This is a genomic window from Streptomyces asiaticus (assembly GCF_018138715.1).
In the GTDB taxonomy this organism is placed as follows: Bacteria; Actinomycetota; Actinomycetes; order Streptomycetales; family Streptomycetaceae; genus Streptomyces; species Streptomyces asiaticus.
On the sequence record NZ_JAGSHX010000006.1, the window covers coordinates 4231812 to 4288625 of the forward strand.

General features: G+C 71.1%; 52 protein-coding genes (2 of these 52 running past the window's edge). 20 read left to right on the forward strand and 32 right to left on the reverse strand.

From position 1 onward, the window contains the following. On the reverse strand, window positions 1–1030 hold the 5' portion of the coding sequence (locus tag KHP12_RS25140) for a PDDEXK nuclease domain-containing protein (RefSeq protein ID WP_086884520.1). The gene continues 38 nt to the left of window position 1, outside the view; only the first 1030 of its 1068 coding nucleotides appear in the window; its start codon is at window positions 1028–1030; the stop codon falls past the left edge of the window. 187 nt (window positions 1031–1217) lie between these two features. Here KHP12_RS25140 and KHP12_RS25145 point away from each other — a divergent pair, with 187 nt between their 5' ends. Beyond that, window positions 1218–3041 (forward strand): bifunctional metallophosphatase/5'-nucleotidase, encoded by a 1824-nt coding sequence (locus tag KHP12_RS25145; RefSeq protein ID WP_086884519.1) that lies wholly within the window; start codon window positions 1218–1220, stop codon window positions 3039–3041. A gap of 77 nt (window positions 3042–3118) precedes the next feature. Here KHP12_RS25145 and KHP12_RS25150 read toward each other — a convergent pair whose 3' ends face one another. The 3 genes from KHP12_RS25150 to KHP12_RS25160 all read right to left on the reverse strand — a co-directional run bounded on the left by KHP12_RS25150 (window position 3119) and on the right by KHP12_RS25160 (window position 5644). Further along, window positions 3119–4294, reverse strand: coding sequence for a macrolide family glycosyltransferase (locus KHP12_RS25150; protein ID WP_086884518.1), 1176 nt, complete (start codon window positions 4292–4294; stop codon window positions 3119–3121). A 285-nt stretch (window positions 4295–4579) separates the two neighbouring features. Further along, complete coding sequence (locus KHP12_RS25155; RefSeq protein ID WP_086884517.1) at window positions 4580–4780, reverse strand: DUF397 domain-containing protein; 201 nt, start codon at window positions 4778–4780, stop codon at window positions 4580–4582. Between the two features lie 12 nt (window positions 4781–4792). Further along, window positions 4793–5644, reverse strand: a complete 852-nt coding sequence (locus KHP12_RS25160; protein WP_086884516.1) for a helix-turn-helix domain-containing protein — start codon at window positions 5642–5644, stop codon at window positions 4793–4795. Window positions 5645–5792: 148 nt separating this feature from the next. Here KHP12_RS25160 and KHP12_RS25165 point away from each other — a divergent pair, with 148 nt between their 5' ends. Further along, window positions 5793–6305, forward strand: a complete 513-nt coding sequence (locus tag KHP12_RS25165; RefSeq protein ID WP_210609465.1) for an ATP-binding protein — start codon at window positions 5793–5795, stop codon at window positions 6303–6305. A 22-nt stretch (window positions 6306–6327) separates the two neighbouring features. Here the strand turns inward: KHP12_RS25165 and KHP12_RS25170 are convergent, their stop codons facing one another. Further along, on the reverse strand, window positions 6328–6774 hold the full coding sequence (locus tag KHP12_RS25170) for an anthrone oxygenase family protein (RefSeq protein ID WP_086886050.1): 447 nt from the start codon (window positions 6772–6774) through the stop codon (window positions 6328–6330). Between the two features lie 90 nt (window positions 6775–6864). Here KHP12_RS25170 and KHP12_RS25175 point away from each other — a divergent pair, with 90 nt between their 5' ends. Beyond that, window positions 6865–7443 carry a TetR/AcrR family transcriptional regulator gene (locus tag KHP12_RS25175; protein WP_086886051.1) on the forward strand — a complete coding sequence of 193 codons (579 nt, stop codon included), beginning with the start codon at window positions 6865–6867 and terminating at the stop codon, window positions 7441–7443. Window positions 7444–7863: 420 nt separating this feature from the next. Further along, window positions 7864–10326, forward strand: coding sequence for an NACHT domain-containing protein (locus KHP12_RS25180; RefSeq protein WP_211833820.1), 2463 nt, complete (start codon window positions 7864–7866; stop codon window positions 10324–10326). A gap of 231 nt (window positions 10327–10557) precedes the next feature. Here KHP12_RS25180 and KHP12_RS25185 read toward each other — a convergent pair whose 3' ends face one another. Further along, entirely contained in the window at window positions 10558–13083 is a 2526-nt protein-coding gene (locus KHP12_RS25185) for an ATP-dependent Clp protease ATP-binding subunit (RefSeq protein ID WP_037960519.1), read from the reverse strand. A gap of 527 nt (window positions 13084–13610) precedes the next feature. Here KHP12_RS25185 and KHP12_RS25190 point away from each other — a divergent pair. Then, window positions 13611–14204 (forward strand): SCO3374 family protein, encoded by a 594-nt coding sequence (locus KHP12_RS25190; protein WP_086886175.1) that lies wholly within the window; start codon window positions 13611–13613, stop codon window positions 14202–14204. 5 nt (window positions 14205–14209) lie between these two features. On the opposite strand, the gene KHP12_RS25195 is transcribed toward KHP12_RS25190, so the two are convergent. The 10 genes from KHP12_RS25195 to KHP12_RS25240 all read right to left on the reverse strand — a co-directional run bounded on the left by KHP12_RS25195 (window position 14210) and on the right by KHP12_RS25240 (window position 22958). Beyond that, complete coding sequence (locus tag KHP12_RS25195; protein ID WP_037960512.1) at window positions 14210–14548, reverse strand: histone-like nucleoid-structuring protein Lsr2; 339 nt, start codon at window positions 14546–14548, stop codon at window positions 14210–14212. A gap of 221 nt (window positions 14549–14769) precedes the next feature. Next, window positions 14770–15291: an amino-acid N-acetyltransferase gene (locus KHP12_RS25200; RefSeq protein WP_078559538.1), complete on the reverse strand. Its 522-nt coding sequence runs from the start codon at window positions 15289–15291 to the stop codon at window positions 14770–14772. A 22-nt stretch (window positions 15292–15313) separates the two neighbouring features. Next, window positions 15314–15709: a BlaI/MecI/CopY family transcriptional regulator gene (locus KHP12_RS25205; protein WP_075200364.1), complete on the reverse strand. Its 396-nt coding sequence runs from the start codon at window positions 15707–15709 to the stop codon at window positions 15314–15316. A gap of 120 nt (window positions 15710–15829) precedes the next feature. Further along, window positions 15830–16012: a hypothetical protein gene (locus KHP12_RS25210; protein WP_037960495.1), complete on the reverse strand. Its 183-nt coding sequence runs from the start codon at window positions 16010–16012 to the stop codon at window positions 15830–15832. Window positions 16013–16115: 103 nt separating this feature from the next. After that, window positions 16116–16940, reverse strand: coding sequence for a hypothetical protein (locus KHP12_RS25215; RefSeq protein ID WP_210609469.1), 825 nt, complete (start codon window positions 16938–16940; stop codon window positions 16116–16118). Window positions 16941–17301: 361 nt separating this feature from the next. After that, window positions 17302–18099, reverse strand: a complete 798-nt coding sequence (locus tag KHP12_RS25220) for a type III pantothenate kinase (RefSeq protein WP_020870373.1) — start codon at window positions 18097–18099, stop codon at window positions 17302–17304. Window positions 18100–18206: 107 nt separating this feature from the next. Continuing rightward, window positions 18207–19238, reverse strand: a complete 1032-nt coding sequence (gene nadC / locus KHP12_RS25225) for a carboxylating nicotinate-nucleotide diphosphorylase (RefSeq protein WP_086885670.1) — start codon at window positions 19236–19238, stop codon at window positions 18207–18209. Continuing rightward, window positions 19235–21058 (reverse strand): L-aspartate oxidase, encoded by a 1824-nt coding sequence (locus tag KHP12_RS25230; RefSeq protein ID WP_086885671.1) that lies wholly within the window; start codon window positions 21056–21058, stop codon window positions 19235–19237. The genes nadC and KHP12_RS25230 overlap by 4 nt, the downstream gene beginning before the upstream one ends. After that, window positions 21055–22026: a pantoate--beta-alanine ligase gene (panC, locus tag KHP12_RS25235; RefSeq protein ID WP_211833821.1), complete on the reverse strand. Its 972-nt coding sequence runs from the start codon at window positions 22024–22026 to the stop codon at window positions 21055–21057. Before panC ends, KHP12_RS25230 begins: the two co-directional genes overlap by 4 nt. After that, window positions 22023–22958 carry a Rossmann-like and DUF2520 domain-containing protein gene (locus KHP12_RS25240; protein ID WP_037960486.1) on the reverse strand — a complete coding sequence of 312 codons (936 nt, stop codon included), beginning with the start codon at window positions 22956–22958 and terminating at the stop codon, window positions 22023–22025. Before KHP12_RS25240 ends, panC begins: the two co-directional genes overlap by 4 nt. 146 nt (window positions 22959–23104) lie before the next feature. Between KHP12_RS25240 and KHP12_RS25245 the strand changes: the two genes are divergently transcribed. The 3 genes from KHP12_RS25245 (at window position 23105) to KHP12_RS25255 (ending at window position 26176) form a co-directional block, all read left to right on the forward strand. Further along, entirely contained in the window at window positions 23105–24340 is a 1236-nt protein-coding gene (locus KHP12_RS25245; protein WP_086885672.1) for a threonine aldolase family protein, read from the forward strand. Window positions 24341–24673: 333 nt separating this feature from the next. After that, on the forward strand, window positions 24674–25756 hold the full coding sequence (locus KHP12_RS25250) for a DUF5937 family protein (RefSeq protein ID WP_086885674.1): 1083 nt from the start codon (window positions 24674–24676) through the stop codon (window positions 25754–25756). A gap of 72 nt (window positions 25757–25828) precedes the next feature. Then, window positions 25829–26176: an ArsR/SmtB family transcription factor gene (locus KHP12_RS25255; protein ID WP_086885675.1), complete on the forward strand. Its 348-nt coding sequence runs from the start codon at window positions 25829–25831 to the stop codon at window positions 26174–26176. Window positions 26177–26274: 98 nt separating this feature from the next. On the opposite strand, the gene KHP12_RS25260 is transcribed toward KHP12_RS25255, so the two are convergent. Continuing rightward, window positions 26275–26973, reverse strand: coding sequence for a response regulator transcription factor (locus KHP12_RS25260; protein ID WP_211833822.1), 699 nt, complete (start codon window positions 26971–26973; stop codon window positions 26275–26277). A gap of 73 nt (window positions 26974–27046) precedes the next feature. Further along, window positions 27047–28243 carry a sensor histidine kinase gene (locus KHP12_RS25265; protein WP_086885679.1) on the reverse strand — a complete coding sequence of 399 codons (1197 nt, stop codon included), beginning with the start codon at window positions 28241–28243 and terminating at the stop codon, window positions 27047–27049. 109 nt (window positions 28244–28352) lie between these two features. On the opposite strand from KHP12_RS25265, the gene KHP12_RS25270 reads away from it, so the two are divergent. Both KHP12_RS25270 and KHP12_RS25275 read left to right on the forward strand, forming a co-directional pair. Next, window positions 28353–29480, forward strand: a complete 1128-nt coding sequence (locus KHP12_RS25270; protein WP_211833823.1) for an SAM-dependent methyltransferase — start codon at window positions 28353–28355, stop codon at window positions 29478–29480. Window positions 29481–30236: 756 nt separating this feature from the next. Continuing rightward, window positions 30237–31379, forward strand: coding sequence for an NADH-quinone oxidoreductase subunit D (locus tag KHP12_RS25275; RefSeq protein WP_086883232.1), 1143 nt, complete (start codon window positions 30237–30239; stop codon window positions 31377–31379). Between the two features lie 87 nt (window positions 31380–31466). Here KHP12_RS25275 and KHP12_RS25280 read toward each other — a convergent pair whose 3' ends face one another. The 4 genes from KHP12_RS25280 to KHP12_RS25295 form a co-directional block, all read right to left on the reverse strand. After that, on the reverse strand, window positions 31467–32567 hold the full coding sequence (locus KHP12_RS25280) for a coiled-coil domain-containing protein (RefSeq protein ID WP_167442594.1): 1101 nt from the start codon (window positions 32565–32567) through the stop codon (window positions 31467–31469). A gap of 142 nt (window positions 32568–32709) precedes the next feature. Beyond that, window positions 32710–33669, reverse strand: a complete 960-nt coding sequence (locus KHP12_RS25285) for an ABC transporter substrate-binding protein (RefSeq protein WP_086883230.1) — start codon at window positions 33667–33669, stop codon at window positions 32710–32712. Window positions 33670–33836: 167 nt separating this feature from the next. Further along, complete coding sequence (locus KHP12_RS25290; protein ID WP_086883229.1) at window positions 33837–34574, reverse strand: ABC transporter permease; 738 nt, start codon at window positions 34572–34574, stop codon at window positions 33837–33839. Next, entirely contained in the window at window positions 34574–35257 is a 684-nt protein-coding gene (locus tag KHP12_RS25295; protein WP_037964684.1) for an ABC transporter permease, read from the reverse strand. The genes KHP12_RS25290 and KHP12_RS25295 overlap by 1 nt, the downstream gene beginning before the upstream one ends. Window positions 35258–35397: 140 nt before the next feature. Between KHP12_RS25295 and KHP12_RS25300 the strand changes: the two genes are divergently transcribed. Next, window positions 35398–36555: a betaine/proline/choline family ABC transporter ATP-binding protein gene (locus tag KHP12_RS25300; RefSeq protein ID WP_086883228.1), complete on the forward strand. Its 1158-nt coding sequence runs from the start codon at window positions 35398–35400 to the stop codon at window positions 36553–36555. A 73-nt stretch (window positions 36556–36628) separates the two neighbouring features. On the opposite strand, the gene KHP12_RS25305 is transcribed toward KHP12_RS25300, so the two are convergent. After that, entirely contained in the window at window positions 36629–37759 is a 1131-nt protein-coding gene (locus KHP12_RS25305) for an alpha/beta hydrolase (RefSeq protein WP_086883227.1), read from the reverse strand. Window positions 37760–37926: 167 nt separating this feature from the next. On the opposite strand from KHP12_RS25305, the gene KHP12_RS25310 reads away from it, so the two are divergent. The 6 genes from KHP12_RS25310 (at window position 37927) to KHP12_RS25335 (ending at window position 42920) form a co-directional block, all read left to right on the forward strand. Next, complete coding sequence (locus KHP12_RS25310) at window positions 37927–39759, forward strand: phosphatidylglycerol lysyltransferase domain-containing protein (protein ID WP_086883226.1); 1833 nt, start codon at window positions 37927–37929, stop codon at window positions 39757–39759. Between the two features lie 87 nt (window positions 39760–39846). Then, window positions 39847–40725, forward strand: a complete 879-nt coding sequence (gene folP / locus KHP12_RS25315; RefSeq protein WP_167442593.1) for a dihydropteroate synthase — start codon at window positions 39847–39849, stop codon at window positions 40723–40725. Beyond that, window positions 40722–41207 (forward strand): nuclear transport factor 2 family protein, encoded by a 486-nt coding sequence (locus KHP12_RS25320; protein ID WP_037964699.1) that lies wholly within the window; start codon window positions 40722–40724, stop codon window positions 41205–41207. The genes folP and KHP12_RS25320 overlap by 4 nt, the downstream gene beginning before the upstream one ends. A 203-nt stretch (window positions 41208–41410) precedes the next feature. Further along, window positions 41411–41770 carry a dihydroneopterin aldolase gene (folB, locus tag KHP12_RS25325; protein ID WP_037964701.1) on the forward strand — a complete coding sequence of 120 codons (360 nt, stop codon included), beginning with the start codon at window positions 41411–41413 and terminating at the stop codon, window positions 41768–41770. Then, complete coding sequence (folK, locus tag KHP12_RS25330) at window positions 41767–42360, forward strand: 2-amino-4-hydroxy-6-hydroxymethyldihydropteridine diphosphokinase (protein WP_037964703.1); 594 nt, start codon at window positions 41767–41769, stop codon at window positions 42358–42360. The genes folB and folK overlap by 4 nt, the downstream gene beginning before the upstream one ends. Before the next feature lie 62 nt (window positions 42361–42422). Then, a complete protein-coding gene (locus tag KHP12_RS25335) occupies window positions 42423–42920 on the forward strand; it encodes a DUF3180 domain-containing protein (RefSeq protein WP_086883224.1) in 498 nt (165 codons plus the stop codon). A 55-nt stretch (window positions 42921–42975) separates the two neighbouring features. Here KHP12_RS25335 and folE read toward each other — a convergent pair whose 3' ends face one another. From folE to dacB, 6 genes are all read right to left on the reverse strand, one after another. Continuing rightward, window positions 42976–43581, reverse strand: coding sequence for a GTP cyclohydrolase I FolE (gene folE / locus KHP12_RS25340; RefSeq protein ID WP_086883223.1), 606 nt, complete (start codon window positions 43579–43581; stop codon window positions 42976–42978). Window positions 43582–43706: 125 nt separating this feature from the next. Beyond that, window positions 43707–45749, reverse strand: coding sequence for an ATP-dependent zinc metalloprotease FtsH (gene ftsH / locus KHP12_RS25345; RefSeq protein WP_086883222.1), 2043 nt, complete (start codon window positions 45747–45749; stop codon window positions 43707–43709). A 255-nt stretch (window positions 45750–46004) separates the two neighbouring features. Then, window positions 46005–46544 (reverse strand): hypoxanthine phosphoribosyltransferase, encoded by a 540-nt coding sequence (hpt, locus tag KHP12_RS25350; protein WP_086883233.1) that lies wholly within the window; start codon window positions 46542–46544, stop codon window positions 46005–46007. A gap of 60 nt (window positions 46545–46604) precedes the next feature. After that, on the reverse strand, window positions 46605–47717 hold the full coding sequence (gene tilS, locus KHP12_RS25355) for a tRNA lysidine(34) synthetase TilS (protein WP_086883221.1): 1113 nt from the start codon (window positions 47715–47717) through the stop codon (window positions 46605–46607). A gap of 211 nt (window positions 47718–47928) precedes the next feature. Next, entirely contained in the window at window positions 47929–49068 is a 1140-nt protein-coding gene (locus KHP12_RS25360; protein WP_086883220.1) for a zinc-dependent metalloprotease, read from the reverse strand. A 106-nt stretch (window positions 49069–49174) separates the two neighbouring features. After that, a complete protein-coding gene (gene dacB / locus KHP12_RS25365; RefSeq protein WP_208653106.1) occupies window positions 49175–50770 on the reverse strand; it encodes a D-alanyl-D-alanine carboxypeptidase/D-alanyl-D-alanine endopeptidase in 1596 nt (531 codons plus the stop codon). Between the two features lie 86 nt (window positions 50771–50856). Here dacB and KHP12_RS25370 point away from each other — a divergent pair, with 86 nt between their 5' ends. After that, window positions 50857–51348, forward strand: coding sequence for an inorganic diphosphatase (locus tag KHP12_RS25370; protein WP_014061662.1), 492 nt, complete (start codon window positions 50857–50859; stop codon window positions 51346–51348). A gap of 86 nt (window positions 51349–51434) precedes the next feature. On the opposite strand, the gene KHP12_RS25375 is transcribed toward KHP12_RS25370, so the two are convergent. The 3 genes from KHP12_RS25375 to KHP12_RS25385 all read right to left on the reverse strand — a co-directional run bounded on the left by KHP12_RS25375 (window position 51435) and on the right by KHP12_RS25385 (window position 55199). Continuing rightward, window positions 51435–53120 (reverse strand): threonine/serine exporter family protein, encoded by a 1686-nt coding sequence (locus tag KHP12_RS25375; protein WP_086883218.1) that lies wholly within the window; start codon window positions 53118–53120, stop codon window positions 51435–51437. Window positions 53121–53295: 175 nt separating this feature from the next. Beyond that, window positions 53296–54021, reverse strand: coding sequence for a DedA family protein (locus KHP12_RS25380; RefSeq protein ID WP_086883217.1), 726 nt, complete (start codon window positions 54019–54021; stop codon window positions 53296–53298). Window positions 54022–54419: 398 nt separating this feature from the next. Then, window positions 54420–55199 (reverse strand): MerR family transcriptional regulator, encoded by a 780-nt coding sequence (locus KHP12_RS25385; RefSeq protein WP_086881153.1) that lies wholly within the window; start codon window positions 55197–55199, stop codon window positions 54420–54422. 124 nt (window positions 55200–55323) lie between these two features. On the opposite strand from KHP12_RS25385, the gene leuE reads away from it, so the two are divergent. Both leuE and gad read left to right on the forward strand, forming a co-directional pair. Then, window positions 55324–56019, forward strand: coding sequence for a leucine efflux protein LeuE (leuE, locus tag KHP12_RS25390; protein ID WP_086881154.1), 696 nt, complete (start codon window positions 55324–55326; stop codon window positions 56017–56019). 76 nt (window positions 56020–56095) lie between these two features. Beyond that, on the forward strand, window positions 56096–56814 hold the 5' portion of the coding sequence (gad, locus tag KHP12_RS25395) for a glutamate decarboxylase (RefSeq protein WP_086881155.1). The gene runs 694 nt beyond the window's last position; 719 of the gene's 1413 nt are visible here — the first part of the coding sequence; it begins with the start codon at window positions 56096–56098; the stop codon falls past the right edge of the window.

Here is a 56814-nt window from a genome sequence, read left to right on the forward strand (position 1 = left end):
CGATGCGGGAGAGATCCTCGGCACTGGGCATCAGCTCCCGCACATGGGGCGGCAGCGCGGCGTAGGTGCTCACGGCGAGCGGTGCGTTGTTGCTCCGCAGGGCGTACTCGATCGTCCCCTTGTCGCGGCTCTTCGCGATCAGGATCCCGAGGGTCGGATCGTCACGCTCCTTGTCCCGGACCAGGTCGTCGACGACGGTGACGTAGAAACCGAGCTGGCCCAGGTGGGCGGGGCGGGCCTTGTCGGTCTTCAGCTCGATGACGACGTAACGGTGCAGCTTGCAGTGGTAGAAGAGCAGATCGATCCGGAACTCCTCGTCACCGACCTTGATGGGGTACTGACGCCCGACGAAGGCGAAGCCGACCCCGAGTTCGGTCAGGAATCGGACGAGCTGCTGCACCAGCGCGTCCTCAAGGTCGCGCTCCGCCACCTTGCCGGAGAGCCGAGTGAAGTCGACTCGGTAGGGATCCTTGACGACCTCGTTGACGGCATCGGAGTCCTCCGGGACCGTGGCGTCGAAGTTGTTGAGCGCGGCGCCCTGGGTGAGGTGCAGCTGGGCGTCGATCCAGTGGTCGAGCATGACGCGGGACCACCCCTGTTGCACGGCCCGCTGAGCGTAGAAGTCCAGCTCAGGACGGGTTTTGCAGCGGCCCATCAGCAGGGTGATGTGACCCCAGGGCAATTGGGCAACAGCTTGTTGCCCAATTTGCTCGGGCCATGTTCGAGCCATCTGCTGCATGTACTTGAGATTCCGCGCACCGAAACCCCGCTGGTTCGGGAAGGCTGTACGCAACTCCGTCGCCACCCGCTCAAGGACCTTTGATCCCCACTTCTCACGTTCCGTCCGGTCGAGGATCGTCCGGCCGATCTCCCAGTACATCTTGATCATCTCGGTGTTGACCTTGAGCTGAGCACGCACGCTCGCCTGCGTGACGATCGCCTTGAGGTCATCGACCAGTTCGAAGAAGCCCGACGGGAGCTCGGACCCCTGTGCGGGGATGGGCGTCTGCTGCGCGAGTTCGTTCTGCATGATCTGCACGCTCACATAACAAACCACCACCCAAACCCCTCATCAGGACCTTTCCGCCGAACGGGCGAAGTCGGCCCACACCGTTGACCACCGGCCACCAGCTCTTCACCTCACCCCCCTGCCCCGCTACGCGCGTTGACCGTAAGCTGCGCTCCACCATCCATCACGGGGCACACAAGGGGACGACATGCCAGCGAGACCTCAACGGCGCGGGGCGGGAAGCCGGTTGGCCACGGGAGTCGCGGTGCTGGCCGCGGCGGCCGGGGTGCTGACCGCCGTGAGCCCGGCGGGGGCGGACACCGGGGCCGCCGCCTCGGACAAGCACCGGCCCGGGCGCACCGTCGACGTACAGCTGCTGTCCTTCAACGATCTGCACGGCAACCTGGAGCCCCCGCAGGGCTCCTCGGGCACCGTCACCGAGACCCAGGCGGACGGCACCACCAAGACCATCCCGGCGGGTGGCGCCGAATACCTCGCCACGTCCCTCCGTAACGCCCGTAAGGGCCACGAGTACTCGGTCACGGCCGCCGGTGGCGACATGATCGGGGCCAGCCCGCTGCTGTCCGGGCTCTTCCACGACGAGCCGACCATCGAGGCGCTCAACAAGCTGGACCTCGACGTCACCTCCGTCGGCAACCACGAGTTCGACGAGGGCCGCGCCGAGCTGAGCCGGATTCAGAACGGCGGCTGCCACCCCAAGGAGGGCTGCTACGAGAAGGGCAAGACCTTCCCGGGCGCCGACTTCCCCTACCTCGCCGCGAACGTCACCGACGAGAAGACCGGCAAGCCCATCCTCAAGCCCTACACGGTGTGGCAGCACAAGGGCGTGAAGATCGGCTTCATCGGGGTCACCCTCGAGGGCACCCCGGATGTCGTCACCGCCGAGGGCGTCAAGGGCCTGAAGTTCCACGACGAGGTCGAGACGATCAACAAGTACGCCAAGGAGCTCCAGCGCAAGGGCGTGAAGTCGATCGTCGCGCTCATCCACGAGGGCGGACTCCCCGCCTCCCCCTCGTACAACTACGACTGCGACAACGGCGGTGCGGGCAAGGGCATCTCCGGCCCCATCGTCGACATCGCCAAGAACATCACGCCCAAGGTCGACGCCCTGGTCACCGGCCACACCCACCAGGCGTACACCTGCACCGTCCCGGACCCGTCCGGCGCCCCGCGCACGGTGACCTCCGCGGCCTCCTTCGGCCGTCTCTACACCGACACCACGCTCACCTACGACCGCCGCACCGGCGACATCGTGCGGACAAACGTCAAGGGCGCGAACGCGGCGAACCACGTCGTGGACCGCGAGCAGCCCAAGGCCCCCGACATGACCTCGCTCATCGGGCGCTGGAACAAGCTGGCCGCCCCGGTGGCCGGCAAGCCGGTCGGCCACATCTCCGCCGACATCAACGGCCGTGGCTCCACCGCGTACGAGACGCCCCTGGGCGACGTCATCGCCGACGGCCAGCTCGAAGCGCTCTCCCCGTCCGACAAGGGCGGCGCCCAGATCGCCTTCATGAACCCCGGCGGCATCCGCTCCGACCTCGCCTACAAGGCATCGGGCAGCGAGGGGGACGGGGTGGTGACCTACGGCGAGGCGTTCACGGTCCAGCCGTTCACCAACATGATGAACGTGATCGACCTGACCGGCTCCCAGCTCATCACCACGCTCCAGCAGCAGGTCAGCGGCGCCAACGAGGCGTCCCCGCGGATCCTCCAGGTCTCCAAGGGCCTGACGTACACCCTGGATCTGACCAAGTCCGGCAAGGACCGGATCGTCACGGACTCGGTGAAGCTGAACGGTGAGGCGATCGACCCCGCCAAGACCTACCGCGTCGCGCTGAACGAGTTCATCGCGGGCGGCGGCGACGGCTTCCCCGCCTTCAAGGAGGGCAAGAACAAGCTCGTCGGCGCCTCCGACCTGGACGCGTTCACGGCCTACCTGGGCGCGCACTCGTCGCAGTCCTCGCCCCTGGACCCGCCGAAGGCGGACCGCATCACGATCGTGAAGTAACCGCCCGGCACCCGCCGATGGCCCGGCCGCCCCAGGCGAATTCCAGGCGGCCGGGCCATCGTCGTGTCAGCGCGGTGTCACCGCAGCGCGTCCTCGATCAGATCGGCCGCCCGCCCGGTGCCGCCCTCGGCCCGCACCTCGCCCCGCAGCCGCGCCGAGGTGCGCGCGACCTCCGGATCCGTGGTGAGCTCGAGCAACGCGGCACGCAGGGCCCCGGCGGTGGCGTCGGCCGTGTCGAAGCGGCGGGCCACGCCCAGTTCGACGAGCCGGTCGGCGTTCATGGCCTGCTCCGCGCCCTGCGGGACGGCGATCATCGGACAGCCGGTGTACAGCCCCTCGTTGCTGCCGCCCATCCCCGCGTGGGTGATGAACGCGTCGGCCCGCTCCAGGATCGCCAGCTGCGGCACCCAGTTGTGGACCTCGATGTTCGCCGGGACCTCCCCCAGCTCACCCGGGTCGACGTACGTGCCGATCTGGAGCACCACATGCCACCCGGGCAGATCCCCGAAGGCCGCGACGCACTCGCGGTAGAAGGCGGCCTGCCGGGTGTACGCCGAGCCCAGCGAGACCAGCAGCACCTTCTCCGCGCCTGCGGGACGTTCCCAGCCGCCCTGGTCGGCACGGTCCCCGAGGCACGGTCCGACGAACGTCACCACCTCGGTGTTCACCCGGTCGGCGTTCGGCTGCATCGCACGGGGAATGAGCGCGAGGCAGCGCGGCGGCTGTCCGGAGAAGGCGTTCGGATCCGTGGTGGTGGCGCCGGACTCCACCAGCCACACCCCGAACTTCTCCTGATACGCGTCCGCGCCGGGAAGGCTCATGATCTGCGCCCCGATCTCGTCGTGGTAGCCCTCCCAGCCCACGATCGTCGGCGACAGCTGAACCAGCGGGCGCCCCTGCGTCTCGGCGAGCACCCGGGCGGGGTACGCACCGATGTCGTAGAGGTACACATCGGCCGGGTCACGGTCGTACACGGCGCGGAGCTGCGGCAGGACGTGGACGGCGTCGTCCAGGAACAGGGTCATCGCCGCGATCGGGTCCTCCGGCCAGTCGTTGTCGGCGACCGGCAGGGTGGACTCGAACGGCACGAACTCGGCACCGGTCGGCGCGATGGCGTCCGCCATATAGGGGTCATTGGCGTACGTCACCCGGTGCCCGCGCGCCACGAGTTCACGGATGATCTCGAGGCTGGGCAGGGTGTGGCTGATGGCGGGGATGCCGACCATGGCGATATGGGCACGGCGACGGGACATAGGGGATCACTCGTTTCAGGTCTACGGCGAGATGGACACGACGGCCCGGCGCACGGGCGTGGTCACCGGTGCACCGGGCGAGACGGCGTGTCAGCCGTAGATCTGAAGGAACGAGTCCATGGACGGCACGGTACCCCGGCCACCGGCCGGGCCGCCCCCGATTTTCCGGTTGGCCGTCCGGCCGGGCTCAGCAAGCGGTAAGTGCCCGCTCAGCGCCGGGTCCTAGGGTCGCGAACGCGACGGGCCGTCTCTTCTCCCTCTCCCTCTCCCGACGGGCCGTCGCGCCTAACTCTCCTGGACGCGGTCGAAGTCCCCGGCCTTGGCCGCCCGTATGAGGAACTGCAACGCGGCCGGGGTGGTGGTCAGAATGATGTGGGGGTCGTCGCTTTCCCGGAGCCTGATCTTCCCGTTGCGTGCGGCAGCGACGTAGACGCAGGATGACGCCTCTTCGCTGAACGTGGACTTCCGCCAGTTGAGCCTGGACACAAACCTTCCCCTTCAGATTCCCTGCGCAATGCATCGAATGAGGTCCCGTGACTCGTCCGCACCGAGAGCGGCCTGCTCCATGCGGTCGAGCACCAAGCGGTACTTCTCCAACTGAGCGGCAGCGTCAACCAGTTCGACGCCGTGAGCTGTATCGAGCTGAACCGTGTCGAGTTGGGGCACCGGGCCGTGGAAGTAGTCAACCCCGTGCGCCGAGATAGGGAACGACACACCGCCGAAGGGGATGACGACGACTGTCAGATGATCCCGCTCGCTCATGCTGATGAGGTGTTCCAACTGGGCCTTGGCCGTAGCCGCCCCGCCGAACTGCATCCTTAAGGCGGCCTCGTGGATGATCGCGGTGTACGGCAGCGGCTTGTCCCGGAACAGGACAACCTGACGCTTGACCCGGTACGACACCCGATGCTCCACCTCAGGGGGCATGAGCGGCGGGACGACTTCACGGAAGATCGCCCGCGCGTGCTCGGGAGTCTGCAACAGACCGGGGATGGTGATCACCTGGGCAACTCGAGCCGCGACGGCGTGGTGCTCAAGCTCGGCCAAGTCCAGAAGCCCGGAGGGGAACGTTTCCCGATACTCCTCCCACCAGCCTCGTTTCCGGTCCCCCGTCATTCCGGCGAGCGCTTCCACCAGCGCCTGATCCGAGCAGCTGTAGTTCTGCGCCAGAACCCGTACCCGGTCTGCACTCACCGCGTAGCGGCCTGCCTCGATGTTGCTGATTCGCGCTTGGTTGCCGCCCAGGAGGGCTGCGGCCGCAGTCGATGAGATCCCTGCGCGCTCTCGTAGTTTGCGCAACTCGGCGCCCAACCTCTGCTTCCGCGCTGTGGGCGTACTACTTGGCGGCACCTGTTGTCTCCTCCTCGGAACACGCACGCTGCGTGAACGTCACCCACACGAGTCAACTTGTAACGACTTCCCCATCTTCAATGGAAGACATTACATCGAACGCCATATGGTGTGGCCCCCGCCGCCCAGCCGCCAAAGGGAGACCCGCATGGCAACCGTATCGCCGCAGGAGCCGACCGCAGGACCATCCGAGAACCCCTGGACGTACTCCCTCCGCCTGCCCAACGACCCACGGGCCGCACGCATCTCACGCGCCACCCTCCGGGCGGTCCTCGCCTCCCACGGCATGGCCGAGCTGACCGACACGGCGGAACTCCTGACCTGCGAGCTGGTCACCAACGCCGTCCGCCACTCCGACGGCCCGGCCCAACTCCGCATCCGCCACCTCTGCGAAAACCGCCTCCGCGTCAGCATCTGGGACACCAACCCCACCATCCCCGCACCCTTCGACGCCCCGCCCAGCCCCCTCGACCGCTTCACTGCCCTCACCGAAGCCGCCGCCAACCTCGACGCGACCTCCGGCCGGGGCCTGCTCATCGTCCGGCTGTGCGCCGACAACTGGGGCGGCTACCCCCTCGCCGACGACCTCTTCGGCATCAGCGGCAAGCTGCTCTGGTTCGAGCTCACCCCTCAGCAGCACGCCTACGAGATCGCCGCCTGACCCCACGCGCCTTCGTGGGGTGTCAGGTGAGCGCGACGACCAGCAGCGTGAAGGCGGCGATGATGACGGCGACGCGGGCGTAGTGGTAGCGGCCCCAGCGGTTCAGCTGCTGCTTCCAGTCGGCGGGCCGGTTGTCGGGGGTCCAGGTCTTGTTTCGGTTGTTGATCGGGACGAGCAGCAGCATCGACATGACCACACTGACGATCAGCAGGCCGGCGGCGGTGACGACGAGTCCGGCGCCGCGGTTGTGCCATCCGGCGACGGCCCAGATCGCGCTGAGGACGAGCGAGCCTATGTACCAGAACGGCATCAGGGCGCCGAGCATCCGGCCGCCGTGGGCGTGGCCGAGCTGGGCGCTGTCATCGGGAAGCGCGTCCAGGATCCGGTTCATGATGAAGGCGACGGAGAACTCCACCCCCACCATCAAGCCGACGATCACGGTGGTGACGACCTCGAGTGCGTTGAGCATGACGACCCTCTTCGAATCTAGTGTTGCTAGCTGATGTGGCAACGCTAGCGCTGCTGCCGCTCGATTGTCTAGTGATGCTAGGATCGTTTTATGTCAGTACAAGAACGCAAGCAGCGCGAACGGGCGGAGCGTGAGCGCCTCATCGTGGCGACGGCCCGGGAACTCGCCGAGCAGCAGGGCTGGGACGCGGTCACCACCCGCCAGCTCGCCGAGCGCATCGAATACAGTCAGCCCGTCCTCTACAGCCACTTCCGCGGCAAGCGCGAGATCATCGGCGCCGTCGCCCTGGAGGGCGCCACCGAGATGGCCGCGGCGGTGCGGGCCGCGACCTCCGCCGAGGACGACCCGCGCGCCCGGGTCATGGCCCTGGCCCGCGCCTACCTCGACTTCGCCGAGCACAACCCGGCGGTCTACGACGCCTTGTTCCAGCTCGACGGCGGCCTGCCGTACGCGCAGGAGGACACCCCCGAGCCGCTGAAGGACGCCTTCGCCGCCCTGCTCGAGTGCCTCGCCGAGGTCGCCGGGGACGGCGTCGCCCCGGGGCTGTTCACCGAGATGTTCTGGGCGGCCCTGCACGGGCTCGCCACCCTGACCCGAACGGGCCGCCTGCTGCCCGAGGACGCCGAGGCGAGGGTGGAGTTGCTGGTGGACCGGCTCGCCATGGTCTGAGACATCCATCCCGGCGGGCACGCGGCCGGGGCCCTCGGGCTCCGCCGCTACCTGCCTGCCAGCCTGCCTGCCTGCCTGACTGCGGCAACGCTTCCGGTCACTCGCGTCCACACGGCGCAGCCGCGGATCGCCGGGCCCCGTGCCCCAGACGGCGCCGAGCGGGTGCGGCGCCGGCGGGCGGCCACCCGCGCCGCCGACGTCGCCGCGGGTCTGACGCCGCCCGCCCCGGCGAGGACCGCGGTCGTCACGGAAAACCGCCCCCGCACCCGGCAACGCACCGCGACCACCGCCCGGCGCACCCTCCCCGTGCCACCGGCCGCCCCCGGAACCCACGCCGAACCCCCACCCATCCGGCGCCGACCGTGCCTACCCTGGTGGCTTCTGAACGGCGAACAACAGTCACCGGGGGGACGGGGCCTCATGGATCCCGCAGCCATAGCCACACTGGTCCAGGAACTCTTCGTCGCCGACGGGCCGGTGGACCGGCCCGTCCGCATCGCCTCCCTCGTCGCCTTCCAGGGCGACCACCGCACGCTCACCGAACGGGACCTGCCCCGGATCGCCTCCGCGCTCGTCGAAAACGTCGCGAAGGAGATCGACGTCGACGGGGAGATCGACGATCAGGCGCGGCCCGAGCTGACCGACGCGCTCGCCCGCACCCTCCACACCCTCGGCACCGTCGACCTGGACGACCTGCGGGCGGTCCGCCTCGGCCCCGGGGCCTTCGCCCGGCACCTGTCCGTCGGCGCGCCCGACGCCGACGAGGGGCTGGACGCGGCCGACGCCCGGACGCACGCCTCGCTGCGGGAGGCCGTCTGCGCGCACATCCTGCGCTTCCTCACCGTCCGCTCCCCCTTCGTCACGGCCGCCGAGGACGCCGCGTTCGAGGAGCGCTACGCGCGGGACACCGTGGCCGCCCACGACCATCTGACGATCTACGGCATCGATCTGACCCACTCCCCCGACAGCTGGCCGCTGGACGCCGCCTATCTCAGCCTGGAGACCGAGACCGACGGGAGCGGCCCCAGCGCCCCCGCCGAGCAGGCCCTCGCCGGACGCACCCGGGTGCTGCTGTGGGGCGTGGCGGGGTCGGGCAAGACCACGCTGGTGCAGCGGCTCGCGGTGTCCGTGGCGCGCGGCGACCTCCCGGCCCCGCTGGAGGGGCTGCGCGGGCGGGTGCCGTTCGTGCTCCCCGTGCGCCGGTTCCGCCGCGACGGCTTCCCGGAGCCGGACGCCTTCCTCTCCGCCGTCCGCTATCCGCACGCCGCCGCACAGCCGCCGGGCTGGGCCGAGCGGGTGCTCTCGCGCGGGCGCGGGCTGCTGCTCGTGGACGGCGTGGACGAGGCGCCGGAGGACGAGCGGGAGCGGCTGCGGGAGGCGCTGCGCGAGCTTCCCGCGCGCTATCCGGGAAATGTCTGGCTGGTCACCTCGCGCCCCTCGGCCGTACGGGAGAACTGGCTCGCCTCCGAGCGCTTCACCGAGCTGAAACTCTCGCCGCTCAGCCGCGAGGGCGTCACCGCGTTCATCCGACGCTGGCATGCGGCGGCCCGCCAGGACATCACCGACCAGATGGATCTGGACCGGCTCAGCGGTTACGAGGAAACGCTGCTGGACGCCGTAAGGATTACCCGGGACCTCGGGCGGCTGGCCACCAATCCACTGATGTGTGGTCTGCTGTGCGCACTGCACCGCGACCGCCGTGGCTATCTGCCGCGCGGCCGGAAAGCCCTCTATGACGCGGCCCTTTCCATGCTCCTGGAACGGCGCGACCGCGAGCGCGCCATGCTGCCGCCGGATGGAATCGACCTCCCCCAGGAACCGAAGATCCGGCTGCTCCAGAAGCTGGCGCACTGGATGCTCGTCAACGGCCGGTCCGAAATGGACCGGGCCACCGCCCTCGAGACGCTCGGCCGGTACATCCCGGCCATTCCGCACGCGGCGCGGCAGGGCGGGCCGGAGGAGATCTACCGCCATCTGCTCAACCGGACCGGTCTATTGCGCGAGCCCACACCCGGTTCGGTCGATTTCGTGCACCGAACGTTCCAGGACTATCTCAGCGCGAGAGCGGTCGTCGAACGGCACGATTTTGACTTCCTGATCGACCACGCGCACCTGGACGACTGGGAAGAAGTGATCAGAATGTCCGTCTCCCTCGCCCGTCCCGATGAATGCGCCTACCTCCTGGAGGGGCTGCTGGCGGCCCGAAAAGACGCCCGGCCGGTCCATGCTCGCCATCGCAAACTCCTGGCGGCCGCATGTCTGGAACACGCTACGGAGCTGGACCCCGAGGTGCGTTCCCGGGTGCATCGCTATACCCGTGATCTGGTACGCCCGACCTCGCTGGAAGGGGCCCGAGCGCTGGGCTGGATCGGGCCTATCGTGCTGGAAATGCTGCCCGATCCCAGCGGGGTATCCGACGAGGAGGCCCACCGGCTGGCCGTCACCGCCACCTCGATAGCCGACGACCGCGCGATCGACTATCTGGTGCGGCTGCGGGACCGTGCCTCCTGGGCGGTACGGGCGCAGCTCGCGGGCGCCTGGCGGCGATATGACACCGACCGTTACGCCGAGGAAATCATCGCCCATCTCGATGAGCGGGAACTCGACTTTCCGGTGTCGGACCCGGAGGAGCTGCGGGCGCTGCGCCGGCTGGGCGGCCGCCCCTGCGTCCAGATAGCCGGGGCGCTCACCCGGGAGCAGCTCACCGAGGGCCTGGTGGCCGAGCGGCTGACCGAGCTGTGGCTCGCCTACGACCTGGGCGCGGATCTGGACCTGAGCTGGCTGGCCGCCTTCCCGCAGCTGGAGATCCTGCGGCTGAGCCACCGCAACGCGGAGGTGACCGGCGTCCCCGAGGGCGTCCAGGTCATCGTGGCGGGCGCGTGAGGGGCCCCGGAGGGGTTGTAGGGGGTGGGGACCTACCCGGCCTCCCGGGGCGTCACAGGGCGTCACAGGGCCGCTCAGGACGCGCCCGCACGGCACCCACACAAGGCGGCACCCACGCAAGACAGCACCCGCACAAAGCGGCACCCACGCCATGCGGCACCCGCCCAAAAGGGGGCCGCCCCGGACCGGGAAACGGTCCGGGGCGGCCCTGAGGCGACAGACGACTCCGCGTCACGCCTCCTTGCTCAGGTTCGGGCCCGCGCCACCGGCGGCGGACTCGATCGGCGGGGTGTCCGGCAGCGCCGACTTCTCCTCGCCGCGGAAGGTGAACTTCTTCTCCTCACCCTCGCCCTCGGTGTCCACGACCACGATGTGGCCCGGACGCAGCTCGCCGAAGAGGATCTTCTCCGAGAGGATGTCCTCGACCTCGCGCTGGATCGTCCGGCGCAGCGGCCGGGCGCCCAGGACCGGGTCGTAGCCCCGCTTGGCCAGCAGCTTCTTGGCGTCACCGCTGAGCTCGATGCCCATGTCGCGGTCCTTGAGCCGCTCGTCCACCTTGGCGATCATGAGGTCGACGATCTGGATGATGTCGTCCTCGGTGAGCTGGTGGAAGACCACGGTGTCATCGACACGGTTCAGGAACTCGGGGCGGAAGTGCTGCTTCAGCTCCTCGTTGACCTTGGCCTTCATCCGCTCGTAGCCGGTCTTCACATCGCCCTGGGCGGCGAAGCCCAGGTTGAAGCCCTTGGAGATGTCCCGGGTGCCGAGGTTGGTGGTCATGATGATCACCGTGTTCTTGAAGTCCACGACCCGGCCCTGGGAGTCGGTCAGCCGACCGTCCTCCAGGATCTGGAGCAGCGAGTTGAAGATGTCCGGGTGGGCCTTCTCGACCTCGTCGAAGAGGACCACGGAGAACGGCTTGCGGCGCACCTTCTCGGTGAGCTGGCCGCCCTCCTCGTAGCCCACGTATCCGGGCGGGGAGCCGAAGAGCCGCGAGACGGTGTGCTTCTCGCTGAACTCCGACATGTCGAGCGAGATCATCGCGTCCTCGTCGCCGAAGAGGAACTCGGCGAGGGTCTTGCTGAGCTCGGTCTTACCGACACCGGACGGGCCCGCGAAGATGAACGAGCCACCGGGGCGCTTGGGGTCCTTGAGGCCCGCACGCGTGCGCCGGATGGCCTGGGAGAGCGCCTTGATGGCGTCCTTCTGGCCGATGACGCGCTTGTGCAGCTCGTCCTCCATGCGCAGCAGCCGGGAGGACTCCTCCTCGGTGAGCTTGAAGACCGGGATGCCGGTGGCCGTGGCCAGGACCTCGGCGATCAGCTCCTCGTCGACCTCGGCGACGACGTCCATGTCGCCGGCCTTCCACTCCTTCTCCCGCTTCGCCTTGGCGGCCAGGAGCTGCTTCTCCTTGTCGCGCAGGCCCGCGGCCATCTCGAAGTCCTGCGAGTCGATCGCGGACTCCTTCTCCCGGCGCACATCGGCGATCTTCTCGTCGAATTCGCGCAGGTCCGGCGGTGCGGTCATCCGGCGGATCCGCATCCGGGAACCGGCCTCGTCGATCAGGTCGATCGCCTTGTCCGGCAGGAAGCGGTCCGAGATGTAGCGGTCGGCCAGGGTGGCGGCCGCGACCAGGGCCGAGTCCGTGATCGAGACGCGGTGGTGCGCCTCGTAGCGGTCCCGCAGACCCTTGAGGATCTCGATGGTGTGCGGCAGCGACGGCTCGGCGACCTGGATGGGCTGGAAGCGGCGCTCCAGGGCCGCGTCCTTCTCCAGGTACTTGCGGTACTCGTCGAGCGTGGTCGCGCCGATGGTCTGGAGCTCGCCCCGCGCCAGCATCGGCTTCAGGATGCTCGCGGCATCGATCGCGCCCTCGGCGGCACCCGCACCCACCAGGGTGTGGAGCTCGTCGATGAACAGGATGATGTCGCCGCGGGTGCGGATCTCCTTGAGCACCTTCTTCAGGCGCTCCTCGAAGTCACCGCGGTAGCGGGAGCCGGCGACCAGGGCGCCCAGGTCCAGGGTGTAGAGGTGCTTGTCCTTGAGGGTCTCGGGCACCTCGCCCTTGACGATGGCCTGGGCAAGGCCCTCGACGACCGCCGTCTTGCCGACGCCGGGCTCGCCGATGAGGACCGGGTTGTTCTTGGTGCGGCGCGAGAGCACCTGCATGACCCGCTCGATCTCCTTCTCGCGCCCGATGACCGGGTCGAGCTTGGATTCGCGGGCGGCCTGGGTGAGATTGCGGCCGAACTGGTCCAGGACGAGCGAGGTGGAGGGCGTGCCCTCCGCCGGGCCGCCGGCGGTGGCGGCCTCCTTGCCCTGGTAGCCGGAGAGCAGCTGGATGACCTGCTGCCGCACCCGGTTCAGATCGGCACCCAGCTTCACGAGGACCTGGGCGGCGACGCCCTCACCCTCGCGGATCAGGCCGAGCAGGATGTGCTCCGTGCCGATGTAGTTGTGGCCGAGCTGAAGGGCCTCGCGGAGCGACAGCTCCAGGACCTTCTTGGCACGGGGGGTGAAGGGGATGTGCCCGGACGGGGCCTGCTGCCCCTGCCCGATGATCTCCTCCACCTGCTGGCGGACCGCCTCGAGCGAAATCCCGAGGCTCTCCAGGGCCTTAGCGGCGACACCCTCACCCTCGTGGATCAGGCCCAGGAGGATGTGTTCGGTGCCGATGTAGTTGTGGTTGAGCATCCGGGCTTCTTCCTGAGCCAGGACGACAACCCGCCGCGCACGGTCGGTGAACCTCTCGAACATCGTTAATCGCTCCTCAGAGCGGTCAGAAAGATCGGGGACGATCCCCTCCCTGTCCTTCCGCATGCTAGTCCCGCAACCCGGGACAGCTCATTCCAACTGCCGACAACCGTCCGGATCACCCCCGCTCGCACGGGGCAAACAGCACTGGCCTCCTGCCCGAACAGCCGACAACTGCTTCAACCCGATGGTGCGAGACGATGTTCCCGCAGGCCAGGCATCTACGCCCACCGTCAGTACGCCGATGGCGAACGCCGCTTCCTCCCGACACGCGGACCGCCCCTCCCCACTAGGGATGTCTTACCCGCAAGCACAGATACTCCATGCCGCGGGGGCCGGTTCCATCCGCTATGGGCGAACAACCTTGCGTCCGTTCACCGGCCCTGTAGGGCCCCTTACGGGTACGGGGCGCTTACGGTCCGGTACGGAACGTCATCGCGTAGGGAGATCATCACGTACGACGGAGATCATCACGGACGAACGTGAACCGCCCGCGTAACCAAGCGGGCGGGCGGGGAGTTCTGCCGGGCATGATCCTCAGGGCCCACGGCGCGGAGCCGTCCGCACCGGCCGCCCGGTCACGCTGGTACGAGCGGGAGCTGGGCTGGCCGACGGCCGGCAGCGATCCCGTCGAATTGCTCACGGGGGTGGCCTTCGACGTCATCGAACTGCCGGCCGTGGCCGGTTTCGCGATGCTGCGGCGCGTACCGCGGACCGGTCCGGTCGCGGTGGAGGGTGCCTGGATGCGGCTCCTGGTGGCCACCGGCAGCGCGGACGAGCTTCCGGGGCTGCTCGACTGGCTGGAGTGGGGCGGTGTGGCCCTGGACCTGGGCGCGATCGGCGCCGGAGGCCGGATCACCGCGCCATGCCCCGCCCACTGCCGGCCACCGTCCCTGGCCGCCGGGGCTCCCGGTGAGCGATGCCCGCAGGAGGCCGCTGTATGGCTGCGACCTCCCGACGCGAAGGGCGAGGTGGAGCCGACGCTGCCGAGGGCAGGCTTCGGGGGCGATGGGGGCGCCCCCGATCTCGTACGGCTCGTGAGCACGGCGGCCACGGAGTGCCACCGAGCCCGGTTGGTGCGAGCCCTGCCACTGCCCAGACAGCGGCGAGCCGGGGAAGGGTGACGCGCTCAGCCGTTGGCCTTCTCGTACGCCTCACGGACGGTCGCCGGAACACGGCCGCGGTCGTTGACCTCGTAGCCGTTCTCCTTCGCCCAGGCGCGGATCTTCGCGGTGTCCTGACCGGCACCACCCGCCGCCGCGCGCGCCTTGCCCCGGCCGCCGGAGGCCCGGCCACCGGTGCGCCGGCCGCCCTTGGTGTACGGCTCCAGGGCGTCACGGAGCTTGTCCGCGTTGGTGGTGGTGAGGTCGATCTCGTAGCTCTTGCCGTCCAGAGCGAACGTCACGGTCTCGTCCGCCTCGCCGCCGTCGAGGTCGTCGACAAGAAGGACCTGAACCTTCTGTGCCATGGGGTTCCTTTCAGGGAAAACGGGGGGCTCGGGGGCACGGCGTTAGCCGCTGATGACTCACCCCCCAGGTAATTACACTACGAGAGAATAGGAAACCGCTTTTCCCGGAAAAACACAAACCCCTCGCGAGGGTTCGACCGATCCACCAAGCGGGAAGGCTCATGGAAGGTCATGTTCCGGAGCTATGTGATAGGGGAGCGATTCGGACATAGGGCCCGCGATCACAGTTGCAGAAGCATCCGGCTGTTGCCAAGGGTGTTCGGCTTCACCCGTTCGAGACCCAGGAACTCGGCGACGCCCTCGTCATAGGAACGCAGGAGCTCGCTGTAGACATCGCCGTCGACCGGCGTCTCGCCGATCTCCACGAAGCCGTGCTTGGTGAAGAACTCGACTTCGAAGGTGAGGCAGAAAATGCGCCGCACGCCCAGCCAGCGCGCGGTCTGTAGCAGCTTGTCAAGCACCAGATGCCCTACACCGGTGCCCTTGAGAGTCCGATCGACGGCGAGAGTGCGGACCTCCGCGAGGTCTTCCCACATGACGTGCAGCGCTCCACAGCCAATGACCTCAGCGTCGTCGTCGCGCTCGGCGACCCAGAACTCCTGGATGTCCTCGTAAAGCGTCACGGTGGCTTTGTCGAGCAGGATGCGATCGTCCACGTACGAGTCGATGAGACGGCGCACTGCCCGAACATCGCTGGTCCGGGCACGGCGGACGGTGACTACTTTTGATAGTGGGGAGGACATGAGCGGACGCTATCGCCCCGTGTCATCGCCCCGACTCACCGGGGCTCTCCCCCGGCTCCCCCAGTTGTGCGACGCGCATGGCATCCCGTAGTGCGTCGCGCTGCTCTTCGGACATCATCCCGAAGAACGCGACGAGTGCGGCCGCCGGGTTGTCACTGGTCGACCACGCTTCGTTCATCAGTGCGGCCGAGTAGGCGGCGCGCGTGGAGACCGCGGCATATCGATAGGCGCGGCCTTCCACCTCGCGGCGCAGCCAGCCCTTGTGATGCAGGTTGTCCATTACGGTCATGACCGTCGTGTAGGCGATCGAGCGTTCCCGCTGAAGGTCTTCCAGGACTTCCCGGACCGTGACCGGGCGGTTCCACTTCCACACCCGCGTCATGACCGCGTCTTCGAGATCTCCCAATGGCCGAGGCACACCGAGAATAATAGTGGGAGATGTCCTGAATGTCCGGCGGGTTGGACGGTTGGACGGGAAAAGCCGCACGCCCCGGGACGCGACGCGTCCGCGGGGCGTGGTCCGGCGTGATCGGTCCGATCAGGAGGTCTCGCGCTCCGGCGCCGGGCGCTCGGCCTCGGCGTGGGCCGCCAGCGCGGCGTCCACCGCGGCGTCCTCCTTGGACTTGTTGGCGCCGCCCTGGCTCTTCACCATCGTCACGATGAGCGCGGTGAAGGCAACGGCCATCACCACGGGCGGGACCAGCGCGGAGACGTAATCCATGGCTCTCGGCCTCCTTTTGCTCGAGACCACCAGATTACGCGGCGCGTCGCGGCCTCCCGGAGCCGGGCACCGGTCCCGGGCGGGGCGCCCGCGGGGCGGCAGGTCAGGCGGAGCGGGTCCCGGCGCCGGACGCGAGCCTCGACTCGTGCTCCGGGGGCGGCGAGGGGCGGCGGCGCTTGGGCGGGAAGACCTCCGCCGGCGTGGGCACCGGACGCCCCGGGCGCGGCGCCCGGCGGCCCGGCTCCCTCCGCTTCGGCTCCTCGCGGTCGCCGTGCTCCGGCGGCGTGGGCTTCTTACGGGGCTCACGCTTCTGCTCGTCGGACTGGAGCGCGGCCCCGGGCCCCCTCCGGGCGGCCCCCTGCGCGGCCGTCCCGGACGCCGCCGAGACCCCGCCGGGCAGGGCGCGCAGCCGGGGCGCCACGGGGGGCGTACGCGGCTCCACGGCGGCGCCGACGGCACCGGCGCGCTCACCGGCGCGCTCCGCGAGCCGGGCGCGTACGCCCCGCTCGGCAAGGCGCTCGCAGTGGCTCAGCAGCGCGCGCCGGCGCGTCGCCTCACCGCCCCCGGCGGCCGACCCGCACAGCGCGCGGAGCGCGGCCAGATCCTCGGCCAGCGGCTCATAACCGGCCGCCAGGGCGCCCTGGAGGTGCTCGAGATAGCCGACGGCTGCGCCGGGCAGGGCGGCGCGGTAGCGGGCGAGCTCGTCGAGCAGGAACGCTCGCAGCCGCCCGCCCTCGCGGACCGCTTCGTCCACGGCCTCGGCGAGCCGGAGACAGTCCTGGACCTCCTCCGCCCGGTCCGGGCCGAGGGGGCCGGCGGAGGGGGTGACGGGGTCGGGTTGGAGGGCGATGGCGAGGGCGCGTCGGAGCACACGCAGCTCATCCGCACTGAACGCCATTCCGCCGCGGGATCCATATGGCGTGGGCATGGGGCGACTTTAAGTGCTAAGCGGACAATTTTCGCTGAGCGCAGGACGGTGCGGCGCGTTGCGGACGCCGAGCCGCCATACGGGGGAAGCGCCGGACGGGACCGCGCCGAGGCGGTCCCGTCCGGACCCGGCACCCGGGGGCGGACCGTCGCATCCGGGTGCCGGTGTACATGGTCGACGGCCGTTCCGCTTGTCAATACGGAATTCGATGTGCCGTCTTTCCCTTGACCACCCCTTGCCTCATTGGCGAAGAGCGATCAGTCGCGCAGGACGAATCCCGAGTGCGGGAATTCGTTTCGGAATGCCGTCAATGCGGTCGAGCACCCAGGTGAAGAGCAGGTGAAGAGCTGATCACCGGTGCTCAGCCGCGCGAGACGTTCCGCTCGTAGACCAGTCTGAGGCCGATCAGGGTCAACCAGGGCTCATGCTCATCGATCACTGAGGATTCTCCTAGCACCATGGGCGCCAGACCGCCGGTGGCGATCACGGTGACGTCCTCGGGGTCCTGGGCGAGCTCGCGCGCCATACGGCGGACGATTCCGTCCACCTGGCCCGCGAAGCCGTACAGGATGCCGGACTGCATGGCCTCCACCGTGTTCTTCCCGATCACGCTGCGCGGGCGGGCCAGCTCGATCTTGCGCAATTGCGCCCCGCGTACGCCCAGCGCCTCGACCGAGATCTCGATGCCCGGCGCGATCACCCCGCCCACGTACTCCCCGCGCGCGCTGACCGCGTCGAAGGTCGTCGCGGTGCCGAAGTCGACCACCACGCACGGGCCCTCGTAGAGCTCCACGGCGGCCAGCGCGTTGATGATCCGGTCGGCGCCGACCTCCTTGGGGTTGTCCACCAGGATCGGCACACCGGTCTTCACGCCCGGCTCGACCAGGACGGACGGCACATCGCCGTAGTAGCGGCGGGTCACCTCGCGCAGCTCGTGGAGGACGGAGGGGACGGTGGAGCAGATGGAGATGCCCGCGATCCCGTCACCCAGCTCCTCGCCGAGCAGCGGGTGCATGCCCATCAGGCCCTGGAGCAGTACGGCGAGTTCATCGGCGGTGCGGCGGGCGTCGGTGGAGATCCGCCAGTGCTCGACGATCTCGTCGCCGTCGAAGAGGCCCAGCACGGTGTGCGTGTTGCCGACGTCAATGGTCAACAGCATGGGCGGCACCGCTTCCGGTCGGGCTCACGGCCGAGGTCGAGCCCTGGGGTGGTGGGTGGGGCGACGGGCGGGCGCGTATTGCCGACGTCTATGGTCAGGAGCATCGCTTACTTCTCCTCGGCCTCGCGCAGGTCCAGGCCGATGTCCAGGATCGGGGAGGAGTGGGTGAGCGCGCCGACCGCCAGGTAGTCGACACCCGTCTCGGCGTACGTACGGGCGTTGGCCAGCGTCAGCCGTCCCGAGGACTCCAGCGCGGCGCGCCCGGCGACCAGCTCGACGGCCTCGCGGGTCCGCTCCGGGGTGAAGTTGTCCAGCAGGATGAGATCCGCGCCCGCCGCCAGGACCGGCGGGATCTGCTCCAGGGTGTCGACCTCCACCTCGATCGGCACATCCGGGAACTCGGCCCGTACGGCGCCGAACGCCTCCGCGACACCGCCCGCCGCGATCACGTGGTTGTCCTTCACCAGCGCGGCGTCCGAGAGCGACATCCGGTGGTTGACCCCGCCGCCGCAGCGCACCGCGTACTTCTCCAGGGCGCGCAGCCCCGGCGTGGTCTTACGGGTGTCACGGACGCTGGTCTTCGTCCCCTCGAGGGCGTCGGCCCAGGCACGGGTCGCGGTCGCGATACCGGACAGCCGGCACAGCAGATTGAGCGCGCTGCGCTCGCCGGTGAGCAGGTCGCGGGTGCGGGTGCGGACGCTGAGCAGCTTCTGGCCGGGCTCCACCCGGTCGCCGTCCTCGACATGCCGCTCGACCTCGAACTCGTCCGTGCAGACCACGGACAGGATCGCCTCGGCGATCCGCAGCCCCGCGACGGTGCCCGCCTCACGGGCCGTGAAGTCGCCGGTGGCGAAGGCGTCCTCGGGGACGGTGGCCACGGTGGTGACGTCCACGCCCTGGTCGAGGTCCTCCTCGATGGCCATATGGGCGATGTCCTCGACCTGGACGGGGTCGAGTCCGGCGCGGATCAGCAGTTCGGCCAGATCGGGGTCCAGACCGCACTCCATCGGGTCGAGTTCACCGTCGTCACCGCCGCAGCCGCAGGCGTCGCCGCAGCCGCCCCCCGCACCGGGGCCGCCGATCTGGAGCAGCGGCAGGGACACGGGTGGCTGACGGTCTTCGGAAGTGCTGCTGCTCACGGGCGGGACTCCGTCTCGGCTCGGGGGGTGGTCGATGGGGGAAACGCTTCGGAGTCCGTGGCACGGACATCGAGGGCGCCGTCCGGGCGGAGGGTGACCAGCAGGTGGCGGCGCCAGGCGGCGTCGTCCCGCTCGGGGCGGTCCTCGCGCCAGTGGCAGCCGCGGGTCTCCTCGCGGCGGAGCGCGGCGGCCACCAGGACCCGGGCGACGAGATGGAGGTTGGTGGCCTCCCAGGTCTCGACCCCGGGCTCGGCCGTCTTGCCGTCCCGCCGCAGCTGCGTCACGGCGTCGTCCTGGACGCGGTCCAGCCGGTCGGCGGCGCGGGCCAGGCTCTCGGCGGAGCGGAGCACCCCGGCGCCGTGGGTCATGATGTGCTGGATCTCGTAGCGGGCCTCGGAGGCGAGCAGGGGCGCGTCGCCGGAAGCGGCGGGAGCCGATGGCCCGGTCCGCTCCGCGGGCCGCTCGCGTCGCCCGGTCCCGGCGGGCTCCGTCCCGGTGGACTCCACCCCGGCGGACTCCGCCCCCGTGGACTCCGCCCCGGCGGTGATGTCCTCCGCGATGCGCTCCGCGAAGACCAGGCCCTCCAGAAGGGAGTTGGAGGCCAGGCGGTTGGCGCCGTGGACGCCGGTGCAGGCGACCTCCCCGCAGGCGTAGAGACCGGGGACGGTGGTGCGGCCGCGCAGATCGGTGCGGACCCCGCCGCTCGCGTAGTGGGCGGCCGGGGCGACCGGGATGGGCTCGGTCACCGGGTCGATGCCGTGGGCGCGGCAGGCGGCGAGGATGGTCGGGAAGCGCCGCCCCCACATCTCGGCCCCGAAGTGGCGCGCGTCCAGGTACATGTGCTCGGCGCCGCGCTCCCGCATCCGCCGCATGATGCCCTTGGCGACGATGTCACGGGGCGCCAGCTCGGCCAGTTCGTGCTGCCCGCGCATGAACCGCACCCCGCCGACGTCCACGAGGTGGGCGCCCTCGCCGCGCACCGCCTCCGAGACCAGCGGCTGCTGGCCCTCCGCCTCCGGGCCCAGCCACAGCACCGTGGGATGGAACTGTACGAACTCCAGATCGCTCACCTCGGCCCCCGCGCGCAGCGCGAGCGCGACCCCGTCGCCGGTGGAGACGGCGGGGTTGGTGGTGGCGGAGAAGATCTGGCCCATGCCGCCCGTGGCGAGCACGACCGCGTCCGCCCTTACGGCGCCCACGCCATCCCGCTGGCCCTCGCCCATGACGTGCAGGGTGACCCCGGCCGCCCGGCCGGAGCCGTCCTTGAGCAGATCGAGCACCAGGGCGTTCTCCACGGTCTCGATACCGGCCGCGCGGACCGCCTCGACCAGGGCCCGGGAGATCTCCGCGCCGGTCGCGTCGCCGCCCGCGTGGGCGATCCGGCGGCGGTGGTGGCCGCCCTCGCGGGTCAGCTGGATCTCGCCCGTCACGTCGTCGGCGTCGAAGCGGGCGCCGGTGGCGATGAGCCGGCGCACCGCGTCGGGGCCCTCGGTGACCAGCGTCCGCACCGCCTGCTCGTCGCAGAGCCCGGCACCGGCCACCAGGGTGTCGTCCAGGTGCTGCTCGGGGGTGTCGCCCTCGCCGAGGGCGGCGGCTATGCCGCCCTGGGCCCAGCGCGTGGAGCCGTCGTCCAGGCGGGCCTTGGTGACCACGGTGACCCTGGCCCCGGCCGCGGCGCAGCGCAGCGCCACGGTCAGCCCGGCGACCCCGGAGCCGACGACCACGACATCGGCCTCGGTGGCCCAGCCGGGGGCGGGGGCGCGCAGGGCGGTGGCGGGGGCGGCGACCTCGGCCGCCGGGTGCCCGGTCGGACGGGTCATCGGGCGGCTCCGACCCACAGGCGGATGTTGTCTATCAGGCGGGTGGCGCCGACCTTGGCGGCGACGGCCAGCACGGCCTCGCCGGTGTGTCCGTCGGAGACCTCGGTGAAGTCGGCGGGGTCGACCAGGGCCAGATAGTCCAGGACGAGCGGCGGTTCGAGCCCCGCCGCCTCGTCGAGCACCGTCCGCGCCGCGGACCGCACCGCGGCGGGCGACGCGACCCGTATGAGCTCGTGCTCCTCGGACCCGGCCGGACCCTCCCCGGCCGCCAGCAGCCCCGCGTCGCGCCCCGCGAACAGCGCCCGGGACAGGGTCAGCGCGGTGTCCCGCTCCTGGGCCGTCAGATAGCGGTTACGGCTGGAGAGGGCGAGCCCGTCGCCCTCCCGGACGGTGGGGACGCCGACGATCTCCACCGGGAAGTTCAGATCGCGGACCATCCGGCGGACCAGCGACAGTTGCTGGGCGTCCTTCTCGCCGAAGAAGGCGATGTCGGGGCGGGTGAGATGGAGCAGCTTGCCGACGACGGTGAGCATCCCGTCGAAGTGGCCGGGGCGCGAGGCGCCCTCGTAGCGCTCGCCCAGGGCCCCGGCGGTGATCCGGACGCCCGGCTCGCCGCCCGGATAGACCTCCTCGGCGGTGGGGGCGAAGACGATGTCCGCGCCCGCCTCGGCCGCCACCCTGAGGTCGGCGTCGAGGGTGCGCGGATAGCGGTCGAGGTCCTCGCCCGCGCCGAACTGGAGCGGATTGACGAAGACGGTGACGGTCACCATGCCCTTGGCTCCCACCCGGGCGCGGGCGGCGCGGATGAGCGAGGCGTGCCCGTCGTGCAGCGCGCCCATGGTCATCACGACGGCCGTGCGCCCCGGCACGGCGAAGTGGGCGAGCGCCGCGTCCAGATCCGGGCGATGACGGAACAGCTCCACATCCGGCTCCCCTGGAAGCGCCTTGGTCCACAGCTTCGGACTCATGCCTCACTACCTCCCCGGCCCCGTGCGTCGGTCACGTCCGAGAGCACGCCCAGCAGGTCCTCGGCGAGCTCCGGCTTGAGCAGACCGTGCGCGAGCGCCCGGTCCGCGGTCGTACGGGCCATGGCCAGATAGCCGGCGACGGCGTGCGGGGCGTGCCGCCGCAACTCGGCGACATGGGCGGCGACCGTGCCCGCGTCGCCGCGCGCCACCGGACCGGTGAGCGCGGCGTCGCCGCTGCGCAGCGCGTTGTCCAGCGCGGCGCCGAGGAGGGGGCCGAGCATCCGGTCGGGGGCCTCGACCCCGGACGCGCGCAGCAGCTCCAGGGACTGGGCGACCAGCGTGGTGAGGTGGTTTGCGCCGATGGCGAGGGCGGCGTGATAGAGCGGGCGGGACTCCTCCGCGATCCACTCGGGCTCCCCGCCCATCTCGATGACCAGCGCCTCGGCCGCCAGCCGCAGCTCCTCGGGCGCGGTGACGCCGAAGGAGCAGCCGGCCAGCCGCTGGACGTCCACCGAGGTGCCGGTGAAGGTCATGACGGGGTGCAGCGCGAGCGGCAGCGCACCGGCCCGCAGCGCGGGCTCCAGCACGCTGACGCCGTAGCGGCCCGAGGTGTGCACCAGCAGCTGACCGGGGCGCACCGCACCGGTCTCGGCGAGGCCGCCGACCAGCTCGGGCAGCGCGTCGTCGGGGACGGTGAGCAGCACCAGCTCGGCCCGCGCCAGCACCTCGGAGGGCGGCACGATGGGGACTTCGGGAAGCAGGGCGGCGGCCCGGCGCACGGAGGCGTCGGAGACACCGGACGCGGCGACCGGGCGGTGCCCGGCGAGTCTCAGCGAGGCGGCGAGGGCCGGGCCGACGCGGCCCGCGCCGACGACCCCGACGGTGAGCCGGGCAGGTCGGTCCTGCGGCTCAGGCAGTGGTTGAGCGTTCACGCGGCAACGGCCTTCCGTTCCAGTCCTCAGGGGTACCGGACGATTCCCCGCCATGCTACGCGAGTGTTTCCGGGGGGTTTGGCCGCATGCCCGGGCCTGTGGACAACTCTGTGGTCCGATGGACAGGCGTGCGACATGATCAGCCCATGACGGACGGGACGGACGAGACAGACGAGACAGACGAGATGGACGGCACGGGCGGCGGGACGGAGCGGGCCGCGCGGGCGCGCCGCCTCGCGGCCTGGCACGGCGCCGAGCGGACGCTCGCGCGCGGGCCCGCCGAGGTGCGGATCGCCGAGCGGCTGGCCGCCCTCACGACCGCCCTTACGGCCGACACCGCGTCGTACGACGGGGACGGCTGGGTGGACATCTACGGCGACGGCATCGTCGAGGAGCTGGAGCGGCGGGTCGCCGAGCTGCTCGGCATGGAGGCCGCGGCGTTCTTCCCCACCGGCACCATGGCGCAGCAGGTCGCGCTGCGCTGCTGGGCGGGGCGCACCGGCAGTCCGGTGGTGGCGCTGCATCCGCTGGCCCATCTGGACGTGCACGAGCGGGACGCGTATCTGACGGTGAGCGGGCTGCGCGCGGTGCGTCCGACCAGCGAGCCGCGGCCGCCCACGGCCGAGGAGATCCGGGGCCTGGACGAGCCGTTCGGCACCCTCGCCCTCGAACTCCCGCTGCGCGACGCCGGATTCGTGCTGCCCGAGTGGGACGAGCTGGTCGCGGCCGTGGCGGCGGCCCGGGAGCGGGACGCGGTGGTGCACTTCGACGGGGCGCGGCTGTGGGAGTGCACGGCGCACTTCGGCCGGGAGCTGCCGGAGATCGCCGCCCTGGCGGACTCCGTCTATGTGTCCTTCTACAAGTCGCTCGGCGGCCTCTCGGGAGCGGCGCTGGCCGGGCCCGAGACCCTGGTGACCGAGGCCAGGGCGTGGCGCCACCGGTACGGCGGCCAGCTCTTCCAGCAGTGGCCGGTGGCGCTGGCGGCGCTGGACGGCCTGGACCACGAGCTGCCGAGGCTGCCGTCGTACGTTGCGCACGCGCGGGTCGTGGCCGAGGCGCTGCGGACGGCGTTCACGGCCGCGGGGGTGGGGTGGTCCCGGGTGCACCCGGAGGTGCCGCACACCCACCAGTTCCAGGTGTGGCTGCCGTATCCGGCGGCGGTGCTGGACGAGGCGGGGGTGCGGCTGGCGGAGGAGACCCGGACGGTGCTGTTCCGTCGCTGGCGGGAGCCGGGGCCGCCCGGCCTGGCCACGACGGAGCTGACGGTCGCCTCATCCGCACTCGAGTGGACGGCCGACGACGTCACGGCCGCGGCCGGTGCCTTCCTCACCCGGGTCCGTGAGCTCACGGAGGCCCCCGGGCTCACGGACGGGAACGGCTGACCGGCGCCGCGCGAACACCTCCCCGACCGCCCTTATGGAGCGCAGGGCATCCGTAAGGCGGCCACGACGGCCGCGGCGGCGGACCGGGCGGCCCTCCGTCACGGCCCGGAAGTCGCGGTACTCCCGCAGCTCCCGCAGGGTGCGCCAGTCGTGCGGGCCCGGTGCGGGCGGGGCGGGCTCGCCGCGCTGGGCAGCCCGGTAGAGGTCGAGTGCGTACTGCTCGGTGAGGGACATGGCTCGACGGTCCGCCCGGCCCCGGGCGCCGGTCACGCCGTTTGACGAGGGGCGTCAAACGAGGGGGACGCCGGGCCCGCGCTCGCGCACCATGAATCCATGGCCAATGTCATCGACATCGCCGGGCTGCCGCCCGAGCGCATCGTCTTCAGCCCGTCCCCGCTCGCCGAGCTGGGCGCCGCGCTCCATGTGCTGTCCGAGCCCGGCCACCACCCCGGGCTGCACGGCTGGGCCACCGCCACCGCCTCGGCGCTCAAGCCGGACCTCGCGGACCGGCTCTGCGAGGCGGACTTCCTGTGGCGCACCGCCCGCTCCGATCTGCTGCTCCCGGCCGCCCCCGGGGCGACGCTCGCCGAGGAGCTGGACGCGCTGGACCGGATCGACGACGAGACGTTCGTGGCGGCCGCCTTCGAGATCGCCTGCTCCCCCTCGTACACCCGGCAAACCCCCTCGCCGCTGGTCGACGCGGGTGAACGGGCCCGGGTCCGGGAGATGGCGGCCGCGCGCGGGCCGCGGCAGGCGGCCTTCACCGACCGCATGCTGGAGGACCCGGACGGCCTGCGGGTCTGGCTGCGGCGGCTGCTGGAGGACTGCGACCAGGCGTTCTTCGCCGACACCTGGCGGCGGGTGCGGCTCCAGCTGGCCGCCGACGCCCGCCACAAGGCCGAGCTGCTCCAGCGCAAGGGGCTCGCGGAGGCGCTGGCGTCGGCCTCCGCCGCGCTGTCGCTGTCCGAGGACGGGGACAGCATCCTGGTCGACAAGCTGGCGGGCGGCCGTACGACGGCGTACGGCGACGGCGTCACCTTCATCCCGACCGCCTTCGGCTGGCCGCACCTCGTCGTCCTGCACGCCCCCGGCTGGCGCCCGGTGATCCAGTACCCGGTCGCCACGCCCGAGCTGCCCCCGCCCGCCGCCCTGGAGCTCGTCCAGCGCCGCCTCGAGGCCCTGGCCCACCCGATGCGGATGCGGCTGTGCCGCACCCTGGCCCGCGGCCCGCACACCACCGGTGAGCTCTCCGAGTCGTACGGCATCACGCCCCCGGAGGTCTCCCGCCATATCGCCGTGCTGAAGAAGGCCGGTCTGCTCACCACCCGCCGCCGCGGCCGCTATGTGCTGCACCAGCTCGACCTGCCGTCGGTGGCCAGGCTGGGCAGCGACTTCCTGGAGAGCGTTCTGCGATAGGGCACCGGCCCCGCCTAAAATGTCCACCGCACGGTGAACGCGGTCGGAGCGGCGAACGGCGGAGGAGCGGCGATGAGCAACCGAAGCCACCGGTCCGCGCCGCTCCACACCCACCCCGACGACGTCCCCGTGCAGACCGCGCTCGCGGCGCTCGCCGACCCCGTACGGCTCCAGCTGGTCCGCGAACTCGCCACGGCGGCCGACTGGGAGCACACCTGCGGCACCTTCGACGTCCCCGTGGGCAAGGCGGCCCTCAGCCACCACTTCTCGGTGCTGCGCGCGGCCGGGCTGATCGAGCAGCGCGACCTGGGCCCCAAGCGGGTCAACCGGCTGCGCCGCCCCGAGTTCGACCAGCGCTTCCCCGGACTGCTCGACCTGGTCCTCCGCGAGCGGCCACGGAACGGCGAGGACACACGGTAGGCGGCGCCGACCGTAAGACGGCGTTGCCAACCGTAAGACGGCGCTGCCAACCGTAAGGACGCCGCCTCAACCGTAAGGACGCCCGTAAGGACGCCGCCTCAGCGGGTCGGTCCGGTCGGTCCGGTCGGCCCCCCGGCCCGGACCAGTCCGGTCTCGTAGGCCATCACCACCACCTGCACCCGGTCCCGCAGCTCCAACTTGGTGAGGATGCGGCCGACATGAGTCTTCACGGTCGCCTCGGACAGCACCAGCCGCGCCGCGATCTCGCCGTTCGACAGCCCCTGCGCGACCAGCATCACCACCTCGCGCTCCCGGTCGGTGAGCCGGTCCAGCTCCGGACGGGCCCGGCCCCCACCGGCTCCGCTGCCCGGCAGCATCGGCGCGAACCGGTCCAGCAGCCGGCGCGTGGTACTGGGCGCGACCACCGCGTCACCGCTGTGCACCGCGCGGATCGCCCCGAGCAGCTCGGCCGGCGGCACATCCTTGAGCATGAAGCCGCCCGCCCCGGCCTTGAGCGCGGAGAAGGCGTACTCGTCCAGGTCGAACGTGGTCAGGATGATGACCTTCGGCGCCCCGTCCCGCTCACATATCCGCCGGGTCGTCTCCACCCCGTCCAGCTTGGGCATCCGGACGTCCATGAGGACGACGTCCACCTCGGTGGAGCGCAGCACCTGGAGCGCCTCCACCCCGTCGCCCGCCTCGGCGACGACCTCCATATCGGGCTGGGCCGCGAGCACCATCCGGAAGCCGGTGCGCAGCAGCACTTGGTCATCGACGAGCATGACGCGGATCGACATCCCGGACGGTCCCTTCCCTCTGGCCTGACAGCCGGCCTACAGCACGAATCAGATGGCTCAACGGACAGATGGCTCAACGAACCGGCTTCAGCGGCAGCAGCGCGCTGATCCGGAAGCCGCCGCCCGGTCGCGGGCCCGCGTCGAGCGTGCCGCCCACCATGCCGACGCGCTCCCGCATCCCGATCAGACCATGACCGCTGCCGTCGGCGCCGCCGTCCTCGTACATCTCGCGCTGCGCGCCCCGCCCGTCGTCCTCGACCAGCAGCCCGAGCCCGTCGTCGAAGTAGGTGAGGCGGACGCTCGCGCCCACGTCCGGGCCGCCGTGCTTACGGGTGTTGGTGAGCGCCTCCTGCACGATCCGGTACGCGGTCAGCTCGACCCCGCTGGGGAGCTGGCGCGGGCTGCCCACGACCTTGAAGTCCACCGGGAGCCCGGCGCCGCGCACCTGCTCCACGAGCTCGTCGATCTGCTCGACGTCCGGCTGCGGTACGTAGTCGTTCTCCTCGCCCGGCTCCCCGGTGCGCAACACGCCCAGCAGCCGCCGCATCTCGGCGAGCGCCTGGCGGCCGGTGCCGGAGATCGTCTCCAGCGCCTGCCGGGTCTGGTCGGGCGAGGAGTCCAGGACGTACGCGGCGCCGTCCGCCTGCACCACCATCACCGACACGTTGTGCGCCACGACGTCGTGCAACTCCCGTGCGATCCGGGCGCGCTCGGCGGCCACCGCGACCTTCGACTGCGCCTCGCGCTCCTTCTCCAGCCGGGCGGCCCGCTCCTCGAGCTGCGCGTAGTAGGCGCGGCGGGTGCGGATCGAGTCGCCGAGCACCCAGGCCAGGACGAAGGGGATGGAGACGAAGACCGCCGAGACCACGTCCTCCCACCAGCCCTGCTGGGAGTGCGGCCAGCGGAGGGTGGCGAGGGGGGCCGCGCTGATCGCCACGCCCAGCGCGAAGCGGGAGGCCGGGCGCGAGGAGGTGACCGCCACCGTGTAGACGATCACCAGCATGGCGAAGTCGGCCACATTGGGCTGGACGTTCGCGGCCATCTGGGCGAGACCGCACAGGATGGCCAGCACCAGCATCTTCTCGGGGGCGCGGCGGCGCAGCGCGACCGTCGCCCCCAGCGCCAGCACGATCGGCACGCCCGCCACGCGGGAGCCCCGGCCCAGCGACGCCTCCACGAGCCACAGGAACCCGGAAGCGACAAGGAGGACGGCCCAGAAGGTGTCCACCCCTGTCGGATGCCTGCGGAGAAATTCGTAGAGGCGCTGCACGTCACCCAGCGTAGGCATCGCCGGACCCCTCCCGGGTCAGCCCGAGGGGCGATCCGAAACCCCCGGCCCTACTCCCCAAGGTGGAGACCACTCCGCATAGCGTGGCGGTGTGGCGAGTGAGAAGCATGAGTGGAGCGGATGGCGTACGGCGGCCGAACGCGCGCTGTACGGAGCGGGCGGCTTCTTCCGCCGCCCGGAGGGCCCGGCCGGGCATTTCCGTACATCGGTGCATGCCTCACCGCTGTTCGCGCGGGCGGTCGCGGAGCTGCTGTGCCGGGTGGACGAGGCGCTGGGGCACCCCGCCGAGGTGGCGCTGGTGGACCTGGGCGCCGGCCGCGGTGAGCTGCTCACACGGGTGCTCGCCCTGGCCCCCGGTCTGCCGCACGGGCTGGGCGGGCGGCTGCGTCCGTACGCGGTGGAGCGGGCGGCGCGGCCGGCGGGCCTGGACGGGCGGATCGACTGGCTCGACGCCCCGCCGGAGGGGTGCGCGGGGCTGCTGTTCGCCAATGAGTGGCTCGACAACGTGCCCGTGGACGTGGCCGAGACCGACGCGGACGGCGTGCCCCGCCGGGTCGAGGTGGATCTCGCCTCCCTGGACGGCACCGAGCGGCTGGGCGACCCGGTGGACGGCGCGGACGCGGCGTGGCTGGCCCGCTGGTGGCCCCTGGCGGGCGCCGAACCGGGGCTGCGCGCCGAGATCGGCCATCCCCGTGAGGCGGCCTGGGCGCGGGCCGTCGGCTCCCTGCGGGCGGGCCTCGCGGTCGCCGTCGACTACGCCCACGAACGCGCCACCCGGCCTCCCTTCGGCACGCTGACCGGCTTCCGCGAGGGGCGGGAGGTCCGGCCCGTGCCCGACGGGTCCTGCGATCTGACGGCACATGTCGCGATGGACGCGTGCGCTGCCGTGATGGACGCGTCCGCCACCGCGACGGACGCGCCCGGCGCCGCGATGGAGGCGCCCGCCGGCGCGACGGACGCGCCCGCCACTGCGACGGACGCGCCCGCCGGCGCGGGCAGGCCCGGCGCCGGGCTGCTGACGCAGCGCGAGGCGCTGCGCGCCCTGGGCCTCGACGCCCGCCGCCCCCCGCTCGCCCTGGCCTCCACCGACCCCACCGCCTACGTCCGCGCCCTGAGCGCGGCGGGCGAGGCCGCGGAGCTGACCGACCCCGCAGGGTTGGGCGCCTTCACCTGGCTCCTGCATCCGGTGAACCTGCCCCACGACGTGCTCCGGCCGTAGGGGTGCCCGGCGGAGCTTGCCGCCTGCGGCGGGCTCCTTTCCCCTACCCGCCCCTTCCCGAAACTGGGGCTCCGCCCCAGACCCGGGAGCCATGGGCGAAGCCCCTGCCACACGACCGGGGCCGCGAGCCGCTACCGCCCGAGAAGCGGCGAGGCAGAGAAAGCACCGATACACGGCTCCGCCACGGGGTGGGCACCGCCGCCAGACCCCGGGCCCAGGAGGGGGCCCCTGCCACACGACCGGAGCCGCAAGCCGCTACCGCCCGAGAAGCGGCGGGGCGCGGAAAGCACTGATACGCGGCTCCGCCACGGGGTGGGCACCGCCCGCATGCGGACAACCGCCGCCTGGAGGCACCGCCCCTGGCGGCTCCGCCCCCGCCCCCAGGCCCCAGGGGCGAAGCCCCTGCCACGCAACCGAGCCATAAGCCGCTACCGCCCGAGAAGCGGCGGGGCAGGGAACGCACCGATACGCGGCTCCGCCGTCTGGAGGCACCGCCCCTAGGGGCACCGCCGCCAGACCCCGGGCCCCAGGGGCGAAGCCCCTGCCACGCGACCGAGCCACAAATCGCTACCGCACGGGAAGCGGCAGGCCGAGGAAAGCACCGATACGCGGCACCGCCGCAGGGTGGGGCTCCGCCCCCAGGCCCGGGGTCCAGGGGCGGAGCCCTTGGTATCGGGAAGGGGCGGGGAGGGGAAAGACCCGCCGGACAGGCGCACCCAGCAGGGGCCCCGCCGGGCAGCTGAGAGACTGGTACGCATGACGGAGACGACAGTCGGCATCGGCGGCGCCGCCGAGAGCACGGACATGGTGCTCAACATCGGCCCACAGCACCCCTCCACCCATGGAGTGCTACGGCTGCGGCTGGTCCTCGACGGGGAGCGGATCCAGAGCGCCGAGCCGGTCATCGGCTATATGCACCGGGGCGCGGAAAAGCTCTTCGAGGCGCGCGACTACCGCCAGATCATCATGCTCGCCAACCGTCACGACTGGCTCTCCGCCTTCTCCAACGAACTCGGCGTCGTGCTCGCCGTCGAGCGGATGCTGGGCATGGAGGTCCCCGAGCGCGCGGTGTGGACCCGTACCCTCCTCGCCGAGCTCAACCGGGTCCTGAATCACCTGATGTTCCTCGGCTCCTACCCCCTGGAGCTGGGCGGCATCACGCCGATCTTCCACGCGTTCCGGGAGCGTGAGGATCTCCAGCACGTCATGGAGGAGATCTCCGGCGGCCGGATGCACTACATGTTCAACCGGGTCGGCGGCCTCAAGGACGACCTCCCGGCGGGCTGGCTGGGCCGGGCCCGGCAGGCCGTGGCCGAGGTGCGCTCGCGGATGGGCGTGTACGACGACCTGGTGCTCGGCAACGAGATCTTCCGGGGCCGCACCCGCGGCGTCGGCGTCCTGGCCCGCGAGACGGTGCACGGGTACGGGGTCAGCGGCCCCATCGCCCGGGCCTCGGGCGTCGACTTCGATCTGCGGCGCGACGAGCCGTATCTGGCCTACGCCGAGCTCCAGGACGTCCTCAAGGTCGCCATCCGCGAGGAGGGCGACTGCCTCGCCCGGTTCGAATGCCTGCTGGAGCAGACGCACGCCTCGCTGGCGCTGGCCGACGCCTGTCTGGACCGGCTGGACGAGCTCCCGCCGGGGCCGATCAACCAGCGGCTGCCGAAGGTGCTCAAGGCGCCCGAGGGCCACACCTACGCCTGGACCGAGAACCCGCTCGGCCTCAACGGCTACTACCTCGTCTCCAAGGGCGAGAAGACGCCGTACCGGCTGAAGCTCCGCTCGGCGTCGTTCAACAACATCCAGGCGCTCACCGAGCTGCTGCCAGGCACGCTCGTCGCCGACATGGTGGCGATCCTGGGGTCGCTCTTCTTCGTCGTCGGCGACATCGACAAATAGTCGTCGGCGACATCGACAAATAATCGACAAGTAGGCGATCGGCACGCGGGGCCGATCAATACGCGGGCGAGCCGCGCGGGTGATCCCTCACGAGATCGCGCTGCGCAGCTCCCCGAGGTCGATCTGCTCCGTCTCGTCGTGCGCGGTCAGGTCGATGACCTCGCCCACCGCGCCCTTCCTGGTCTCCGCAAGGGTCTCGTCGCCGATCACATCCGCGAGGTCCTCCTCGGCGGCCGGTTCGGGTTCCCGCTTCTGCTTCTTCGCTTGCTTCTTCTGGGTGCCGAAGTAGTCGAAGCCACTCTCCGAACGGGAGGCGGCCCGGCGTGCCGCGGCATACGGCACCACCGCCGAGGCGGCCGTACGGGCGTGGGCGCGCGGCTCCTGCGGGCCGTCGTCGTCCTGCCCGCCGGCCGCCGGGGGCTTCCCCAGCGTGGCGGCACCGTCCTTGCCCCGGCTCTCGCGCGGGCCCTTACGGTCGTCACCTTCCGCGTTCCGCTCCGGGTCCTGCTCCGGAGCCTCGGCCTTGGCGGCCGCGGCGGCGGCCTGCTCCCGCCGCTCCTTCTGCCGTCGGGCGCTCTCCCTGAGCCGACTGAGCGCCTCGTCGGCCTTGGCGTACGCGGCGGCCGACGGCAGCCCGGTGGGGATCTCGTCCGGCTCGTCGTCGGAGTCGGCGGACCCGGCGGACCGGGCCGACCCGGCCGACCCGGCGGCCTCCAGCGCCTTCGCCGGGGACGCGGCCTCCAGCGCGAGCCGGCGGCGGCCCTCCAGGGCGCTGGCCCGCTCGGTCTCGGCCGTGGCGTAGCGGCGCAGCAGCTCGGCGTGCTCGTTGCGGAGCCGGGCGAGTTCGGCGCGCTTGGCGCGCAGCCGGGTGTTGAGCGCGCCGCGGAGCTCGCTCGCCTTCTCGGCGTCCGCCTCGAGCTCCGCGATCCGCTCCTCGTACTTCATCTCCTGGCGCGCGGTCTCGCTCGCGGCCTCCGCGACCCGGCGACCGGCCGAGCGGTCCCAACGGCGCATCAGATAGGCGCCGACGACCGCGGCGCCGGCCGCGGTCGCGGCCAGCCCACGGATCACGACCGTGTCGCCGACCAGCCAGGCACCGGCGGCGCAGGTTATTGACGCGACTGCGACCGAAGCGGAGGGGAGGAGCCTGTGCAGGGGTGGGGATTGGCGGTGGCGTCCACGTGGCATGGCCCGAAACTTACCGCGTCAAGGGGTCGCTTGGGTGCCCGCCGGGCCAGATCTGTTGTCAATCCGTTGGCAAATACGGCGGCTGTGCGGCCGAGATCCCGTGCCGAACCCTTGCCAAGCCCTCCCGAGCGGGGATTTGATCCTACTTCACCAGCCCCTTGGCCCGCAGGTAGTCGTCGGCGACATCCCCCGGCTTGAGCCGCTCGGCGTCAACTTTCTTGTTGAGTTCCCTCAGATCGGCGGTCGTCAGCACCTTGGTGAGCTTGTTCAGCGAGTCCGCGATCTTCTGTGAACCGGCGGACTTCGCATTCACCACGGGAAGTACGTTGTCGGCATTCTGGAGATTTTTGTCATCGCCGAGCAGCACGAGCCCGAACTGATCCAGCGTGCTGTCCGTGGTCGTGGTCAGGACCATCTGGTCCTTGCCGTCCTTGACGGCCTGCTTGGCCTGGACGCTGCCGATGTCCAGCGGGTCGATCCCGGCGATGTCGATGCCGTACTTCTTCTCCAGACCCGGCTGGCAGAAGGGTCGCTTGGGGCATTCGTCGCCCGCCGCCAGGGTGATCTTCTGCTTGGACTTCCCGAGGTCGGAGAGCGTTTTGAGACCATGCTTCTTGGCGAAGTCAGCGCTGACCGCGAAGGCGTTCTGGTCCACGGCCTTCCCCGGCTCCAGCACCTTCAGCCCGCGCGGCTCGGCGAGCTTCTTCAGCGCCGCGACCGTCTTGGTCACGTCCGCGGAGGCCACCGGGGCGGCATTCGACCCGTTCTTCTTCTGGTTGAGGAATTCGGCCAGCGTCGCCGCGTACTCCGGCACGACATCCATCTGACCCTTCTCCAGGGCCGGTTCATACAGCTCACGGGCGTCCACCGTCTTGATCGAGGTGGAATAGCCGGCGTCCTTCAGGACCCCCGCGTACAGCTCCGCGAGGATCTTCGACTCGGAGAAGGAGGCGGATCCGATCACCAGCGAGCCCTTGCCCGGTTTACCGGAACTGTCGCCGCCGCTCGACTTCTCCAGGCTGTCCCCGCCGCAGGCGGTCAGCCCGGCCGCCAGCGCCGCGACCCCCGCCACGGCGACCGCCGCGCGATTGATCTTATCCATGGTTCCCCATCCGTTGTTGTGGCCGCGGTTGTGTGGCCGCGTTGTCGGCGCATTCCGCGCCATCCGCGCTTTCCGCGTCGTCCGCGATCTATGCGTCATCCGCGCTGTACGCCCTGGGTGTCCGCACGCCTTTGCGCCCGGTCGCGGGAGGGCTCGGCCCGCGGGTTCTACGTCGTGAGCGCCGGTGAGGCCGGCGCCTGGTCGGCGGGCGGGCGCCGGGCCGCGGTCGACCGCCGCCCCGTCCTGCGCCGCATCGGGTCGAGCACCAGGCCCAGCAGCACGAAGACGCCCTCGACCACCAGCGCGAGGGCCGCGACCAGCACCGCGCCGGCCACCACCTGCGGGGTGTCGGTGAGCCGGAAGCCCGCCGTGATGATCCGGCCGAGACCGCCGCCGCCGGGCAGCGCGGCCAGCGTCGCGGTGGCCACGACCTGCACCGCGGCCGTCCGTACGCCCGTCATGATCAGCGGGAACGCCAGCGGGAGCTCGACCCGCCGGATCAGCTGTCCGCCGGTCATCCCCATGCCGCGGGCCGCCTCCACGACCTCCCGGTCCGCCTCGTGCACCCCGACATAGGCGTTGGTGAGCAGCGGCGGGATGGCGAACAGCACCAGCGCGATGATCGTGGGCCACTGGCCGTGCGTCCCCAGCGGGCTGAGCAGCAACAGCACCAGTACGGCGAAGGTGGGCACGGCGCGCCCGGCGTTGGAGATGTTCACCGCGAGCGCGCCGCCCTTGCCGATGTGGCCGAGGGCCACGGCGATCGGCAGCGCCACCGCGCAGGAGATCGCCAGGCAGACGAAGGTCAGGAACAGATGCTGGCCCAGCCGGTGCCACACCCCGTCGGGGCCCGCCCAGTGCGACCCGGTGGCCAGCCAGGTCCACGCCTTGGCGACGACGTCCATCAGGTGGTGCCCTTCCGACTCTTGCGTGCCCACGGCGTCAGCAGCCGCTGGAGGCCGAGCAGCAGCAGATCCGCCACCACCGCCAGCGCCACGCACAGCACCGAGGCGGTGAGCACCTCGGCCTTGAAGAAGCTGCGCATGCCCTCGTAGATGAGGTTGCCGAGGCCGCCGTATCCGATGATCGCGCCCACCGTGGTGAGCGAGACCGTGGAGACGGTGGTGATCCGCAGCCCGGCCATCAGCGCGGGCAGCGCGAGCGGCAGTTCCACGCCGAAGAGCAGCCGCAGCGGGCCGTACCCCATGCCCCGGGCCGCCTCCCGCGCCTCCTCGGGCACCGAGGCGAGACCGGCCATGATGTTGCGCACCAGGATCGTGAGCGAATAGAGCACCAGCCCGGTGATCACCACCGCGGCCGACACTCCGAACACGGGCAGCAGCAGCGAGAACATCGCCAGCGACGGCACCGTGTAGAGGATCGTGGTCAGCCCCAGCACGGGCCCCGCCACCGCCCGCCAGCGGCGGGCCAGCAGCGCCAGCGGAAAGGCGACCAGCAGGCCGATCGCCACCGAGGCGAGCGTGATCCCTACGTGCTCGAGCGTCGCGTCCGTCAGCTCTTGACCGCGTGTGCGTACATACTCACCGCATATCCACTCGTTACTGATCAGACAGTTTCCGTCGGCCATACGCTCACCTCCCCCGTCGGGTCGCGGGCCGGTTGCTCATCACAATTCCAGGTGACCCTAACCCCGGGAGATGACAATCTCGTCCGATCGCCACACAACAGCAACAATGTCTGCCACGAATGCGGCAACAATGGGGAGCCATGATCCGTTTCGAGCATGTCACCAAGCGCTACGCCGATGGCACGACGGCCGTGGACGACCTCTCCTTCGAGGTGTCGGAGGGCGAGCTGGTCACCCTCGTCGGCCCCTCGGGCTGCGGCAAGACGACGACGATGAAGATGGTGAACCGGCTCATCGAGCCGACATCGGGGCGGATCCTGGTGGACGGCGAGGACATCGCCGAGGCGGATCCGGTCGCCCTGCGCCGCCGTATCGGCTATGTCATCCAGCAGGTCGGGCTCTTCCCGCACAAGACCGTGCTGGAGAACACCTCGACCGTGCCGCATCTGCTGGGCTGGCAGCGGAAGAAGGGGCGGGAGCGCGCCGCCGAGCTGCTGGACCTGGTCGGCCTCGACCCGTCCGTCTACGGCGACCGCTACCCCGACCAGCTCTCCGGCGGTCAGCGGCAGCGCGTCGGCGTGGCCCGCGCGCTGGCCGCGGACCCGCCGGTGCTGCTGATGGACGAGCCGTTCGGCGCGGTCGACCCGGTCGTCCGCGAGCATCTCCAGACCGAATTCCTGCGACTTCAGTCACAGGTGCGCAAGACCGTGCTCTTCGTCACCCATGACATCGAGGAGGCGGTCCGGCTCGGGGACCGCATCGCGGTCTACGGCTCGGGGCGGATCGAGCAGTTCGACACCCCGGCCACGGTGCTGGGCGCGCCCGCCACCCCGTATGTGGCCGACTTCGTCGGCGCGGACCGGGGGCTGAAGCGGCTGTCGGTCACCCCCATCGAGCCCGGCGACCTCACCCAGCCGCCCGTGGTCCACCTGGACGACCCGCTCTCCAAGGCAGCCGCCAAGCTGGCCGCGGAGGGGGCGCGCTGGGCCGTCGTCCTGGACGACGCGGAGCGGCTGCACGGCTGGATCCCGGCGGAGGCGGCCGACAGCGCGCGGGGGACCGTACGGGACCACGCGCGCCGGATGGAGGCGTGGCTGCCGGTGGGGGCGCCGCTCAAGCAGGCGTTCAGCACGATGCTCCAGCACGACGCGGGCTGGATCGCGGTGCTGGACGAGGACCGCTTCCTCGGCGTCCTCACCCCGGCCCGGCTCCACGAGGCCCTGCGCCGCTCGATCGACGCCGATGCGGGCGGCATCGCCCGCGGCGAGGTCCAGCTCCAGACCGTCGCCGACGTATAGGTCACCGGGGCTCCCCACGACGGCGCCGCAGCCGATCGACGGCGGCAGCTCAGCACAACTTCCAGCGGAACGCTCAGCGGTCGGCGAGACGGCCGCCGAGCCACTCCAGGGCGGCCGGGACCTCCCGCTTCCACGTGTTGAAGTTGTGGCCGCCGGTGCTCAGGATGATCGACGAGATCCGGGTCGGCTCCCCGCGCCGGTTGAGCCGCTTCACCTTGTTCACGAAGCGCACGGTGTCCTTGTAGTTCTGCTCCCCGTGCTCGCTGCTGGACACCAGCAGCGAGACCGGCGGCGCCGGCTTGTGGTCCAGCCGCCACATCAGGTCGTTCTCCCGCTCCAGCCGCTCGCTGCCGCCGAAGAGATCGCCCGTGGTCGCGTCGATCGGGGCCTGGTACGAGGGGGAGAGCCCGGCCGCCGCCGAGAAGGCGTCGGGGTGGCGCATCGCCATCTTCAGGGCGCAGTAGCCGCCGGTGGAATTTCCGATGACGCCCCAGTTACGGGCTCGCTTGCCCACGCGGTAGTGGTCGGCCACCGCCTTGGGCAGGTCCTTGGTGAAGAACGTCTCGGTCCGCGGCCCGCCCGGCACGTCCACGCACTCGGTGTCGCGCGGCGGCGCGACCGTCGGCCGCATCATCACCAGGACGAGGGGCTGCATCCTCCCCGTTTTGACCAGCTTGTGCGAGTGCTGTGGATACTTCAGGCCATTGATGAGCGCCTCGGTGGTGCCCGGATACCCGGTCAGCACGAGCGCGGCGGGGAAGGTCCGCCGGGCGTACTCGGGCCGGAAGTACTCCGGCGGCAGATAGATGTACGCCGGGCTCGCGATCCCGGAGACCGGCCCCTGGATCTTCACCTTCTCGATGCGTCCGGCGATCCTGGGCGCGGAGCCGCCGTCCATGGCCAGGTGGCGGGTCTCGGTGACGCGCACCCGGGTGCCCGGGGTGTCATGGTCCACCACGACACCCGGCTCGTCCTGCGTACCGAGAAGGTCGGACCAGGATCCGTAGAATCCGAAGGACTGATTGGCGAACAGTCCGAACGCCATGAACACGGACAGCTGCGTGCCCAGTAGCATGCCGAACCGGCCGAGCACGGGAGCCACGCCGCGCCCGGCCAGCCGGGGCCACAGCCATATCGTGGCCGCGAACAGCAGCAACGCCGCGACGGCTGCCGCGATCACGATGTTGTTGCTCGTGAGACCCATCACTATCTTTCTGCCGGGCGGCCGGCCCCCCCGTGCCGCCGGGGGAACCTCCCAGTCGGGCTGGGAGTGAACCCCGCTCCTTCAAACGCCGTCTTACTGGGCACAAATCGTGCGGATGCAGCGCAACAGAACCGAAGATCCTCTTGACCGAAGCGACGGGAATACAGATGTCTGACAGTCAAGATGCCGAAACTTCCGGGAAGGTTCCCACCCGGATACGGCGCCTGCCACGCGGCCCCAGGCCGGAGGCGGTGCCCACCGGCGTCGGCACCGCGTGCATGCTGATCGGGCTGATGGACATCGTCTTCCCCCGGCTGCGGCACAGCAGGGTGCACGCGCTGGCCGAGCTGCTGCCGGGCGCCGTGAGCTCCCTGGCGGCCGCCGCCTCGATCGTGGTCGGTCTGCTGCTGCTGATGCTGGCCCACGGCCTCAAACGGCGTAAGCGGCGGGCCTGGGTCGCGGCCGTGGGGCTGCTGCCGGTCGGCGCCGCCGCACAGCTGCTCTACCGGCACTCGGTCATCGGTATGGTCCTCTCCCTCGTGCTGATGGGGGTGCTGATCCGCTACCGCGCCGAGTTCGCGGCGCTGCCTGACCCCCGCAGCCGCTGGATGGCGCTGGCCAACTTCGTGGGTATGGGCGCGGTCAGCGTCACCCTGGGGCTGCTCATCGTCCGGTCCCATCCGGACACCATCGAAGGAAGCCCATCGCTCGGCGAGCAGCTGGAGCACGTCCTGTGGGGCCTGTTCGGCTTCGAGGGGCCGGTCGACTACCGCCATGGCGCGGACTACACCGTCGGCTACTCCCTCGGCGCCCTGGGCCTGCTGACCGTGGCCACCACCGCCTATCTCGCCTTCCGCCCCGAGCACCCCGCCGCCCGCCTCACCCCCGAGGACGAGGAGCGGCTGCGGGGCCTGCTCACCGCCCACGGGCGCCGCGACTCGCTCGGCCACTTCGCGCTCCGCCGCGACAAGGCCGTGGTCTTCTCCCCCACCGGCAAGGCCGCGGTCTGCTACCGGGTGGTCTCCGGGGTGATGCTGGCCAGCGGCGACCCGGTCGGCGACGTGGAGGCGTGGCCCGGCGCGATCGCCCGCTTCATGGAGGAGGCGCGGGCCCACTCCTGGACCCCGGCGGTGATGGGGTGCAGCGAGACCGGTGGCGAGGTGTGGACCCGCGAGACCGGCCTGGACGCCCTGGAGCTCGGCGACGAGGCCATCGTCGATGTGGCGGACTTCACCCTCTCCGGGCGCGCCATGCGCAATGTGCGCCAGATGGTCAAGCGCATCGAGCGGGCCGGGTACCAGACCCGGGTGCGGCGCGCCGCCGAGCTGAGCCCCGAGGAGCTCGAGGCCATCCGGCGCGCCGCCGCCGACTGGCGGGGCACCGACACCGAGCGCGGCTTCTCGATGGCGCTGGGCCGGATCGGTGACCCGGCGGACGGGGACGCGGTCATCGCCACCGCCCACAAGGCCGCCGACGAGGGCGCGCAGGAGGGCCCGTACGGGGATCTCAAGGCCGTACTGCACTTCGTGCCGTGGGGCCGGGACGGGATGTCGCTGGAGCTGATGCGGCGCGACCGCAGCGCCGACCCGGGCATGAACGAGCTGCTGATCGTGGCCGCGCTGCGGGCCGCCCCCGAGCTGGGCGTGGAGCGGGTGTCGCTGAACTTCGCGATGTTCCGCTCGGCGCTGGCGCGCGGCGAGAAGCTGGGCGCGGGCCCGGTGCTGCGCGGCTGGCGGGCGCTGCTGGTGTTCCTCTCCCGCTGGTTCCAGATCGAGTCGCTGTACAAGTTCAACGCGAAGTTCCAGCCGCGCTGGGAGCCGCGTTTCGTGGTCTTCCGCAACACCCGCGACCTGCCCCGGATCGGCCTGGCCGCGATGCAGGCCGAGGGGTTCGTCTCGCTCGCCCTGCCCCGGCTGCTGCGCCGCGGACGCCGCCCCGAGCCCCGGCCCTGCGCCCATCGGCACCTGTCCGAGGGCCGGAAGCTCCAGCAGGCGGCCTGATCCAGAACGCGCCTCCAGGCCCTGTCCGGTGGATCTTCGTGGGCCCGCGTAGATCCGCCGGACAGGGCCTACGCCTAGGCTGGGCACATGAGCACGTTGCATGGGCGGGGCCGGGTGGCCGGACTGCCGGAGTGGGACCGGTGCGCGGTGATGGGCGTGGTGAACGTCACGCCCGACTCCTTCTCCGACGGCGGGAAGTGGTTCGACACCGATCTGGCCGTCAAGCACGGTCTCGATCTGGTCGCCGCCGGGGCCGACCTGGTGGACGTCGGCGGCGAGTCGACCCGGCCCGGCGCGGCGCGCGTCGACGAGGCCGAGGAGCTGCGCCGGGTGATCCCGGTGGTCCGGGAGCTGGCCGCGGCCGGGGCCGTGATCAGCGTGGACACCATGCGGGCCGCGGTGGCCGAACGGGCCGTGGAAGCCGGGGCCCGGCTGGTCAACGATGTCAGCGGCGGCGGTGCCGACCCCGCGATGGTGCCCATGGTGGCCGCGGCGGGGGTGCCGTTCGTGGTGATGCACTGGCGCGGCCAGTCGATCGACATGAACAACCGGGCGGTGTACGCGGACGTGGTCGGCGAGGTCGTCACCGAGCTGCGCACCGGCCTGGAGCGGGCGGTCGCGGGCGGTGTCGACCCGGAGCGGATCGTGGTCGACCCGGGGCTGGGCTTCGCCAAGGACGCCGGGCACGACCTGGCGCTGGTGGCCCATCTGTCCGCGCTGCGGGAGCTGGGCCGGCCGCTGCTGGTGGCGGCCTCCCGCAAGCGGTTCCTGGGGCGCGTCCTGGCCGGTGACGGGGGCAGCCCGCCGCCCGCCCGGGAGCGGGACGCCGCCACGGCGGCGGTCACCGCGCTCGCGGCGCGCGAGGGCGCCTGGGCCGTCCGGGTGCACGAGGTACGGGCCAGCGCGGACGCGGTGCGCGTGGCGCGGGCCATCGAAGCGGCCGAGACCACGGCGGGAGCGCTGTGACTTCCCTTACGGACAACGAGCGTGTGGCGCTGGTGAACACCGCGCTGTACGACGCCATGGAGCAGGGCGACCACGCCACGCTACAGCGGCTCTGGCTGGACTCCCCCGACACCGAGGTGTCCTGTGTCCACCCGGGCTGGCCGGTGCTGCGCGGCCGGGGCGAGGTGCTCCGCTCCTACGCGCTGATCATGGCCAACACGGACTACATCCAGTTCTTCCTGACGGATGTCGAGGTGTCGGTGATGGCCGACACCGCCATGGTGACCTGCACCGAGAACATCCTCAGCGGCGCCCCCGCGGAGGAGGAGGGCCAGCTCGGCCCGCTGGTGGGCCAGCTGGTCGTGGCCACGAACGTGTTCCGCCGGACGGAGGACGGCTGGAAGGTCTGGGCGCACCACGGCTCCCCGGTGCTCGCGGAGAGCGACGACGAGGAGCCGGGCGGCCCCGAAGGCCCGGCCGACGACGGACTGCTGCCGGGCTGAGCCCACCCTGTTCGAGCTGCGCGAGGTGGGGGTAGGAGGCTGTGGCGCGGAGCGTCGGCAGCCGGCGCCGCCCACCCCATGGGCGAGTGCCGCCGGAGCTCGCAGGTAGATTCGAGGCAGGTACCCCCGCATACGGCAGGGGACGGGTGGTGCGTTCCGGATGGGACGTGCCCGCGTACCGACGACCAGCAGGAGTGGTTCAGGTGGATCGTGTCGCGCTGCGCGGCCTGAGGGCTCGCGGGCACCACGGTGTGCTGCCCCATGAGCGCGAGGAGGGCCAGGACTTCGTCGTGGACCTCGTGCTCGGCCTGGACACTCGTCCCGCCGCGGCCGACGACGACCTCGGCAGGACCGTCCACTACGGCGTGGTGGCGGAGGAGGTCGTGGAGGTGGTTCGGGGTGAGCCGGTCGATCTGATCGAGACGCTGGCCGAACGGATCGCGGACCGGTGCCTCGAGCACGACGTGGTGCGGGAGGTCGAAGTCGTGGTGCACAAGCCGCAGGCCCCGATCACCGTGCCCTTTGACGACGTGACCATCACCATCACCCGGAGCCGAGTATGAGCAGCAGCGACCCGACCGTGCAGCCCGTTCCCACCTCCGTGGTGGAGCAGGTGGACGCCGCCGATGTGACGTTGAGCAACCCCAAACGGGCGGTGATCTCGCTCGGCAGCAACCTGGGCAACCGCCTGGAGACCCTCCAGGGCGCGATCGACGCGCTGGAGGACACCCCGGGCCTGCGGGTCAAGGCCGTGTCGCCGGTGTACGAGACCGATCCGTGGGGCGTGGAGCCCGGCACCCAGGCCACGTACTTCAACGCGGTGGTGCTGATCAAGACGACGCTGCCGCCGTCCTCGCTGCTGGAGCGCGGCCACGCGATCGAGGAGGCGTTCGAGCGGGTGCGGGACGAGCGCTGGGGCCCGCGCACCATCGACGTGGACATCGTGGCGTACCAGGACGTGGTCTCCGACGACCCGCAGCTGACCCTGCCGCATCCGCGCGCCCATGAGCGCGCCTTCGTCCTGGTGCCGTGGAACGACGTGGATCCGCAGGCCGAGGTACCCGGGCGCGGGACGGTCGCGGGGCTGCTGGCGGCGGTGGGCCAGGACGGGGTCCGGGTCCGGGTCGATCTGGAACTGCGACTGCCCGAGTAGACGTTGATCCGGATAGGTTCCGGGAGACGCTGGCACGTACTGGATTGAGGGGCGACCGCTCGGTGAAGCAACTTCGGATCGGGGTGCTGGTCGGGCTGTTCGCCGTGGCCGGTGTGGTGTCGTGGGCGGGCGCCCGGCTGTGGGACACCTTCGGGTCGCTGCCGAGCGTCCCGGTGGCCGCGCCGATCGTGCTGGCCCTGATCGCGGTCGTGCTGGCCGCCACCGCGCTGTCGCTGCGGGCCCGGCTGCGCGCCCAGCGGGAGCGGCAGCCCGACGCCAAGGGCGTGGACCCGATGGTGGCCGCCCGTGCGGTGGTCTTCGGGCAGGCCAGCGCGCTGGTGGCGGCGCTGATCGCGGGGATGTACGGCGGGGTGGGCGTCTTCCTGGCCATGGAGCAGCTCGATGTGCCCGCCCGCCGCGATCAGGCGCTCTACGCCGGGGGCTCGGTCCTGGCGGGCGCGGGAGTGGTGGCGGCCGCGTTCTTCCTGGAGCGGGTGCTCAAGCTCCCGGAGGACGACGACAACGACGGGAACGGCCCGAGCGCGGCGGCCCGCGCCTGAGGCGCCTGAGAGGCTGAAGCACACCGTCGTACGCGGCTGAGCCGCGCGGAGCCGCTCAGCGGGCCATGATGAGGCTCATCGCCTCCGCCCGGGTGGCCGGGTCGCGCAGCTGGCCGCGGACGGCCGAGGTGAGAGTCTTGGCGCCGGGCTTGCGCACCCCGCGCATGGTCATGCACATGTGTTCGCACTCGACCACCACGATCACCCCGCGCGGTTCCAGTATCCGCATCAGGGAGTCGGCGATCTGGGTGGTCAGCCGCTCCTGGACCTGGGGGCGGCGGGCGTAGACATCGACCAGCCGGGCCAGCTTGGACAGCCCGGTGATCTTGCCGTCGTGGGACGGGATATAGCCCACATGGGCCACGCCCACGAACGGCACCAGGTGGTGCTCGCAGGAGGACATCACCTCGATGTCCTTGACCAGCACCATCTCATCGTGGCCCAGGTCGAAGGTGGTGGTCAGGACGTCCTCGGGCTCCTGGTGCAGCCCCGCGAAGATCTCCTTGTACGCACGGGCCACCCGGCCCGGCGTCTCGCGCAGCCCCTCCCGGTCGGGGTCCTCGCCAACGGCGATCAGCAGCTCGCGGATCGCGTTCTCGGCGCGCTTCTCGTCGAACACGCCAATGGGGCTCTCGCCGTCCAGCGTCACCGGGTCGGTCATGGACTGCCTCGTTCCTCACATACACGCACGAACGCGAAAATGCCGCGTCCACCAGGCTAGAACCTGATGGACGCGGCATACATTCCGGGGCCCACCGGGGACGGAAGCCGCCCCCGGTGGCGGGATCAGCTCTCCGAGCCGGAGTCCGACTCCTCGGGCCGCTCGGCGCCGTCCTCCGGCGCCGTGGCCTTGGTGAGCGAGGCCGCCGAGGTGGGCTGGGCACCGTTCGCCGGGGCGAGCTCCCGCGGGGAGAGCACCGGCGGGCGGGTGGAGGGCGTACGCCGCGAGGAGCCGGTCCACGCCGGGCGGGCCGGACGCTTCACGATCGGGGCGAAGATCTCGGCGATCTCCTCCTTGTTCAGCGTCTCCTTCTCCAGCAGCGCCAGCACCAGGTTGTCCAGGACGTCCCGGTTCTCGACGAGGATCTCCCACGCCTCGTTGTGCGCGGCCTCGATGAGCTTCTTGACCTCCTCGTCCACCAGCGCGGCGACCTCTTCGGAGTAGTCGCGCTGGTGAGCCATCTCACGGCCGAGAAACGGCTCGGAGTTGTCGGAGCCGAACTTGATCGCGCCGAGCCGCTCGGTCATGCCGTACTGCGTGACCATCGCGCGGGCCGTGGTGGTGGCCTTCTCGATGTCGTTGGACGCGCCCGTGGTCGGGTCGTGGAAGACGAGCTCCTCCGCGGCCCGGCCGCCCATCATGTAGGCGAGCTGGTCCAGCATCTCGTTGCGCGTGGTCGAGTACTTGTCCTCGTCGGGCAGGACCATGGTGTAGCCCAGGGCCCGGCCTCTGGAGAGGATGGTGACCTTGTGCACCGGATCGCTGTTCGGAGACGCCGCCGCGACCAGGGCGTGACCGCCCTCGTGGTACGCGGTGATCTTCTTCTCCTTGTCGCTCATGATCCGGGTCCGCTTCTGCGGACCGGCCACGACTCGGTCGATCGCCTCGTCCAGGAAGTGGTTGTCGATCAGCTTCTTGTCGCTGCGGGCCGTCAGCAGGGCGGCCTCGTTCAGCACGTTCGACAGATCGGCACCGGTGAAGCCGGGGGTGCGACGGGCGACGGCCGACAGGTCGACGTCCGGGGCGACCGGCTTGCCCTTCTGGTGGACCTTGAGGATCTCCAGCCGGCCCTGCATGTCCGGGCGGTCGACGGCGATCTGCCGGTCGAAGCGGCCCGGGCGCAGCAGCGCCGGGTCGAGGATGTCGGGCCGGTTGGTGGCGGCGATCAGGATGACCCCGCCCTTCACATCGAAGCCGTCCATCTCGACGAGCAGCTGGTTCAGCGTCTGCTCGCGCTCGTCATGGCCGCCGCCCATGCCCGCACCACGGTGCCGGCCGACGGCGTCGATCTCGTCGACGAAGACGATGGCCGGGGCGTTGGCCTTGGCCTGCTCGAACAGGTCGCGGACCCGGGAGGCACCCACACCCACGAACATCTCGACGAAGTCGGAGCCGGAGATCGAGTAGAAGGGGACACCCGCCTCGCCCGCGACGGCACGCGCGAGCAGCGTCTTACCCGTACCGGGCGGGCCGTAGAGCAGCACACCCTTGGGGATCTTGGCGCCCACGGCCTGGAACTTCGCCGGCTCCTGGAGGAACTCCTTGATCTCCTGGAGCTCCTCGACCGCCTCGTCGGCCCCCGCCACATCGGTGAAGGTCGTCTTCGGCGTGTCCTTGGTGATGAGCTTGGCCTTCGACTTCCCGAAGTTCATCACCCGGGAGCCGCCGCCCTGCATCTGGTTCATCAGGAACAGGAAGACCACGACGATCAGCACGAACGGGAGCAGCGAGAGCAGAATCCCGACGAAGGGGTTCTGCTTCGACGTCGAGACGTTGTACCCGTCGGGGATCCCATTGGGCTTCTGAGCGTTGGCCTGCAGAGTCTTGGCGAGATCAACGCCCTGGTCACCGATGTAGGTGGCCTGGAGCTTGTTGCTTCCCGAGATCTTGGCGACGTTGTCCTTGAGCTCGATCTTTACCTTGTGCTCGTCGCCGGTCGTCAGTTCGGCGGACTGGACCTGGTTCTGGTTGATCGCCTTGACGACCTGACTGGTGTCCACCGACTTGTAGCCGCCGGACGAGCCGACGACCTGCATCAACACGACCACGGCGAGGACGGCCAGCACGATCCACATGACCGGCCCACGGAAGTAGCGCTTCACGTCCATCCATACGGGGCGAAGCCGCCCCGTCCCTCCTGCCACAGTGAGGCACGGCAGCCCTGGAGGGGCGCCTGTGCGTGCGGTGTATTGCGGTGTATTTGCGGTGTATGAGCTGTGTAATCCTCAGTCTCGAAAAAGACTGACCTTCGGACGGTACCCCAGCATTGTCACCCGACGCCGCCGTGGACTGTTAACAAAACCGCCTTCCCCTGCTCCAACGGCGGAAAACCCCGCCAGGTTCCCAGGGGCCGGCGGCGCCCGTCAGCCGCCGTAGACGTGAGGTGCCAGGGTGCCGACGAACCGAAGGTTCCGGTACTTCTCGGCGTAGTCCAGGCCGTAGCCGACGACGAACTCACTGGGGATGTCGAAGCCGACCCACTTCACATCGATGGCGACCTTGGCCGCCTCCGGCTTGCGCAGCAGGGTGCAGACGTTCAGCGAGGCCGGCTCGCGCGAGCCCAGGTTCGACAGCAGCCACGACAGCGTCAGTCCGGAGTCGATGATGTCCTCGACGATCAGGACGTGTTTGCCCTTGATGTCGGTGTCCAAGTCCTTCAGGATACGCACCACGCCAGAGGACTGGGTGCCCGCGCCGTAGGACGACACGGCCATCCAGTCCATGGTGACCGGCGTGGAGAGGGCACGCGCCAGATCCGCCATCACCATGACCGCGCCCTTGAGCACGCCGACGATCAGCAGATCCTTGTCCGCGTACTCCTCATCGATGGCGGCGGCCAGCTCGGCCAGCTTCGCGTTGATCTCTTGCTCGGTGATGAGGACCGACTTGAGGTCGGTGCCCATGTCCTTGTCGTCCACCCGCGCCACTCTCGTTCGACTACCGGCTCAACTGGCTCGGGCGGATCAGCCCTGCCGGATGACCAGTCTGCCACCCTCCCGGCGGACCTCGACGCGGCCGGGGAGGTTGATGGCCCGCTGCCCCCGCCAGCCGGTGATCAGCCGGTCCACCTCTTCGATGTGGCGGGCGAAGAGCGAACCGGCGGGCGCACCCGCGGCGATGGCCGCCCGGCGCAGCACCCGGCGGCGGACGGCGGTGGGCAAACCGTGCAGTCCGACGGTGTCGAGGTGCACGGCCTGCGCGCCACCGGCCGCCGCCGGTGCGGTGGTCATCACATCGGCCTCGGCGCGGGCGGCCCAGGCGTCGAGGGCGTCGGCGTCGTCACGGGAGAGCTGGGCGGTGCGGGCGAGCGCCTCGACGACGCCCTTGCCCAGCGCCTTCTCCAGGATGGGCAGGGCCTCGTGGCGGACCCGGGAGCGGGTGTAGGAGGGGTCCACGTTGTGCGGGTCGTCCCAGACGGGCAGCGACTGGGCCAGGCACGCCTCGCGGACGGTGTGCCGGTCCAGCTGGAGGAACGGGCGGCGGTAGCGGCCGCCGGCGCCGGAGACCCAGGCCATACCGGACAGCGAGCGGGTGCCGGAGCCGCGGGCGAGGCCCAGCAGAACCGTCTCGGCCTGGTCGTCACGGGTGTGGCCGAGCAGCACGGCGGCGGCGCCGTGGCGCTCGGCGGCGGCGTCCAGCGCGGCGTAACGGGCGTCCCGGGCGGCGGCCTCGGGTCCGCCGCCCCGGCCTACGGACACGGCGATCGCCTCGACCGGCGCCAGGCCCAGGGCCCGCATCCGGTCGGTGACCTCGGCGGCGCGGGCGTCGGACCCCTGCTGGAGACCGTGGTCGACGGTGACCCCGCCGGCGCGCACCCCGGCCCGCGGGGCCTCGAAAGCGAGCGCGGAGGCGAGTGCCATGGAGTCGGCGCCGCCCGAGCAGGCGGCGAGCACGAGCGGTGCGTCGTCCGGCGCGGCGGAGCCACGGGGGCCGGGGGCGGCGGACGCCGAGGAGAGGGAGGGCGGAGCGGAGGGCGACGAGGCGGCCGAGGGCGCGGCCGAATGGGCGACGAGGATGTCGTGGAGCACGCGGCGGACCGCGAGGCGTATCGCGGCGACCGCTGGATGGGGACCCATGTCCGTTTCCCATCTGTCATTCGAGGGGGTGCCTCGGGGGGGTACGAGGAGTACGAGCGGTACGAGCCTTTCGTCACGCTGCGTATGTCGATGGTGACAGAAGCGAGCTGTTCCCCGAGCATCGCACGCCTACCCGTCGCCAACGGTCCCTCGGACGAGTGATTAAAGGGGGCGTTCGTCCGTTTTCGCGTGTGCCGGGGGTGTGCCGGTTCTAGGACTCCGCCTTGCGGTGCACCCGCGCGACCCACTCGGCGGGTTTGCTGATCTCCGCCTTGGTCGGAAGGGTGTTGGGCGAGGTCCAGACCCGGTTGAAGCCGTCCATGCCCACCTGGTTCACCACGGCCCGCACGAACCGCTCCCCGTCACGGTACTGCCGCAGCTTGGCGTCGAGCCCCAGCAGCTTGCGCAGCGCCTGGTCGAGCCGGCCCGCGCCGCTCGCCCGGCGCTTCTGGAACTTCTCCCGGATCTCCGCGACGGACGGCACGACCTCCGGCCCCACCCCGTCCATGACGTAGTCGGCGTGCCCCTCCAGCAGCGACATCACCGCGGTCAGCCGGGCCAGGATCTCCCGCTGGGCCGGGGTCTGGACGAGCTCGATGATGCTGGGCGCGCCGTGCCCGTCCGGCTCGTCCCCCTCCTCGGCGGGACGGCCGCCGCTCAGCGACTGGAAGGCCTCGCGGACCCGCTCCAGCAGGGTGGCCGGGTCCACGTCGGTCTCGCCGAGGAACGCCTGGATCTCGGACTCGATGTGGTCGCGCAGCCAGGGCACGGCGGTGAACTGGGTGCGGTGGGTCTCCTCGTGCAGCGCGACCCACAGCCGGAAGTCGTGCGGGGCCACGTCGAGTTCGCGCTCGACATGGACGATGTTGGGAGCCACCAGCAGCAGCCGGCCGCCGCCCGGGGAGCCGGGCAGCTCACGGGTCGAGGGCGCGAAGGTCTCGTACTGGCCGAGCACCCGGGAGGCCAGGAAGGACAGCAGCATCCCCAGCTCGACGCCGGTCACCTTGCCGCCGACCGCGCCCAGCACCGCCCCACCGGGCAGTCCGCCGCGCCGGTCCTGCATCTTGCCGAGCAGCGGTTTGAGGATCTGCCGGAAGCCCGCCACGTTCGCCCTGATCCAGCCCGCGCGGTCCACGACGAGGACGGGGGTGTCCAAGGCCGGGCCGACGGAGACAGCCATCCGGGTGAAGGCGCGGACGTGCTCCTCCGAGGACTTGGCGTGCCGACGCAGCTCCGCGACGACCGAGCGCGCCTCCTCGCGGCTCACCTCGGGCCCTGGGCGCACCAGCCGGGTCGCGGTCGCGACCGCGAGGTTCCAGTCGACCATCTCCACACCACCGATGCTCGTCATGGCTTCACGGTACGTGGCCCGCGCCCCATCCGGGAGGACACCGGGGTCCGCACAGGCGGCCGCCCCGCGTCCGGGGCACTCCCTCCGCTCGGCGGCGGCCGCGGTTTCAGCGGCAGCCGCAGTTGGCGAGGGCCGAGGCCATCCGGTCCAGGGCGCGCTGGGCGCCGGTGGCGTCGGTGGTGCCGTTGGTCAGGTACGCGAAGACCAGCAGCCGGCCGTCCGCGTCCACGACCGAGCCCGCGAGGCTGTTGACCCCGGTGAGGGTGCCGGTCTTGGCGCGGACCACGCCCCGGCCGACCGCGTCCTGGGCGTAGCGGGTGCGCAGGGTGCCGGTGAATCCGGCCACCGGCAGCCCGGTGAGCAGCGGCCGCAGTTCGGGGTGGTCGCGGTCGGCCGCGCGCACCAGCACCTGGGCGAGCAGCCCGGCGGAGACGTGGTCGGCGCGGTCGAGCCCGCTGCCGTCCGCGATCCGGACTCCGCCCAGCGGCAGCTCCAGCTTGCGCAGCCGCTGGGTCACGGCCTTCGCCCCGCCCTCGAAGCTGGCGGGCTCGCCCGCGGCGATGGCGGTCTGCCGGGACAGGGCCTCGGCGATGTCGTTGTCGCTGGTGGTCAGCATCCGCTCGACGAGCGAGGACAGCGGCTGGGAGCGGACGGAGGCCACCGTACGGGCGCCCTTGGCGGCCTTGCCCGCCCGGGGCTCGTCCTTCACCTCGACGCCGCGGTCGCGCAGCATCGCGGCGAAGGCACCGGCGGCGTCGGCGGCCGGGTCCTCGGCGCGCGGGGCCGGGCCGTGGTCGCTGTCGTCCTTACGGCCCTCGTCGGCCATCAGGGGGACGACGGGCGAGAGGTTCTCGTTGGGGCCGATGGTGTGGAGCTTCGGCCCGGAGTAGAGGGAGGTGTCATAGCCGAGCCGGTAGGGGCCGGTACCGCGCTTCTTCAGGGCGCGGGCGGTGGCATCGGCCAACTGGCGGAGTGCGGCGGGGTGGTCGTCCCCCTTGACGGCCCGCGCGGTGAGCGTGGGGTCGCCGCCGCCGACGAGCACGATGTCGTGTTTGCCCGCGCCCGCCACGACGCTGGTCCTGATGCGGTGCTCCGGGCCGAGGGCGGAGAGGGCCGCGGCACCGGTCGCGAGCTTGATCGTCGAGGCGGGGACGATGGCCGTGCCCGCCTTGGCGCCGAACACCTGCTGACCGGTGGTCACGTCCATCACCGCCACCGAGCGCTCACCGCCCAACGCGGGGTCCTTCAGCAGCGGTTCGAGGGTGTCGGCGAGCCCCGCCCCGGTGGGCGGCGGCACGGCGTCGCCGCCGCTGTCCGGCGACCGGGGCGCGGGCCGCGTGCCGAGCGCCGCCAGGACGGGCGCGGCGCTGGGCGCGGGGCGGTCCGGGCCGCCGTGCCGCTCGCCCGGGACACCGTCCTCGGTGGCGCGGGCGCGTTCGGCCGTCCGCCGGCCGCCGTCCCAGGGCCCGGCCAGCAGCACCGACACCACGGCGACGACCAGGCCGGTCGCGGCGGAGACCGCCACCAGCTGCCACGTCCGCCGCTGCTCCCGCGGCGTATGACGCCATTCGCGCCGGACCCGGGCGCGCACGCGGTTCCACTCGCGCAGCCCACGCCCGCGCATCCGGTCCAACTCGCGTCGCCCACGGCTCAGCCGGTGGCTCAGCCACTCCCTGACCTGCCACGATCGGGCTTCAGGCACGACCGACCAGCCCCTTTCGCCACCACACACCTGCGTGGGGGACACTTAATCACCAGACGTATGTGTTGATCATGGAGGAGCCACCCGTGGAGTTCGACGTCACCATCGAGATCCCGAAGGGTTCGCGGAACAAGTACGAGGTGGACCACGAGACGGGTCGCATCCGCCTTGACCGGCGACTCTTCACGTCGACCAGCTACCCCGCGGACTACGGCTTCGTCGAGAACACCCTCGGCGAGGACGGTGATCCGCTGGACGCACTGGTCATTCTCGACGAGCCGACGTTCCCCGGCTGCCTGATCAAGTGCCGCGCCATCGGCATGTTCAGGATGACCGACGAGGCGGGCGGCGATGACAAGCTGCTTTGCGTACCGGCCTCCGACCCCCGGGTGGAGCATCTGCGTGATATTCACCACGTTTCAGAGTTCGATCGCCTGGAAATCCAGCACTTCTTCGAGGTCTACAAGGACCTGGAGCCGGGGAAGTCGGTCGAGGGGGCCAACTGGGTGGGCCGCGCCGAGGCCGAGGCCGAGGTGGAGGCGTCCATCAAGCGTCTCGAGGCCGCCGGCGGCCACTGAGTCCTGAGCGGTAGACAGCGATAGATCCACGCCGGGAGGGCGGGGCACCGTACGGGTGCCCCGCCCTCCCGCGTTTCCGGACCCGGTCAGAAGCCCCGCGTGCGCTTGGCGGCGCGGCGGCCGGAGGGGTCGGTGTCCGCGCCGGGCATCTTCAGGAAGAGGCGCGCGGCCTCGCCTCCCAGGTTCACCCCTATGGCGATCGCCAGGGCCAGTGCCGCCGCCTGGGTGAGGTGCGGAATGCCGCGGTCCAGGTTGCCCTGGGCCAGCGCGAGCAGCCCGAAGTAGGTCGCGCTACCGGGCAGCAGTGGCCCTATCGCCGCCGTGACGTACGGCAGCGCCGAGGCGTATCTGTACCGCGAGAGCAGCTGGCCGAAGAGGCCGACCAGCCCGGCGGCCACGGTCGTGGCGGCCACCGGCGGGACGCGCGCGGTGTCGGCCAGCGCGCCGTAGACCACCCAGGCGACCCCGCCGTTGAGCGTGGCGAACAGCACGGTGTGACGTTCCTGCTGGAGCAGGATGCAGAAGGTCAGCGCGAGCAGCATCGCCGCCAGGATCTGGATGTACGGCCGCTCCACATGGCGCAGCGCCGCCTCCGGGTTGAGCTTGGCGTCGAGCTGGAGACCCCCGTAGAGCACCGTGAGCACCCCGCAGACGATGCCGACGATCAGATAGCCGACCTCCAGCAGGCGCGCCGCCGCGGTGATGTAGTAGCCGGTCAGCCCGTCCTGGACGCCCGCGACCAGCGCCCGCCCCGGGATCAGCGCGAACAGCCCACCGGTGATCACGGCGGACGCCTGGAGCCCGGAGTTGGCGAGGCTGAGCGCCACCCCGATCGCGGCGGGCGGCATCGCCGCGGCCACGAACTGGTAGAACTCCGGAAGCCCGCGCCCCGAGGCCAGCCACGCCAGCCGGTCGCCGAGCATCGCGCCGAGGGCCGCCGCGAAGAAGACCGGCCAGTCACCGCCGACCAGCATGCTCGCCGCGCCGGCCAGCCCGCCACCGGCCACGGTGAGCGCCCAGCCGGGGTAGGGGTGGCGGTTACGGCGTATCTCGGCGAGCCGCCGGTACGCCTCCTCCAGCGTGAAGTCGTCCCGCGAGGTGATGTCGTCCACGAGCCGGAAGACCGCGGACAGCCGGGTGTAGTCGGTGCCCCGGCGCCGCACGGTCCGGCTGGCGGTGACCGGGTCGTCCACCAGCGAGGGCTGGTAGCTGACCGACAGCAGGGTGAAGGTGACGGTCGGCTCGCAGCGGTCGAGCCCGTACGCGTGCGCCACGCCGAGCATCGCCGCCTCGACGTCCTCGGCCCCCTCACCGCCCGCGAGCAGCAGCTCGGCGATGCGGAGAGTGAGGTCGAGCACACGCGGCACGGCCGGGCCCGTGTCGTCCTGCCGCTCGACGCGCTCGGGCGTCGGGCGCTCGCTGATCGGCATGCGCAGCATCGTGCGCATCCGGTCCTGCCAGGGGGCGTCCTTGGTCAGCCGGACGATGGGGATGCCGTTCGGCGGGGTGATGACGGGGAAGCCGCCGGTGGTCTGGTTGTTCGAGGGGGTCTTCACCCCGGCGGGCGGCACGAACGCCGAGCCCTCGGGCTCAGTGGGGGCTTCCGCCGTCAGCCCGTCCGGGACGGCGAACTCCGATGTCGGGTGCTCGTCCTCGGGCGGCGGCGGCAGGGGTACGCCCAGGGGCGGGGTGAAGGCGCTGCGCGCCTCGTCGGACAGCGGCTTCTGCTGCTCCCCCGTGTCCGTCTCCGCCGCGCTCACGGCACGCGGCATCTGCTGACGGTCCGACCTCACGTCTCCTCGCTCCTCACCAGCCCTCCCCGTATGTTTCCCAGCAGCCAAGGATGCAACATCGGCGGCCACCGGAGCCCATTGTGCGGGGCGGTGACCGCCGAGTGGGAGGTGGGGGGCGGTGTGTGACGGATGTGGAGCCCGGTGAAAGGCCCGCTCAGCGCTTGGCGTGGCGCCCGCGCGGCCCCTGCGGCCCCTGCGGCCCCTGGGAGGGGGAACCTGCGGCCGGGCCCTGCGGCTCCGGCTGCGCGGCGGCCTCCTTCTTCGCCTTGCCGCGCGCCCGGAGGAACTCGATCACGATCGGGATGATCGACAGCAGCACGATCGCGATCAGAATCAGCTCGATGTGCTGATGCACGAAGTCGACCTTCCCGAGCGCCGAGCCGAGCAGCGTGACGCCGGTGCCCCACAGCACACCGCCGATGACGTTGAAGATGATGAACGAGCGGTAGTTCATCCGGCTCACGCCCGCGATGATCGGCGTGAACGTCCGCACGATGGGCACGAAGCGCGCGAGGATCAGCGACTTCGGCCCGTGCTTCTCGAAGAACTCATGCGCCTTCTCCACGTTCTCCTGTTTGAAGAGCTTGGAGTCGGGGCGCCGGAAGAGCGACGGCCCCACCTTGCGGCCGAAGAGATATCCGGCCTGGTCACCGAGGATCGCGGCGACCGCCACGGCCCCGCACACCAGCCACAGATCCTGCTTGATCACATCGGTGGTCACCAGCAGACCGGTGGTGAACAGCAGCGAGTCGCCCGGCAGGAAGAAGCCGATGAGCAGGCCGGACTCCGCGAAAACGATGGCCAGGACGCCGAGCAGACCGAAGGTCTCGATCAGATAGTCCGGGTCCAGCCACTGAGGGCCGAGCGCGAGGGTGGTCACGGGTGACAGGCTCCTGGGTCGAGGGAAGCAGGCTCGTGCGAGGCCCGGCCGCAGGGTTGGGGCGGACTGGGTGTGCTTCACAGTGTGCCGCCCAAAGCTATCAACGCCGTGTGTATGCCCTTGGTTCCCGCCGCCCAGGAGCCCGCCCTCGACTGCCACGCCCGGGGATGCCCTATGGAGTGTCCGGCGGGCCACGCGGCGGAGCCGCATATCGATGCTCTCCCCTTCCCGACCCAAGGGCGTCGCCCCTGGACCCCGGGGCCTGGGGGCGGAGCCCCGCTGTCCAGCCCCTCCAGGGGGCACCTCCCAGCGGTAGCTGGGGGCGATTGAGGAGCGGGGTCTGGGGCGGAGCCCCAGTTGCGGGAAGGGGCGGGGAGGGGAGCAGCCCGCCGCAGGCGTCACCCTCCGTCGGACGCCCGGTAGCCGTGCCGCTCCGCGTTGGCGAGGATCGCGTCCCGGAGGTAGACGGCCAGCCCCGGCCCGGCCTTGTCGATGTTCTCCGTGAAGCGGTGGTCCGAGACATACATCCGGCCCAAACAGGTGTGCAGCTCATGGCCGCACTCGTAGTGGCTCCGGCAGATCCACTGCCGGTGCTCCTCGGCGAGGTCCATCGCCGCCTCGGACTCCGTCGGGGTGCCCGCGCCCATCAGCGCGACGAAGCGGTTGGTGATGTCGTCCCCCTCCTCCTGGATCCGCTTCCAGTCCTCCTTGGTGTACGAGGCCGCCCTGCGCTGGGACTCCCGGTACTCCTCGGTGTTCCCCCAGCGCCGCTCGACCTCCTCCTGGTACTGGTCCGGGTCGAAGTCCCCGAAGACCTCGAACTTCTCCTCGGGGGTCAGATTGATGCCCATCTTCCGCGCCTCCATGGCTCGTTCGACGGCAGCGGCCATCTTCCGCAGCCGCTCGATCCGGTCGGACAGCAACTGGTACTGACGCCGCAGGTGGGCCTGCGGATCGATATCCGGGTCGTCGAGCAGCACCGCCACCTCTTCGAGCGGAAAGCCGAGCTCCCGGTAGAACAGGATCCGCTGTAGCCGGTCGAGGTCGGCGTCGTCGTAACGCCGGTGCCCGGCCGCGCTGCGGGCGCCGGGGCGCAACAGCCCGATCTCGTCGTAGTGGTGCAGCGTGCGCACCGTGACACCGGCGAAGCCCGCCACCTGTCCCACGGAATAGCTCATGGCCGTATCCGCTCTCTTTCTGTTCGGTACGGGTTCCACGGTGGTCCCTCACGTGGCGTGAGGTGCAAGTCCGGATGGCGAAACCGACTGGGCGGCGCGGCGGGCCGCTGTCATCCTGCCGATCGTGCTGGGGATAACCGATCTTTCGACGTATCTGGCCGGTCTGGCGCTGATCATCCTGCTGCCGGGCCCCAATTCGCTGTATGTGGTGTCGGTCGCGGCCCGCCGCGGCCCCCGTACCGGCTATCGGGCGGCGGCCGGGGTGCTGTGCGGCGACACCGTGCTGATGGCGCTGTCGGCGGGCGGGGTGGCCTCGCTGCTGCACGCCAGCCCGGTGCTCTTCGCGGTGGTCAAGTTCGCGGGCGCGGGCTATCTGACCTGGCTGGCGGTGGGCATGCTGCGCGGGGCGCGGGCCCTGTGGCGCCGCCGTCCGGGGACCGCGGAGGCGGCCCGGAGCGCGGCGGAGACGCCGGGTACGGACGGGGCCGGGGAGGCGGCCATGGGGTCCGCGGATGGCGAGCGCCCGTACCGCCGGGCGCTGGTCATCAGCCTGCTGAACCCGAAGGCCATCCTCTTCTTCATCTCCTTCTTCGTGCAGTTCGTCGATCCGGACTACGCCCATCCCGCGCTGTCCTTCGTGGCGCTGGGCGCCTGGGCGCAGCTGTTCAGCATCACCTATCTGTCGGTGCTGATCTTCAGCGGTACGTATCTGGCGGCCACCTTCCGGCGGCGCCGGAAGCTGCGGGCGGGGCTCTCGGCGGCCGCGGGCACGGCGTTCCTCGGCTTCGCGGCGAAGCTGTCGCTCAGCAGCGCGGGGTAGCCGCGACGCGCCGGTGCGGGGGAGGGCACGGCGCGGGACCGGGGTTTATTGGTGAAATGCCCCTAATTTAACGAAGGTGGCACTTCACAAAGGAACTCCCGGCCGACGCACCCTCGACGAAAGCCTCGATTTCTCCATCAATCCGCTCTACGGCGAGGCCAATCCGATCAGCGGAATGACCGGCAGACCCCCGCGCCGCTGCCTCCCGGACGAGCCGATGGCGCCCACGACGGCGTATCAGTTCGTCCATGACGAGCTGATGCTGGACGGCAACGCCCGCCAGAATCTCGCCACGTTCGTCACCACGTGGATGGAGCCGCAGGCGGGCCAGCTGATGTCCGACTGCCTCGCCAAGAACATGATCGACAAGGATGAGTATCCGCGCACCGCCGAACTGGAGCGGCGGTGCGTGACGATGCTCGGCCATCTGTGGCACGCCCCCGACCCGGACGCGGTCGTGGGCTGCTCCACCACGGGGTCGAGCGAGGCGTGCATGCTGGCCGGAATGGCCTTCAAACGGCGCTGGGCCAAACGGAACCCGGTGAGATATCCGGCCACCGCCCGGCCCAATCTGATCATGGGCACCAATGTCCAGGTGTGCTGGGAGAAGTTCTGCAACTTCTGGGAGGTGGAGGCGCGGCAGGTGCCCGTGGAGGGCGACCGGTTCCACCTCGATCCCCAGGCCGCCGCCGAGCTGTGCGACGAGAACACCATCGGGGTCGTCGCCATCCTCGGCTCCACCTTCGACGGCTCCTACGAACCCGTCGCCGAGGTGTGCCGGGCGCTGGACGACCT

Bases quoted from the DNA above. Each gene is read 5' to 3' on its own strand.
- KHP12_RS25145 (WP_086884519.1), top strand. From the start codon at position 1,218: ATGCCAGCGAGACCTCAACGGCGCGGGGCGGGAAGCCGGTTGGCCACG.
- KHP12_RS25150 (WP_086884518.1), bottom strand. From the start codon at position 4,294: ATGTCCCGTCGCCGTGCCCATATCGCCATGGTCGGCATCCCCGCCATC.
- KHP12_RS25165 (WP_210609465.1), top strand. From the start codon at position 5,793: ATGGCAACCGTATCGCCGCAGGAGCCGACCGCAGGACCATCCGAGAAC.
- KHP12_RS25170 (WP_086886050.1), bottom strand. From the start codon at position 6,774: ATGCTCAACGCACTCGAGGTCGTCACCACCGTGATCGTCGGCTTGATG.
- KHP12_RS25175 (WP_086886051.1), top strand. From the start codon at position 6,865: ATGTCAGTACAAGAACGCAAGCAGCGCGAACGGGCGGAGCGTGAGCGC.
- KHP12_RS25180 (WP_211833820.1), top strand. From the start codon at position 7,864: ATGGATCCCGCAGCCATAGCCACACTGGTCCAGGAACTCTTCGTCGCC.
- KHP12_RS25185 (WP_037960519.1), bottom strand. From the start codon at position 13,083: ATGTTCGAGAGGTTCACCGACCGTGCGCGGCGGGTTGTCGTCCTGGCT.
- KHP12_RS25190 (WP_086886175.1), top strand. From the start codon at position 13,611: ATGATCCTCAGGGCCCACGGCGCGGAGCCGTCCGCACCGGCCGCCCGG.
- KHP12_RS25195 (WP_037960512.1), bottom strand. From the start codon at position 14,548: ATGGCACAGAAGGTTCAGGTCCTTCTTGTCGACGACCTCGACGGCGGC.
- KHP12_RS25200 (WP_078559538.1), bottom strand. From the start codon at position 15,291: ATGTCCTCCCCACTATCAAAAGTAGTCACCGTCCGCCGTGCCCGGACC.
- KHP12_RS25210 (WP_037960495.1), bottom strand. From the start codon at position 16,012: ATGGATTACGTCTCCGCGCTGGTCCCGCCCGTGGTGATGGCCGTTGCC.
- KHP12_RS25215 (WP_210609469.1), bottom strand. From the start codon at position 16,940: ATGCCCACGCCATATGGATCCCGCGGCGGAATGGCGTTCAGTGCGGAT.
- KHP12_RS25220 (WP_020870373.1), bottom strand. From the start codon at position 18,099: ATGCTGTTGACCATTGACGTCGGCAACACGCACACCGTGCTGGGCCTC.
- KHP12_RS25230 (WP_086885671.1), bottom strand. From the start codon at position 21,058: ATGACCCGTCCGACCGGGCACCCGGCGGCCGAGGTCGCCGCCCCCGCC.
- panC (WP_211833821.1), bottom strand. From the start codon at position 22,026: ATGAGTCCGAAGCTGTGGACCAAGGCGCTTCCAGGGGAGCCGGATGTG.
- KHP12_RS25245 (WP_086885672.1), top strand. From the start codon at position 23,105: ATGACGGACGGGACGGACGAGACAGACGAGACAGACGAGATGGACGGC.
- KHP12_RS25250 (WP_086885674.1), top strand. From the start codon at position 24,674: ATGGCCAATGTCATCGACATCGCCGGGCTGCCGCCCGAGCGCATCGTC.
- KHP12_RS25255 (WP_086885675.1), top strand. From the start codon at position 25,829: ATGAGCAACCGAAGCCACCGGTCCGCGCCGCTCCACACCCACCCCGAC.
- KHP12_RS25260 (WP_211833822.1), bottom strand. From the start codon at position 26,973: ATGTCGATCCGCGTCATGCTCGTCGATGACCAAGTGCTGCTGCGCACC.
- KHP12_RS25275 (WP_086883232.1), top strand. From the start codon at position 30,237: ATGACGGAGACGACAGTCGGCATCGGCGGCGCCGCCGAGAGCACGGAC.
- KHP12_RS25280 (WP_167442594.1), bottom strand. From the start codon at position 32,567: ATGCCACGTGGACGCCACCGCCAATCCCCACCCCTGCACAGGCTCCTC.
- KHP12_RS25285 (WP_086883230.1), bottom strand. From the start codon at position 33,669: ATGGATAAGATCAATCGCGCGGCGGTCGCCGTGGCGGGGGTCGCGGCG.
- KHP12_RS25290 (WP_086883229.1), bottom strand. From the start codon at position 34,574: ATGGACGTCGTCGCCAAGGCGTGGACCTGGCTGGCCACCGGGTCGCAC.
- KHP12_RS25295 (WP_037964684.1), bottom strand. From the start codon at position 35,257: ATGGCCGACGGAAACTGTCTGATCAGTAACGAGTGGATATGCGGTGAG.
- KHP12_RS25300 (WP_086883228.1), top strand. From the start codon at position 35,398: ATGATCCGTTTCGAGCATGTCACCAAGCGCTACGCCGATGGCACGACG.
- KHP12_RS25305 (WP_086883227.1), bottom strand. From the start codon at position 37,759: ATGGGTCTCACGAGCAACAACATCGTGATCGCGGCAGCCGTCGCGGCG.
- KHP12_RS25310 (WP_086883226.1), top strand. From the start codon at position 37,927: ATGTCTGACAGTCAAGATGCCGAAACTTCCGGGAAGGTTCCCACCCGG.
- folP (WP_167442593.1), top strand. From the start codon at position 39,847: ATGAGCACGTTGCATGGGCGGGGCCGGGTGGCCGGACTGCCGGAGTGG.
- folK (WP_037964703.1), top strand. From the start codon at position 41,767: ATGAGCAGCAGCGACCCGACCGTGCAGCCCGTTCCCACCTCCGTGGTG.
- folE (WP_086883223.1), bottom strand. From the start codon at position 43,581: ATGACCGACCCGGTGACGCTGGACGGCGAGAGCCCCATTGGCGTGTTC.
- ftsH (WP_086883222.1), bottom strand. From the start codon at position 45,749: ATGGACGTGAAGCGCTACTTCCGTGGGCCGGTCATGTGGATCGTGCTG.
- hpt (WP_086883233.1), bottom strand. From the start codon at position 46,544: ATGGGCACCGACCTCAAGTCGGTCCTCATCACCGAGCAAGAGATCAAC.
- tilS (WP_086883221.1), bottom strand. From the start codon at position 47,717: ATGGGTCCCCATCCAGCGGTCGCCGCGATACGCCTCGCGGTCCGCCGC.
- KHP12_RS25360 (WP_086883220.1), bottom strand. From the start codon at position 49,068: ATGACGAGCATCGGTGGTGTGGAGATGGTCGACTGGAACCTCGCGGTC.
- KHP12_RS25375 (WP_086883218.1), bottom strand. From the start codon at position 53,120: ATGCCGCGTGCCGTGAGCGCGGCGGAGACGGACACGGGGGAGCAGCAG.
- KHP12_RS25385 (WP_086881153.1), bottom strand. From the start codon at position 55,199: ATGAGCTATTCCGTGGGACAGGTGGCGGGCTTCGCCGGTGTCACGGTG.